We start from the raw sequence: 54,101 nt of genomic DNA, 5'->3' as shown, positions 1-54,101 counted from the left end.
AGGCTCTAACCCCTCATGGTGAGGAGACGCCTCAGTGCCGTCTCGAGCCATGAGGCCCACCTGGAAGCATCCGGGCCTTCATCCTTCGAGACGCTTGCTTCGCAAGCTCCTCAGGATGAGGGGTGACAAACGAAAAAGCCCGGCTCAAGCCGGGCTTTTGTAATTTGCGATCGGGTCTCGCCTCAGCGGCGGAACATGCCGCCCATCATGCCGCCGACGACACCGCCGACAAAGGCCGCGCCGGGATCGCCGCCGCCGCTGCGATGCTGGGCCGGTGCGCTCTGGGCAGGGGCGCTGGCGCGCCGGGCCGGCTTCGCGCTCTCGTCGCTCGCCGTCGGCGTGGTGGCCACGATCTCGGAGAGCAGGGCCTTGTGCTGGAGCTTGTTGAGATAGCCGGTCGACGGATAGCCACGTGCCGCCTGCCAGCGCTTGAGCACCGTACGGGTGTCCTCGCTGAAGGCACCGGTGACCTTGGTGTCGAAGCCGAGCCCGGTGAGGCGCCGCTGCACGTCGCGGCGCTGGCCCTTGTCGAGGCCGATCTGGTCCTCGGTGAGCTGGCTGGAATCGTCGGTGAAGGTCGCGGGATCGACACCTGCGTTCAGGTTACGGGTCGTCGTCGACGGGCCGCTCTTGATCGCGGCGAGCCGCGCCAGCGCCAGCGCCTTGAACTGGCCGTTCGGGTAGGTGGAGAGGTAGGCGTTGAGCTCTTCAGGCTTGTTGCTCTCCTTGACCGAGCGCCAGTATTCGAGCTCGACACCGTCCGAATTGCTGCCTGTCGCCGCGGGCGCGATGCCAGCCGCCGTCGGCGCCGCATTGGCGACCTGCGTCGTCGGACCCTGGTTGAGATAGACCGCGCCGATCAAATTGGTGTGGCCCCAGGGAAGCTGGCCCTTGTGGGTCTCCTCGTTGACCTGGGCGCGCACCGACGTCATCGCCTGCTGGATCTCGATGCCGGGCTTGGTGATGTTGTCGATCAGCGCGCGGGTGAACGGGCTGTTGTTGCCCTCCTGGCCGTCGAGCGCAGTCTGTCCCGGGCCAGTGGCGAACGCGATCAGCGTGCCTTCGCCCGACTTCATCTCGGCAAGGCCGCTCTGCACGTTGACGCTGCGCGTTGCCGAGTTGGACTTGATCTTGGCGGCAAACGGATTGTCGCGGCAGGCATCGAGGAAGACGAGCTTGACCTTGGCGTCGCCCATGGTCTGCTCGAGTGTCAGATCGATGTTGATGGCGGCGCCAAGCTTGACGTCCATCTCCGACTTGATGTCGGCGTCGACTGGCAGGAGATAGTTGGAGCCGCCGACGGCGATGCCATGACCGGCATAATAGAACACTGCGACATCGGAGCCCTGCGCCTTGCGGCCGAAATCGAGCAGCTTCTCCGTCATCTGGTCGCGCGAGAGGTTCGATCCTTCGATCACCTCGAAGCCGACATTGCGCAAGGTCGCCGCCATCGCCTTGGCATCGATCGGCGGGTTCGGCAATTGCGCGACGTTCTTGTAGGAGCCGTTGCCGACGACGAAGGCAACGCGACGGTCGGCCTTGGCGGCGCTGACCGACAGCGCCATGCACATCAGCGAAGCGAGGAGGGTGAGAGTGCGCATCTGAAATCCCCAACAGAATCGAATTGCAGGCAGCAACAAATTGGCAGCAAACCTACACGAAATCGCCCGGCTCCGTGCAAGCAAAACAACCGCAACCCGTTGCTTTGCGGCCGAGTGTTGCACGATGGAATCGCCCTCCAGCGTGATCCAAATCACACGGCCACTTGGTTTTGTCGCGCGAGGCGCAGCGAGGGTTCACTGCGCGCGGACGGGAACTGACGGAGCAGGCTTCAAATTCAGGAGATTGCCGCACAGGATCAGCGCGGCGCCGAATACGGTCCAGGCATCGAGCCGCTCGGAATAGAGCAGCCAGCCGACGGTTGCGGTGAGTGGAACCCGCAAAAAGTCCATCGGCACCACGATGGTCGCATCGGCGTACCGGAGCGCGCTGGCGAGGCAGTAGTGCGAGAAAGTGCCGCAGACCCCGATGACGAAGAGCCAGCCCCACAGGAAGGCTGACGGCCAGGTCCAGACATAGAGCGTCGGCAGCAGGCCCACGACCATCTGCACGACGATCATCCAGAACAGGATCGACAATGCGCTCTCGGTCCGGGTCAGCGATTTCGCCAATATCATGGAGATACTGAAGCCGACCGCGGCCCCGAGCGCGATCAGCTGGCCCGGATTGATTTCGCCGGTGGCCGGCCGCACGATCATGACGACGCCGACGATGCCGAGCACGATGGCGGCGATCTTCCAGACGGTCATGCGTTCGGACAGGAAAGTTGCGGCCAGTAGCGCCGTCCAGATCGGCATGGTGAATTCGATTGCCACCACCTGGCCGATCCCGATCAGCGTCAGTGCGTAGAACCAGCCGAGCTGTGCGAAATAATGGACCCCGTTGCGCGCGAGGTGCTGAGGCAGGCGCTGGGTCGCGACCGCCCTGACGCCACCGGCGCGGTAGATGATCGGCAGGAGGAGCGTGAACCCGATCACCGAGCGCACTTCCATGATCTGAAAAACGTTGAGCTCGCGCGTGGTCTCGCGTCCGGCCACTGCCATGACCAGCATCAGGGCCAGCCAGCCGGCCATCCACAGGGCAGCCATCGTTTTGGACGGTATCGTGTTCATCGGCGCTGGTGGGGGAGGCGAGGGTCCTGAGGGAGCGCCGGTATCGGCGCCATCGCCGCCGTTTGCAACGGCCAAATCTGCCGGTGCAGCGATGCATGGCGGCGTGCTAAGGCTTCAGCGAACAACGAGAAAATCGGGAGAACTTCGCTCATGCAAATCCTGCAGCCGGCCGAGTGGAAAAAACCGCGCGGCTTTTCCCATGGTGTGGTGGCGGAAGGGCCGGGCCGCTGGGTGGTGCTGGCCGGGCAGACCGGCGGCGATGAGACCGGCCATTACGCGCCTGACATGGCGGTGCAGGTCGCAACGGCGCTGAAGCGGATCATCAAGCTCCTGGGCGAGGCCGGGGCCGGCCCCGAGCACATCGTTCGCCTGACCTGGTACCTGACCAGCCGCAACGAATACGAGGCGGCCGGGGCCGGCATTGGCGCGGCCTGGAAGGAAACGCTGGGGCGCAATTTCCCGCCCTCGACCTTGCTCTACATCGGCGGTCTCGTGGACGACCGGGCCAAGGTCGAGATCGAGGTCACTGCGTTCGTGCCGCATGCATAAAAAATCGACCCGGCGGGATAACCGGGTCGATTGTCATTTGCTCGTATCGGCTTAGCGCGACAGCGAGATGTTGGCGCCGCGGAACTGGCTGTCGGCGCGCATCGTGACGTTTTGCTTGTTGCCGGACGTCTTCAGCGAGATGTTGGCGTTGAAGCCGGCGGTGGCGGCGACCAGCTCATAATTTCCGCCGGCGCCGCGGCCCGAAAGCGAGCCAGAGATGTTGCGGCTGGCCTCGGACCAGCTGCCGGCGATGGCGCTGCCTTCAGCCTTGACGCTGGCGCCGAGGTTGAACTTGTAGGCGTCGCTTGCGCAGGTCAGCGACATCTCCATCGTCGGCCCGATCGGAGTGTATTTGGCCCGGCAGCGGATCCGCTCGCTCGAGCCGTCGTCCAGGGTGACGGTGCCTGAGCCGCTCCAGCTGCCCGCCAGCGGGGCGAACGGGCCGGACTGGGCCTTGCTCTCAGAGTTGGCAATCCCGGCCGCAAACAAAACGGCGGTCGCGATCAGCAGTTGACGGCTCAAGATGCTGCTCCCGAATTGCTTATTGGCGCGATGCTTCCCATCGCCCGCTGCACGGTATGCCTGCAGATGCTCCATTCCACTTTCCCGATCCGGCGTTGCCGCTGAGTTGACCGTTGGCATATGCACCATTGATCGAAACTTTCACAAGTCCCCCGCTGCCGATGGTGCCGGAAACGTTAGCGCCGGGCGCGGTAATCCTGCCGTCGGCAACCGTCAGCAGGGAGCTTGCGGTCGGCTCGCAGGAACCGCTCTTGGTGACGATGGTGACCTGCCAGTTGCCGTCATAGGGGGTCTGGGCGAAAGCGGGCGCGGCGAGGGTGATAACGGAGGCGGCACAAAACGCCGCAATGCGAGCAAAACGCATGAATTTCGTCCTTGAATCTGTCTGATATGCTGACGCTTATTGGGACGAAATGTGACGGAAATTTGTTGCAATGCCAAATCGAAAATTGTTCCTGTGGAAACAATGGTTTATTTGCGTTTCCGGTAGCAATTTTCGAAGCAAAATCAAGGCCCCTTCACGTTAAGGGGTAAACGGCAGGAGAGCGACTCAGGAAAGGCTCGGCGCCGAGGTGGCGAATTGCTCGTCCTGAGTCTTGGACGGCAGCGCCTTGTGGACCTTGGCATAGTCGATCACGTCGGCCAGCAATTTGAGCCCGAGCGGAGCGAGCGCGCGCTCCCACAGCTCCCGCGCCGTCTCGCCCTTCTTGACGAAGCACCATTCCTGGGCGGCGATGGCGCCGGCGTCCATGCGGTCGGCGAGGTGATAGATCGTGCCGCCGGCGATCGGGTCGCCTTCCTTGATGGTCCATTCCACGGCAGCCTTGCCGCGATGGCGCGGCAGCAGCGAGGGGTGGTAGCCGATCCCGCCCAACTTCGCCGCGGCGAGCGCGTCCTTGCCGATCCGGGCGTGGCTGTGCGCCGTGACGATCAGATCGGTGTCGGGGGCGATCTCGGAAGCCACCACCAGCTTGGGATTGGCTTGGACCACGACGTCGATGCCCGCCGCCTGGGCGGTGGCGGCGAGGCGATCCTCGGCGTCGGCCACCACGACCCGCACGATCGAGACACCGTGCTCCCGGAGCATGTTGAGGGTGGTCACGCCGAAATGGCGGGAGCCGACGAGGGTAATGCGCATGGTGTCCGATCCGTCTCGCAACTGCGTCATTCCCCGATAACACGTCCGGACGTCCTGTCACCACCCGCGCCGCGTTTGCGGCGGTTATCAACAATGCGCCGGGCGCGGGCCGGCGATGAATTCCGCGATTGCGGAGCCGGCCGGTCCGATGCTTCCATGCGCGCATGGCACCGGCTTGGAGCGAGCGCATGCGGAGCGCGTGGTTTGTCCTTCTCGCGGCACTGATCGCGACCACTGCGGCGCGCGCCGGCGGACCGCCTTATCCGGCGGTTCCGCCCGAGGTTGGGGTGGCACCGTTCATCGGCCCGACCTGGGACGCCTATCGTTGCACCGAAGGGCCCGTCACCAATTTCTACCACGGCGCCTATTACGGCGAGGAGCCGCCGGCGCTCTATCGTGGCTACGCCTACCGGCCGTATTACCGCTACAGCGCCTACCGCCGGCTGCCGCGCAAATATTTCTGCGTCACGGACTAGCGTTGCCGCGCCGCCACGGTCTGAGGAGAAGCGGTGGATTCGCCGGTTCCTGTGTTTCAATTTGGACAGAAGGATTCTGCGCCCCGGTACAATTTGCACATACCGGGGCTGGCTAAATTTCATTCCGGATCCGTTTTCGAACCCGGCTTTGGCCGCTGGCCTCATTGCCAGCGGCTTTTTCATGCTCGGCAATCGCAAAATCATCTGACGGTAATACGTTCTCAACCAGCCTGGCGTATCGACGAATCCGTTGCGGATTTGTATTGCGTACCGCGACACCGAAATTGTCCCGCCGGCGTGGGTGCGCCGCGCGGGCTTTTTCGCCGGGGCCGATTTCATGCCAAGCGCGATCGAGCAGATCGTCGACATTTATGTCCGACTGAAGAACCGGCGCGGCCTCGACCAGCTGATGATGCACCGGCAGCGGCTCGCGGTCGACCTGAAGAGCAGGTCGGGCTATGATTTCAGCCTGCCGATCGGCCAGATCGACGAGGAGATCGCGATCATCGAAGCCGGTCTCAGCCGGCTGAAGGCGGATCCTGCCGATCGCGGTGCGACTGGGCTCTTCTAAAGCGCTCAGTCGCGCCGGCCGCCGTCGATGACGGTGAACAACGGCCGTGCCGGGGTCGGCTCGACCAGCAATTCCTCCACCAGCGCTGTCGCCGCATCGACATATTTGCGGGTCGGCTTGTCGAGAGCGCGCGCGGCCTCGTCGTCGAGCGCGATCTTTGCGGCCTCGACCAGCTTGCGCATGCGCGCCGCATGGTCGTCGCCCGCCGTCAGTGTCGCGCGGGCCAACGAGCGCAGCACGAACAGCTCGCCCTCGAGGCGGAGCAGACGGTCGTTGAGCCTGGTGAGGACGGCGTTGAGGTCGGCCATGGCGCGCGTTCGTTTGCGGAAGATCCAATCTGCTCTAGCGGCGATCGGTGAACGGAGTCCAAACGGCATCGGCGCAATTGGGGCGATCCGCGGCCCGCCGACATGACCGGTCAGGGACGGCAGTGCCTCAGTCTACCACTCCACGCCCGCCCAGCGCCTTCCGAACACCGGAGGCTTGGTCTTCACCGCTTCCCAGCCGAAGAAGTGATGCTTGCCGGACCAGGTGTGCACCACGCCGCTACAGATGCTGCATTTGAAGCTGCCGGAATGCGCTTCGGTATGCTCCTCCCTTGTCGCGGTGTAGTTCATGCTGCAACCCGCGCAGGTGAATTCTTCGATCGTCCAGATGCTGTTGGCCATTGCACCGAAGGTGGTTTGGGGAAACTTTCGACGGAAGCGTAGGCGCACGCCTTTGCATCGGCGTAAACCGGCCGGCCGAAATCCGGTTAATCGGCGTTAGCCAAACCGGCCTTCGGCCGCGGGCGTTGCGGGTTTTTCCCGATATAGGCAGCGCCGGTCAGTCCAAGCCGTTCCGCCGACAGGTCCAAGCGCGTTCCTGATCGGGCAGCTAGATTTCCCGCCATCGCCTCGGTTTGAAGGCGCGTCTGTGGGGGTTGAGATCATGGGGAAGAAGTTGTTTTTGACGGCTGCGCTGTTGTCGCTGGCAACGCCGGCATTTGCCGCCGACATCATCGCGCCCGTGCCGGTGAAGGCACAGATAGCGGCGTCGATCTTCACCTGGACCGGCTTCTATGTCGGTGCCCATGGCGGCGGCGCCTGGAGCAAGTGGGCCGGCATCGACCCGGCCGATCCGGCCGCGGTCTGGAGCTCGGTCACGGCCAGCGGCGGCGTAGTGGGCGGCCAGTTCGGCGGCAATTACCAGATCAGCAATTTCGTGGTGGGCCTCGAGGGCACCGGCGCGTGGTCGAGCGTCAAGCTCGACGCCGGTGGGCCCTTTGGCGGCGGTGCCGGCTTCACCTTGGCGTTGAAGAACGACTACATCGCAACAATTGCCGGACGCTTCGGCGTCGCCTTCGACCGCGTGTTGCTCTACGCCAAGGGCGGCGCGGCCTTCACGCGCGACAGATACAGCGCCAATAACGGCCTTGCCGGGGCGCTCGCCGGCTCTGCCTCAGGCAGCTTCAACCGCACCGGCTGGCTTGCCGGCGGCGGCGCCGAATGGATGTTCATGCCAAACTGGTCGGTGAAGGCCGAGTACAATTACATGGGGTTCGGTGCGATCACTGAGCAGCCGGTGACGACGGGCAACCTGGTGGCGACGCCTGCCAATGTGAAGCTGAACATCCAGACCGGCACGGTGGGCGTGAACTATCACTTTTAGCCGCGCCGGCGTCGCCATTGCGGTGAATTCCTGCGTGTGCGTCAGGCTCTCCGGGACAGCGCGCCATCGTCTCGGAATGCAGATTGGCCGGATTGCGTTCCCCATCGCCCGGCTCGGGCCAGCCCCGTCGTCTTGACGCCGGATGCGCGGATGGCAATAACGCTGGGCCGCGCAAGTGCCGGAACCCGCGTCAATGCCGCAAGGAAAGGCGTGCCCGTGAAAAGTCTCCGCCAGCTCCTGACGGGCGAGGACATCATCCAGCTCGTGATCCGGGTCGGTCTGCTCGGCCTGTTGATCATCTGGACCTTCCTGATCATCCGCCCCTTCGTGCCGATCCTGGCCTGGAGCGGCGTGCTCGCAGTGGCGTTCTACCCGGCGTTCAGCTGGGTCGCCAAGATCCTCGGCGGCCGGCCCAAGACCGCGGCGGCGATCCTGACCCTGATCACGCTCGGCATCGTCATTGGTCCTGCGACCTGGCTCGGCATCAGCGCCGTGGATGGCGTGCGCGAGCTGGCGCGCCAGCTCGGCACCGGCGACCTCGCGCTGCAGTCGGCGCCGGAGCAGCTGAAATCGTGGCCGCTCATTGGCCCCTGGCTCTATGATCTCTGGGAGCAGGCCTACAACAACATCCGCGCGGTGCTGCGCGAGGTGGCGCCGTATCTCCAGCCGCTGGCGGGACCGCTGTTGGGACTCGCGGGCGATGCGGGCGTCGGCACGCTGCAATTCCTGGTCTCGGTGTTCGTGGCCGGCTTCCTGTTTCCCCACGGGCCGAGGCTGGTTGCGGCCGGCCGCGGCTTCCTGTTTCGCATCGTGCCGGAGCAGAGCGAGCATTTCCTGGAGCTTGCCGGCGCGACCATCCGCGCCGTGGCGCAAGGCGTGATCGGCGTTGCGATCGTGCAGGCGCTGCTGGCCGGCATCGGCTTCAAGCTCGCGGCCGTGCCGAGCGCCGGCCTTCTTGCCTTCATCGTGCTGTTGCTCTCGATCGTGCAGATCGGCGCCTTACTGGTGCTGCTGCCGGTGATCATCTGGATCTGGACCGCCAAGGACGTCACCACGGCGCTGCTGCTCACCGTGTTTCTCGTCCTCGTCGGCTTCCTCGACACCATGTTGAAGCCGCTCGTGATGGGACGCGGCCTGACCACGCCGACCATCGTGATCTTCGTCGGTGTGATCGGCGGCACGCTCGCCCACGGCATCGTCGGCCTGTTCATCGGGCCGATCATCCTGTCCGTGGCCTGGGAGATGATGATGGCCTGGATCAGGACGGAGGACCGGGCAGAGGCGGGGACAAGAGCGGGGATGCGGGCGGAGACAGGGGCGCGCGAGGGCTGATCTCGGATCTGCGCCGCCTGTGATCAAGGCATGCCCCGAACTTGTCTATTCGACTAGACAAGTTACCATTGGCGCGATTCTGGTTTCGATTACGGCGGAAATGGCGAAGTCTTCCAAGCTGGTTGCCGCCAAGCGCGGCAAGGTGTTGTTGGTCAGGCGCCGGTCGGACGGCCTGTGGATGTTCCCGGGCGGCCGCAAGCGTGCGCGCGAGTCCGACAAGGACTGCCTGCGGCGGGAGATCAAGGAAGAGCTGCCCAAGCTGAAGCTCGGCCGGATCAGCCTCTGGAAGGAAGTGACCGCCCGCAACAAGCGTTCCGGCCGCAAGATGAGCGATGCGATCTTCATCGCCAAGGGCGCCAGAGGCCGGCTCGATATCGGCGACAAGAACGAGCTCGACCGCGCCGCCTGGCAGAAGCCGCGCGGCATCCGCCTGACGCCGACCTCGCGCTACATCCGCGACCGCCTGTTTCCGAGGAAGCCGCAGCGGCGCGGGTGAGCTACTCCTCGTCCTCCGACGACTGTTGCATCCGTCCGGCGTAGGACCGCGAGGGATTGGTGCGCGATTGCGGCGCGGACATTCTGGCCATTTCGGCTTCGCGCTGCTCCTTGCGGGCGTGGCGCGCGCGCTTCATCGCCTGCTTGACCTGAGGGTTCGGCGAGTCCTCCGTGAAGAACAGCACCACCTCGCAACTCGGACATTGCCTGGAATAGCCGTCCTGCAACCGTCCGGCGCGATCGCGGAACACGTTCTTGCAACGCGTGCACTGAACCTGGACGAAACTCATGCGCGATCGACAATGACTGATGGAAATGGTTCGTCAGGTGAGCCCAAATGTCTGAAGAAAGCTTGAATGCGTCGGGCAGCCTTTGCCATAGGGGCGCGAATGCGCTGGCGGTGCTCGCAAGACCCGCGCGGCCAAGTATCGCGGCCAAGCATCGTCGGCCTGTCGCGACAGGCGGCAGGCCGAGATCGTCAAAGCACTGGATCAGCCGCTATTGCCTGGCCGCTATCGTGTCCAGGCAATGGTTGAGATAAACGGTGCGATCCCTCGGCAGCACCTTCTCGAGATCCGCCTTCAGGGCGCATTCGCGCTGCCGCATCTGCTCGGCCCGCCGCTTCTCGGCCGCCTCGCGGTATTCGGGCGCAACCTTGCTGGGATCGACGAGGGCCTGGGAGCGGGCGGGGGCCGTCACGGCGAGTGCAATGGCGGCGATGATAATGAGATGTTTCAAATGAGCCTCCGTAAAAAGGCTCATGCTAGCGCGCGGCGTCGAAATGCTCAAACTCCGGGGATGCGGTACCCCGTTCCGGTCTTGGCTTGGCTTGGCTTGGCTGGGTTTGGCTTGGCTTGGGTTGCCGCGCGACGAAGCGTGTGAACCAGTTCACAAACGCCCGACGGATTCGCTGCTATGAAAGCGTCATTGCTTCACCAATTCATTTTCATCGAAACGCCCCAGCGTCCAAGCGCTGGGGCTTTTTCGTGCCGGCGGTGCGCGCAAAGCTCCGTCACTTCGGAGCGTGGTCGATCTTGTGCCCGAGGTGCCCCGTGTCGTGATCGCGTCGCAACTGGCTGAGCGACGTCTCGTTCAATTGTTGCAGAACTTCGCTGAGCTGGGTCGCATCGGGATAACCGGCCGCGAAACCCTTGCCGTAGATCTTGCGCAACGTACCGACGAGCGTGTTGCCGTGCTTCTTGCTGATCGCGCCATCCTTGTCCCGGTGGCGACTATCCAGGCCCGATTCCTTCATGTGCTTCTCCCTGAGTGGCGTCTGCGCGCCTGGAGAGAGCGTGCTCCCAAACGAGTTGATTGGCAACGGCGGGGCGCGAATGAGCCGAGAGCTGGCTTGCGCCACCGCAATGGCTCGCGCGTCTCTCTCCTGCTTTTGAAGCTGCGATCGATTGCGGCGAACCGATCGGCGCATCAGATGACAGCGAGCGATTGCGCGATAGGAGCTGATGCGATGCGCTGCGTTTTGCCCTGGTTTTGGGCCTGGGCCTGTCGTGTTGTGCAGCTCTGCAAACGCCACAACGATGCGTCACGCCCATCCACGCCATCCTGCGGTGGGGCGTGGCGCCTATGCTGATCCTCCGGCGCGCTTCGCAGTGCCCGGCTGGAGCGATGATGCAACGCAGCGCTGGCTGAACAGCGCCTCGTCTAACGTTGGCCGAGGCGGATAGCGGCAGCGCCGGTGAAGGTGGAGGCCTAAGCGGCTTGCTGTTCGAACGAGGTGTAGACCCGGCCGCCGGGATCAACGATTTGAACGTCCCAGCACCCGTCCTCGATCAGCTCTTTGGCTTTCTTGAGTGCGGCGGCGAGTGACAGCCGCTTGAGGCTGACGACGCCTGCCGTGTCGAAACCGCTGATTTCAAACATGCCGCTCCCTCCGCTTTTCCTGAATCCTACACTTTTCGGGCGCGTTGTCTCCCGGCTTTTTGCGGCAGGTTCCGGAACAGCAGACAGATGCCAGGCGAGGGCGGCAAGGGCGACAGGGAGAGTGCACCGCAATTCCATCGCATCGACCCCGACCCCGTAATCGGCCGGGGTGGCCGGGCGTGTCGGCCGGCCGGGCCGCTAACGTGGAATTAATCCGAAAAGCCCACAATTTTAGGCAGTTGGAGATGGGTGCTGCGTAGAGGAGCCGTCGCGAGGACGTTCCGGCGACGGCTTCCCTTTGCTCGCTCATTTGGGGTCAACGCACGTGACCGCGACTTTCGAAACGCAAGGCCTCGTCGAACAACTCGACCCCGCAGCACTGGCAGCGGCGGTCGCACGGGAACCCGCAGCCCCGGACGCTCCGGTCCCGATCCAGCGGTCCAGCCGGACATCGATCCTGGCGCTGTCGGTGTGCGCCCTTGCCATCAATGGCTCCGCAGCCATCTATACATGGCCGTCCGATTTTCGATCGCTCAATGTCGGCAGTTTGGCTGAACTGCTCCCGCGCTGGGACGTGTCCGCGCCAAAACCGGATCCGGTTGTCGCCACCTTGAAGGAGATCCAGGCGGCGCAGCAGCAACACACGGCTTCGCTGCAGGAGAACAATTCCTCGGTGCAGCAAAATGCAGCCCTGCTGCAGCAGGATTCAATGGTGCTTCTTTCCCTGCGACAGAGCATCACGGACGAGCGGGTCGATGTGAAGAAGATATCTTCGCAGCTATCCACGCTGATCGCGAAGATCGACTCGCTGCAAAATACAATGATGTCGGACGTCACGTCTTCCATTCGAAGAGCGCATGCCCGCTACGGACTGTCCGCAGCGATGCGCAAGCGGATGGCTCGGCAGTCGAAATCCATCGGCCCTGTTTCGGTCGGGGGCGCGCCGCTGAGTGTGCCGGCTGCGGGGGCGGGACCGGAAAGCTGAAGACCTGTCAGGCACAGCATTGGGACCGGGCAGAGGTTAATTCTCCGGCTTCTGCTAATTGGCGGTACTGCCGCTCTTGGCCTTGGACGAATGCTTCACCGCCGGCCTGGCTGGCGGGGCCTTCTTCGGCACATCATCGCCGCGGGCAGTTCCCCATGGATCGACCGGCTTCTGGTCCGGAACATTGTTGAGGGAGCGTTGATAGGCGCGCTCAGACCGATTGTCGTCCGCCTTCTCCGTCGCCGTCTTCTCCTTGGGTTGTTCGCCATATTGCTGAACATGGTCCTGCGCCAGTGCGGGAGCGGCGATCAGGATAAGCATGACGGCGACAGCGATTTTGCGCATCGAGAAACTCCTAGCTCTGCGACAGCATAACAACGCGCCGATTGCGGCATCAATGCCGCGGAGCGTGAGCGGTGAGCGCGCTGGGGCTCGAACCCGGGACCCCGTGATCAAAGGCAGACCTGAGCAAAAAGTCGCGCATAGTCATTTATTATCATTTGTTGCCCAGAGACCGAAGCAGCCTGAATGATGTTGCCCTGAAACTTTCGGTGAACCCGAGCCGTATCTGGCGGATGAACGACAAGCTCCCCCAGGACAATCAGGGCGATCGGCCGTCGCACACCGAGTCGGGCTGCGCTGCGGGTGCCCAAGTAGGAACTCGGCGGGATGGGACCTGTTCTCCACCGATGGGCAAATACTTCTTCGATCATCGGAACAACGACGAAGTCGACGTCGACCACGAGGGTGTTGATCAGCTAGACCTCAGCACTGCGGAGCGCATGGCTATCGAGCTAGTAGGCGAAGCCATCATTCTCGGCCGATCCCGCCCTCTGTCAGGCCCACTGGCAATCGAGGTGAGAGATAAAAGCGGCCCTGTACTGCGTGTATCCGCTACTGTCGTTATCGAGGACTTGCGAGCCCCCGTTGAAGGCAAAAGTGGTTAAGATCGCCGGGACTACAGCCGCCAGACTAGCTTTGGAACTACTGCTCAATTTGGCCCTTGGGAACCCAGAAACATCGGGGGGGCAATTCTGATGCTGGGAATGATTTTGATCCTGACCCTTGGCGGCATCACGGTGATCGGGATCATGGTAGGCGTGTTCGAGACCCGCGCCGCACTGGATCGAAGACGCCTTAGAAGGTAGGGCCGCCTCAATTGGCGGCCTCTTCCACACCCACGCCCCGCAGTAGCTCTGCGCCGTCTCAAGTGAAGCCGCTCTCGATAGTCTGAGGGGCGCCTGACCACATATGTTAAGGCGCGAATCGACCCGGTGTAGCAGCACAGGCAATGGGCTGGAGGCTGCTGGGCCAATGCAACAATCACGCTACCCGTTGCTGAGAAGGTGGACGCCTGAAGAGCATGAGCGCCTGGTGGCGATGGCTGCGGCGGGCCGCCGACCGGACGAGATCGCACGTGCGCTAGGCAGGACAGAACCGGCCGTACGAGGCCGGGCCAATACACACAACATCCCGTTGCGACTGGTGACGCAGCAGCGACGCTGATGAAGCAATCACACGCGCGCTCGGGGTGCTGTGCGATCAATAGGAACGGTCACAATCCCTTCCGCGTTTGATCCGCATGCGTTTTAGACGCATCGGCTATCCAATTGTTTAGCCTGAGCGGCCCCAGCCCTGGGTCCTTCCCCCTGGCCTGGGGCCGTTTCTTTGCTGAACGCGGCTCAGCGTGAAGGCGCATGACCAGTACCATCATCATCATGCCCGGCATGCTCAAACCGTTGCGGCTTGCGCGCGTATACGGCTTCTTGGTCGAGCGCTGGGACGGTGTCTATCATCCCGGCGGAAGCCAACCGGCCTGCTCGACGGGGATGGCTCGGAAGATGGTCGAAGGCGGCTGGCTGGTGAAGCACGGGCAGCGCTACGAGCCCACCGAGCAGGGACTGAGGGCTGCAGAATAATCTGACACACACAGGGATGAAGAAGGCCAGCGGCACCTGGGGGTGTTCAGCCAAAGCTACCCTTGATCCTCAGACCACGTTTGCTCGCCGCACTTGCACCTGAACATCTGGATCGTTCGACCTCTGATGCCGACATGAACCTCAGGAACTCGCGAGTCCAGCGCGTGTTGCCCAGGTGGGCCGCAGGAGGACTGATTGCGAGTGCTTGTTGTCGAAGACGAAGACCTGATCCGGGACGTCATTGTGGATATTTTGGAGAGCAATGGGCACGATGTGTTGGAGGCGGAGAGCGGGGAGCGCGCGCTCGAACTGTGTGCCGAAGCCACTCCCGATCTAATCTTCACCGACGTGATGTTGTCGGGGTCGCTGACGGGGTGGGACGTGGCAATAAGATGCAGGGACAGTCACCCCACGGTCCCGGTCATTTATGCCACCGGCTACACACACGCAGCTCCGCGCCCGGTCTCGGGCAGCATCATGCTCCAGAAACCATACCGCCTTGAACGGCTTCTCGAGTCCATCCGGTCGCTCACCGGCCACTGACACCACGGAACAATCACGCCCAGGCTCGATTGCATATGCGTGCTCTGTGTTGGAGTTGCTTATGCGTCAGTCGCCCTCGATTGTGCCGTTGGACCGTTTGGACCGCGACATCTACATCGTGCTTGAGGACTTCGGCGCGCAGGCTGGCTGCTCCTGGCGCGAGACCGACGAGCAGGACACCGACCGTGAGACAGTGCTGCGAGACCTGATCTCGGGCCAGTATGCTTTCCCTGTCAGGATCGTCCTGTTCAATGCCGTCGAGGGCTGGTCCCGCGATGCCACCGAGGACATCGCCGATGCGCTCGCCGAACGCGCCGCACGCGAACGTCTCGACCTCTCGTCAGCGCTGGAGGCCTTCGTCCAGGCCAATGCCTCGCGCCCCTTCGCCCTACAGCTCGCGCTGCCCCTGCGCGGGGCTGCCTGACATCGCGCAATCGGCGGAACGATTGCCCACGCAAAGCCTCGACTCGGTGTGTCAGTTGCGTGGAGTTTGTCAGTGGCGTCCCGGCGTGCGCCGACGGCGAGGCGGAAAACATTACAAGAACCGGCCTGAGGCCCATATGAGGCCCACGACGGATTTGACGAGCCTTCTTGGGCCGCACCAATTCAGGAAGTGCGCCTCGTATTAGGGGGGTGGTGAGCGCGCTGGGGCTCGAACCCAGGACCCCGTGATTAAAAGTCACGTGCTCTACCGGCTGAGCTACGCGCTCCCATGGCCGCTGATGGCTTTGGATCGATCGCCATCGTCTTCGGACATTTGAGAAGCATGCCTTGCCGCTGCGCCCAAACTGGCGTCGCGGGGAAAACCGGCTGTTTCCCGATCATGCTTTCGGCCCGCGCTGTGTAGGGGCAGTGGCTGCGGAGGTCAATAGTGCGGGTGGCTGCCGAAACTGTTGGCAGGCGCGGTGATTTGCCTGCGCTGTCCGTCGCTTAAGCCGGGATTCTCAACCCGATTGGCGGGCCGCCATCCACGCCCAAGAGCACAGGACTTTCAATCACGGGCCCAGACGCCTGAGTTCGGCCAGCTGGTCAGTTGGCTTCCCGCCGGACCTCGTTCGGCACCGGCAAAGGCTGCGGTGTGCCCGCGGGGGTCGGCAGCGCGACCGGGCGCAAGCCGATCAGCTCGGCGGTGCGGATCGCGCTGTCGCGCCAGAACTGAAACGAGTTGATGCGGCTGAGCTCGAGGATGGCGATGGCGACCGCGGCCAGGAACGGCAGGCTTTGCAGCACCAGCACGCCCGCGAAGATGTAGATCTCGGTGATCTGGCGGTAGCTGTTGGAGGCGATCAGCACGCCGGTGCCGATCAGGAGCAGGGCGCCGATCACGGCTTCCCAGAACGCCTGGAACTCGATCGACATCCTGCTAAGGCCGCCCTTGGAGGTGCGCGCGAACGCGATGTGCTCGGTGATGAGGCCCTGCGCGACCGCGCGTGACACTGTCCACTGCACGCTCATAGCGGCGATCATCGCGCCCAGCATCTGGCCGGGCTTGATCGCGACGCGCGCGCGGTACATCGACAGGAAGTGCGCAAGCGAGACGACGAAGGCGCCGATGATCGGCAGCGTCAAAATCTTGTCGGGAATGGCGATGTCGGCGAAGGCGACGATCGGCACCCAGATGAGGTTGAGCAGCGCCACGACCACGCCGAGGCTTTCGGCGCCCAGCCAGTTCAGCCAACCGAGGCCGTATTCGCGCTTCTGGTCCGGCGTCAGCCGGCTCCTTCCGGGCAGGAAGTTCCGCCAATGCTTCTTGACAATCTGGAGGCCGCCATAGGCCCAGCGGTGACGCTGCTTCTTGAACGCCTCGTAGGTGTCGGGGAGCAGACCCTGGCCGTAGCGGTGGTTGGTGTAGTGGGTGGTCCAGCCGAGTTGCTGAATCGACAGGCCGAGATCCGAATCCTCGCAGATCGTGTCGCTCGACCAGCCGCCGGCCATGTCCATCGCGGCGCGGCGGATCAGGCACATCGTGCCGTGCACGATGATGGCGTTGGTCTCGTTGCGCTGGACCATGCCGATGTCGAAGAAGCCGGCATATTCGCCGTTCATGATGTAGTGCATGATCGACAGATCGCCGTCGCGATGCTCCTGCGGCGCCTGCACCAGGCCGACGCGCGGATCGGCGAAAGCCGGCACGAGGTCCTTCAGCCAGTCGGGATCAACGACGTAGTCGGCATCGAGGATGCCGATGATCTCGGCGTCGACGGCGGTGCGGTCCATCGCGATGCGCAGTGCGCCGGCCTTGAAACCCTGCACCTTCTCGGCGTTGATGAACTTGAAGCGTTCACCGAGCGTACGGCAATGGTCCTGGATCGGCTGCCAGAAGGCGGGGTCCGGCGTGTTGTTGATGATGACGACGCATTCGTAGTTCGGATAGTTTAGCCGCGACAGCGCATCGAGCGTCTGCTTGAGCATCTCGACCGGCTCGAAATAAGCGGGGATGTGGATCGAGACTTTTGGAAAGTAGTTCTCGGGCACGTTCTCGACCGGCTTGCCCTTCGTGAGCAGCCGCTGCAGCGGCCGGCCGAAGGCGACGGCCGCGATCTCGTCGATGCGGGCCATGGCGATGAGCACGAGGGGAACAAGCAGGATCATGCCGAGCGTCAGCGCGAACGCCGAGCCGAAGATGAAATAGTGCCCGTTCCAGAAGGCGAACACGGTGGCGGCCCAGGCGCCGACGCCGTTGGCGGTGGCCGACAGCAGGAAGGCCTGTCTTGCGGTCGGCTGCTCCAGCCGCAGGATCGGCAGCGAGAGGAGAACGCCGACCAGCAGCGCGACCGTCATCAGCTTCCAATAGTCGGGATTTTCCACCGGTCCGGTCCAGGCGAATTTCGGCTCGCGGCTGGCGTTGAGGATGCCCCAGTACGGACCGACGCCGCCTTCGAAATATTTCCAGGGCTGATCGATGGCTTCGACGATGTTGTATTCCATGCCGATGGCGTCGGCGCGGCTGACGAAGTTGCGCAGCGTCAGGGCCTGCTGGAACGGACCGGGGTCGGCGTTGCGTAAATTGTAGCCCGCGCTCGGCCAGCCGAACTCGGCGATCACGATGCGCTTGCCGGGGAACAGGTTGCGCAACAGATTGTAGCGGTCGACAGCCTGGTCGACCGCCTGGTCCGAGCGGAAGTTTTCCCAGTAAGGCAGCACGTGGGCGGCGATGAAATCGACGTTGGAGCCGAGGTCGGGATTGTCGCGCCAGATGTTCCAGATCTCACCGGTGGTCACGGGCACGCGGACCGCGCCCTTGACCTTCTTGATCATCTCGATGAGGTCTTCGACCTTCTGCTCGCCGCGGTAGATCACCTCGTTGCCGACGACGACGCCGTTGACGTTGCTGTTCTTGCGGGCGAGCTCGATCGCGGCCTTGATCTCGCGCTCGTTACGATCCTTGTCCTTGTCGATCCAGGCGCCGACGGTGACCTTGAGGCCGAACTCGGCGGCGATCGGCGGCACCAGTTCGACGCCGCCCGTGGATGAATAGAGGCGGATCGCGCGTGTCATCGTCGACAGCGTCTTCAGGTCGGCGCGGATTTTCTCCACCGTCGGAATGTTGTCGATGTCCGGATGGGCCGAGCCCTCGAACGGCGCGTAGGAAACACTGGGCAGCAAGCCCTTGAAGTCGGGCGCGGGTTCCTTGTCGCGCAGGACTCCCCAGAGGCCGGCGTGGAGCGCGGACACGAGCAACAGAACGGCGGCGACAACGCGCATCGCGGCTAAACCAAAAGGGGCTGAGGTGGCAGGGAAGCGGATCCGACCCCGAGATCCGACCGAGTCCGCGGCAAATGGAGCATATCTCTGTCGCGAAGTTTCACAACTGTCATGGCCTCATGACCGTATGAGGGCGTGGCCAGTTTCGGAGTGCGCGGCAGTGCCAATTGCGTCTATGGCCGACCGTTCCTGAACGCGGGCTGAAGCCACCCGCGGCTATTTCGGGGGCGCCGGCGATGGGCTTGCCGCAGGCGAGGGGCTCGCGGCTGGTTGTGGCTGCGAATTGCCGGCGGCTGGTGCCGCCGGCTGGGAGGCCGCGGCTGCCGCCTGCTGCGGCTGGGAGGCCGGGTTGATCCAGCAAGCATGCACACGGCTGTCCAGGGTCTCGGCGACCTTGGGATCGATCTGACCGCCGAAGCGGGTCAGGCAGCGGAAGGCGGCCTGGATGTGGCCGCCGGGGCAGCCGAAGCGGTCGTAGAGGTCGAGATGGCGGAATGCGGTATCGAGATCATCCCGCCACATCAGCCGCACCACGCGCCGGCCGAGCCAGACGCATTCGGGGTTGCCGGCCGGGCCGTTGATGACTTGGGCCGCTTCGGCGAACTCGTCGGTGCGGCGCTGGTTCTGGGCGGCATCCTTGGCGGCGTCGGCGGGCTGGGCGGCTGCCTTGCTCTGGTCCGGGGCGGGCGTGCCGCTCTGGGCGGAGGCTGCACCCAGACCGACCATGACGAGAAGGGAGGAAACGGCCAAGGTGGCGGCCAACTGCCGCAGGACCGCATTTCGTAACTCGAACACCCGTTGCCGCATGAATTCCCCAATATATTCACTGACCGTCCGCGCCAGGACCTCGCGGACCCGCCGGTGATGGCGTCCAAATGGGTCTCCAATGCGGCGGAAAAGTCCTTCCGAGTCCATGGCCTGAATTTCGAATTTTGTCCAGCAAAGTCACGATCCTAGGCCGCTGTCGTACGGCCGCAGGTAAATTCCTCGGGGGAGGGATGGATCCATTCCGGAGTCACCCCTTGGCAGATGGCGTGCGAGCAGGTAATCGACGGCCCTTCGCGGAGGACGGAACCGATTTCTCTTCGTACGCCACTGGCGCTTCTGCTCGTTTCCCTGGGTGCGATTGCGGCCGTGTGGTGGTGGCTTGCCACGCCGATCACGCTCGCGCGCGCCCCGATCGATCCCGCCGACAAGGTCCAGTGCGTCTCCTACGCGCCGTTCCGCGGCGAGCAATCGCCCCTGAACGCATGGACCCATATCGAGGCCGACCAGATCGAGCAGGACCTGCGCCAGCTCAAGGAGATCACCGACTGCGTCCGCACCTATTCGATGGAGAACGGGCTCGACCAGGTGCCGGCGATCGCCGCCAGGATCGGCGGGCTGAAGGTGCTCCAGGGCATCTGGCTCTCCAGCAACCGCACCAAGAATTTCGAGCAGGTCGCACTCGCCATCCGCCTGACCAAGGATTTCCCCGGCATCATCACCAGCGTGATCGTCGGCAACGAGGTGCTGCTGCGCGGCGAGATGACCACAGGCGACCTCGTCTCCATCATCCGCTCGGTCAAGGCGCAGGTCGGCGTGCCGGTCACCTATGCCGACGTCTGGGAGTACTGGCTCAGGAACCGCGAGGTCTATGACGCCGTCGACTTCGTCACGATCCACATCCTGCCCTATTGGGAGGACATTCCGGTGCGCGCCAAGTTTGCCGCCGCCCATGTCGAGCAGATCCGCGAACGCATGGCAGTCGCGTTTCCCGGCAAGGAGATCCTGATCGGCGAAACCGGCTGGCCGAGCGAGGGGCGCATGCGCGATGGCGCGCTGCCGTCGCGCACCAACCAGGCGCGCGTCGTCTCCGAGATCCTGAGTCTGGCGAAGGCGCAGAAATTCCGCGTCAATCTGATCGAGTCCTACGACCAGCCGTGGAAGCGCAAGCTGGAAGGCACCGTCGGTGGCTATTGGGGCCTCTACGACTCGGTGCGCCGGAGCCTGAAATATCCGCCGGGCGAGCCGATCAGCAATTTCCCGTACTGGAAATGGTACATGGGCGCCGGCATGGGCCTCTGCGTGCTGGTGTTCGCGGTCGCCGGCCTGACATTGCGGCGCAGACCCTGGACGCCGCGCTTCTCGGCCTGGCTCGGTGTGGCGATCTCGGCGACCTCAGCGGGCATCCTGCTCGGGATCGGCGCCGACAAGATGTACTATGAGAGCTATGGCATCGGCGGCTGGCTGCTCTGGGGTGCGCTGCTTCTGGCCGGTATCCTGTCGCCGATCTTCTGCGCGCAGGCGATGGTTATCGGCCGCAGCCTTCCGACCTTCCTCGATCTGCTTGGTCCGCGCGAGGGCCGGAAATGGTCAAAACTCACCGCCGTGCTCGGTCTCACGCTGGCGGTGAGCGCGGTGATCGCCGCTCAGACCGCACTCGGCTTCGTGTTCGACCCCCGCTACCACGACTTCCCCTACGCCTCGTTGACGATGGCGGTAGTGCCGTTCGCAGCTCTGATGTTGAATCGGCCGCAGATCGGCCAGCGTCCGATCGCGGAGTCCGTATTCGCCGGCGTGCTGACGCTGTCGGCCGCCTACGTGCTCATCAACGAGGGCCGCGACAATTGGCAGTCGCTGTGGACCTGCGCGATCTATCTGTTGTTCGCACTCACGCTGTGGCGGGCGCGGGCCGAGCAAATCCAAGGATGAACAGGCCGATCGCCAGGCCCGACAGCACGACATTGTAGAGCACGATGCCGAGGCCGGCGGCGATGATGCCGACGGTGAGCAGCACGATCGACGGCCGCATCAGATTCAGCGTCGCCACCACCAGCGCCACGATGCCGAACACCGAATTCTTGAACAGCACGGTCGAGACCGCGCGCGCCTTGCAGATCGGCGTCTGAAGTCCGGCGTCGCAGGCGAGCCCGACAGTCGAGTTCTCGATGCCGAGATAGCGCAGATAAAGCGCATAGCCGACGGTTGCGAAGCCGACGACGATCAGGAACTGCACCTGGTAGGGCGTGAGGCGGAAGGGCTTCTTTGTCATGGCGGCAATATGGTCGGGATGAAGGGAGGGGGCAACAGGGGAGGTGGAGATTTCTGTTCGACTCCGAGCTATCAACCCTGGCGTTTTTGCGTCTGTCGGCTCTGTTCGCCCAACCCGCGTTCATACCTTTCAGCCAATGCAAGCAATCGCTTCTTGATGTAGGGATCGGCTTGGTCCGCCAGTTCGCGGATCAACGCGAGGTGCTCCCGCAGGAAGTTTTCGTCCGTCATCTCCGCTCCGAATCGAGGTCGTCGCGGATACTGCCGTTTTGTCGCCGGCGCGTTCGTATCATTTGGTACGTTGACCCGACCGATATCGCCGGTGCGGAAGCGGGCCTCGTGTTCCGGACGCGCGTCGCTCCAGGACCCGCGCGAATACCTACCGCCTGAAGAACGACGACAACGTCGATCCCGCGGACGCCGTCTCCGGCTTGGTTTGAGCGGCCGGCTGCGGAGCCGCTGGTGCCGGCGCGGGCTCCTCGCGCTTCGATGAGCGTTTTGTGGAGTAGCTGCGGCGGTGCTTGTCCGGTTTTGCGGTCGGCGCGGGGGCAGGGGCAGTCTCGGCTTGCGGCACCGGGTCCTGGGTCTTGTCGGAGTTTTTCTCCTGAACCCTGTCCTGCGTCTTTTCCTGCCCCTTGTCTTGCCCCTTATCCGAGCCGCGCAGTGACAGGCGCTGGCCGTCGAACACGGTGGTCTCGCAATGGCGGTCGTTTTCGGCGAGGCCTGCGCAGAGTTTTGCGGCGGCGGCGGCGTTGATCAACGGGCCGGCCCCTAGGCGAAGCTGCATGCCGAGGCCGGTGCTGCCTTCCTTGATCATGATGATCGGCCGCAGCGCTGCGATCTCCGGATTGGACTTGCTCAGCCCGCGCCAGAGCGCGCGCAGGCCGTCGAGCGAGTTGGCGCCGCCGAGTTCGATGGCGAAGCGCGTTTGCTGAACTGCGATCGCGGGAGCCTCGCTCTCGGTTGCTTCCGGCGGCTTCGCCGCCACAGCAGCGACTTCGGTCGGAGCGGGCGCAGGATCAGGCTTTTTCTCAACGGGCTTTTCAGCGGCTTCAGGCTGAATCAGTTTCGACGCGGCCGGATCGGGCGGCGCCATGATCGACTTGGACGGCACCAGCGGAAGCATCGGCAGTGCCGACGTTGTCAGCGGCGCCTGCGACATCAGCGAAGCTGCGGCCGCGCTCTGTGGCGGCGGGCTCGACGGCTCCTTTGCGGCGTCCTTCGACGAGTCCTTGGCGATCTCGATGCGCGACTTGTCGCCGGCAGCGGCCGGTGTCGAGGCGACTGGAGCAACGGTGGGAGCCGGCGGCCCGACCAAAGCGAGCGCATCCGGCGACTTCGAGGCGGGCGCCTGCGGCGGTGTGGTCGTCTGCCTGGCGAGGGCGCCGGTGACGGAATCGAGCCCTTGCTCGAGCACGGTGACGCGCGAATAGAGCCGGTCGCGATCGGTGTTCAGCGTCTCGATGGCGGAGGCGAGCCGACGCGCCTCGTTCTGGCTCTCCTTGGTCAGGATCTGGAGCCGGTCGGCCTGGCGCGCGAGATCAGCGGCCGCAACCTGGTCGCGCCGCCAGCCGAGCTGGGCCTGGTTGGCCAACACGGCAACCACCACGGCGCCGACGGCCGCCACGCTCCACGCGCCCAGCCGCCACATCATGCCGCGATCGAACGAACTCTCCTCGGCCACAAGTCCGGAGAACAGCCCGCCGGTCTCCTTGTCGCCGAAGGCATCCGCCAGTGGATCGGAATCCTTTTTCATGAACGTTTAAGTGCCCAGCCCCTGTCCGGCTTCCCCGAATCAATCAGGGAACATTAGCAGTAAAAGTGCGTCCCACTTGAACTCCGGGCGTTTGCGGGGGTAGCAAGGCGACAGCTCATGAGCGCAGCCTGCCGCCCGCCGGCGCCAATTGATTCGGCCGTATCTGACAGGATTTCGATGACCGCCCGTTCCAGCCTCACGATCGTGCTTGCCGCCGGCGAAGGCACGCGTATGCGCTCACAGCTGCCGAAAGTGCTGCATCCGGTCGCACACCAGAGCCTGCTCGCCCACGTGCTCGCCGCGTCACCCAGGGGAACCGGTACCTCGCTCGCGGTCGTGATCGGACCCGACCATCAGGCGGTGGCGGACGAGACAAAGCGCATCCGCCCCGACGCGCTCACTTTCGTGCAAAGTGAACGGCTCGGCACCGCGCATGCGGTGCTGGCGGCGCGCGAGGCCATTGCGCGGGGCGTGGATGACCTGCTGATTGCGTTCGGGGACACGCCGCTGATTTCGGCCGAGACCTTTGCACGGCTGCGCGCGCCGCTCGCCAAGGGCGCTGCGATCGCCGCGCTCGGTTTTCGCGCCGCTGACCCCACCGGCTATGGCCGCTTCATCGTCGAAGGCGACCGCCTGGTCGCGATCCGCGAGCAGGCGGATGCCAGCGCCGAGGAGCGCAAGATCGATCTGTGCAATGCCGGCGTGATGGCGATCGACGGGCGGCGCGCGCTGGCGATCCTCGACAAGATCGGCAATGCGAATTCCAAGGGCGAATATTATCTGACCGACGCGGTCGGCATTGTCAGCGAACAGGGATGGGATGCCGTGGTGATCGAGACCAGCGAGGACGAAGTGCGCGGCATCAACACCAAGGCGCAGCTCGCCGAGGCAGAAGCCGTGATGCAGGCCCGCCTGCGCAAGGCTGCGATGGAAGCCGGCGTGACGCTGATCGCGCCGGAGACCGTGTATCTGTCCGCTGACACAATGTTCGGCAAGGACGTCACCATCGAGCCGTTCGTGGTGATCGGCAAGGGCGTCTCGATCGCCGACGGCACGGTGATCCACTCGTTCTCGCATATCGTCGAGACTACGCTCGGCAAGAACGTGTCGATCGGACCCTACGCGCGGCTGCGGCCCGGCACCTCGCTTGGTGACGGCGCCCGCATCGGCAATTTCGTGGAGACCAAGGCGGCGACGCTCGAGGCCGGCGTCAAGGTCAACCATCTCTCCTACATCGGCGACGCCACCATCGGCGCCAATTCCAACATTGGCGCCGGCACCATCACCTGCAACTACGACGGCTTCAGGAAGCACAAGACTGTCATCGGGCAGGGCGCCTTCGTCGGCACCAATTCCTCGCTGGTCGCACCGGTGACGATCGGCAATGGCGCCTATATCGGCTCGGGTTCGGTGATCACCCGCGATGTGCCCGACGACGCGATGGCGCTGGAGCGCAGCCCGCAGACCATCCGCGAAGGCGGTGCTGCGCGCTATCGCGAGATGAAGGCGCGCGGCAAGAAGCTCGAGAAGTGAGCGGCCGAGTGCCGATCCTGATCGGTGTTGCTAGGACTGCGCGCGCATGGGCGATGACGAGGACTGGTATCTGATCAAGTTTGTCGTCGAGCGCGTCATCACGCCGCCGGGACAATGGGTATTGGAACAGCTCGGCGACCCCCGCCCAACCGAGATCGCATCGCTGTTCACCGGGCTGGCATTCTGGGCGTTCGTTGTCTTCCTCGTGTTCGCCCTGGTGCTGGGGTGGTGAGACTTCCCCTAGTCGTCGTCGGCGACTTCCGAGAACATCGCCCGCTTCAAGCGCCAGCCGCGCGGCCTGGCGCGCTTGACCGGTTCGCCGGCGGCCTGCGTGACGAGGACAGGCTTGCTTTCCCTGCCTCGCTCCATGGCGCGCTGGGGCGGCGGCCAATGCGCAAGGTGCGTGCCCGTGGTCTCGCTTGCGTGCACGAACGTCGATGACAGGCCTTTGCGGTCGGACGAGCCTTTCATGGCCTTACTCCCCTTGCAGGGAAATCGTTGGCCAAATTCATTGACAACAAGTTAATACGCGCGGTCTAACGTCGGCCAATTCGACGCGGGGCGAAGCAGGAGACGAACCTGCGCTCGCTGTCTCAATCGGCAATAATTATTGAGTATCTGGTTCCTTAGGAACTTCGCTAAAAACCGGGCGCGTCGTTTAGGCGATTTTTCGACGATTTGGGGGATAGTGATCCGCATGTGCGGGATTGTCGGCATTCTCGGGCGCGAACCGGTTGCAGAGCAATTGGTGGATTCGCTCAAACGTCTTGAATATCGCGGCTACGATTCCGCGGGCGTCGCCACGCTCGAAGGCAAGCATCTCGAGCGCCGCCGCGCCGAGGGCAAGCTGAAGAATCTGGAGAAGCGGCTCGAAGCGGAGCCTCTGAAGGGCACGACCGGCATCGGTCATACCCGCTGGGCCACCCACGGCAAGCCGACCGTCAACAATGCCCACCCGCACGCGACCGAGCGCGTCGCGGTCGTCCACAACGGCATCATCGAGAATTTCCGCGAGCTGCGCGAGGAGCTCGAGAAGAAGGGCGCGGTGTTCCGCACCGAGACCGACACCGAGATCGTACTGCATCTGGTCGACGATCTGCTCGCGCGCGGCAACAAGCCGGTCGAGGCGGTGAAGCTGGCGCTGGCGCGCTTACGCGGCGCCTTCGCGCTTGGCTTCATCTTCGCCGGCGAGGACGACCTCATGATCGGCGCCCGCAACGGCCCGCCGCTCGCGATCGGCTATGGCGACGGCGAGATGTATCTCGGCTCCGATGCCATCGCGCTCGGCCCGTTCACCGACACGATCAGCTATCTCGAGGATGGCGACTGGGTCGTGCTGACCCGCAACAGCGCAGCAATTTTCGGCAAGGACGGCCAGGCCGTCCAGCGCGACAAGATCAAGCACGCAGCCTCGACCTCGTTGGTCGACAAGGCGAATTATCGCCACTTCATGGCGAAGGAGATCCACGAGCAGCCGGAAGTGGTCGGCCACACCCTGGCGCGCTATGTCGACTTGGCGACCGAGCGCGTCTCGCTGCCGGTCAAGCTGCCGTTCGACTTCAAGAACATCCAGCGCATCAACATTACGGCCTGCGGCACCGCGAGCTATGCCGGCTTCGTCGCAAAATACTGGTTCGAGCGCTTTGCGCGCGTGCCGGTCGAGGTCGACGTCGCCTCCGAATTCCGCTACCGCGAGGCGCCCTTGCGCAAGGGCGATCTCGCCATCTTCATCTCGCAGTCGGGCGAGACGGCCGACACGCTGGCGGCGTTGCGCTATGCCAAGGCCGAGGGCGTGCACACGGTTGCCGTCGTCAACGTGCCGACCTCGACGATCGCGCGCGAGAGCGAGACCGTGCTGCAGACGCTGGCCGGCCCCGAGATCGGCGTCGCCTCGACCAAGGCCTTCACCTGCCAGCTCATGGTGCTCGCGAACCTTGCCATCGCGGCCGGCAAGGCCCGCGGTGAGCTCTCCGACGAGGACGAGACCAAGCTGGTCCATGGCCTCGTCGAGATCCCGCGCCTGATGTCGGCTGCGCTCACCACCGAGCTGCAGATCGAGAAGCTCGCGCGTGAGATCGCCAAATCGCGCGACGTGCTCTATCTCGGCCGCGGCACCAGCTTTCCGCTGGCGCTCGAGGGCGCGCTGAAGCTGAAGGAAATCTCCTATATCCACGCTGAAGGCTATGCCGCCGGCGAGCTCAAGCACGGGCCGATCGCGCTGATCGACGAGACCATGCCGGTCGTCGTCATCGCGCCCTACGATCGCGTGTTCGAGAAGACCGTCTCCAACATGCAGGAGGTCGCCGCCCGCGGCGGCAGGATCATCCTGATGACGGACGCCAAGGGCGCGGAAGAGGCGACGGTCGAATCGCTCGTCACCATCGTCATGCCGGACATGGCGGCAGCCTTCACGCCGATGGTCTATGCGGTGCCGGTGCAGTTGCTCGCCTATCACACGGCGGTCATCATGGGCACCGATGTCGACCAGCCGCGCAACCTCGCCAAATCCGTGACCGTGGAATAGGCAGAAGGGATCGGTCGCGCTCTTCCAAAACCTGCTAGAAGCCCCTAGCTTGATTTGAGCGACCGACCTGGAACCCGAATGACCACCCGTGACGACGCGCCTGCGCCTCTTGATCCCCTGCCGGAGCCGCATACCGGCCTGATGGGCCGTTTCCGGAGATATTTCCTGACCGGCCTGGTCGTGACGGGGCCGATTGCGATCACCCTCTATCTGGTCTGGTGGTTCGTCACCTGGGTCGACGGCGTGGTGCGGCCGTTCGTGCCGCTGGCCTATCGGCCCGAAACCTATCTGCCCTACGTCATTCCCGGCTGGGGACTCGTTGTCGCATTCTTCACGTTGACGCTGGTCGGCTTCCTCGCCGCCAATTTGATCGGCCGGACGCTGGTCGATGTCGGCGAGACCTTCCTCGGCCGCATCCCGGCGGTGCGCGCCATCTACCGCGGCCTGAAGCAGGTGTTCGAGACGCTGTTCTCGGGCAAAGGCTCGAGTTTCCGCAAAGTCGGCCTGGTCGAGTTTCCCTCGCCGGGCATGTGGTCGATCGTGCTGATCTCGCAATCGCCGAACGAGGACATCTCCCGCAGCCTGCCGGGCCAGGAGGACCACGTCTCGGTGTTCCTGCCGTGCTCGCCGAACCCGACCACCGGCTTCTTCTTCTACGTGCCCAAGAGCAAGATCATCGAGCTCGACCTCAGTACCGAAGACGCAGCCACGCTGATCATGTCGGCCGGCGTTGTGCAGCCGGGGCAGGCGCCCGACCCGAAGAAGGCGGCGGCACTCGCGGGCATGGCGAATGCCGCGCGCATTGCCAACGCCTCGGCGCTCCATCCCCAGCCCGCGAAGGTGGAGTAGGGCCATTCCTCCCAGGGATGGCCGCCGGTCACGCGGGCGTGGCGTCCTCTGCTAGTCTCCGGTTGAACCGAGCGGGTTGCTCGACATTCGAACTGGAGTGCACGATGTCCAAAACGACGTCAAAGACCATCGCGATCCTCGCACCCGGTGCCATGGGCAGCGCCGTGGCCCGCCGCCTCGGCGAGCACGGTGCGCAAGTGCTGACGTCGTTGAAGGGTCGGAGCGAGGCGACGCGCAAACGCGCGGCGGATGCCGGCATGATCGGCGCCGAGGACGACGCGATCGCGGACGCCGACATCATCCTCTCGATCGTGCCGCCGGGCGAAGCCGTAGCGCTCGCCGAGCGGCTGGCGGGGCTGATCGTCCGGCGCGAGAAGAAGCCGGTCGTCGTCGATTGCAACGCCGTCAACGTCGATACCGTGATGAGGATCGAGGAGATCATCGGCTCGGCACAGGCGCCGTTCGTCGATGCTGGCATCATCGGATTCCCGCCGCAGCCCGGCGGCAAGAGTCCGGCCTTCTACATGTCTGGCGAGCATGCCGGAGAGGTTGCGGTGCTGAAGGACTTCGGGCTCGACGTGCGGATCGTCGAAGGCCCGGTCGGCGCGGCGTCGGCTTTGAAAATGTCCTATGCCGGCATCGTCAAAGGCCTCGCCGGCATCGGCTCGGCGATGGTGGTCGCGGCAACGAAAGCGGGCGCGGCCGATGCGCTGCGTGACGAACTCGCACTGAGCCAGCCGGCGATCCTGGCCCGGCTCGAAGTCGCACTGCCGGACATGATCCCGAAAGCCTATCGCTGGGTCGCGGAGATGCGGGAGATTTCCGGCTTCCTCGGACCCGATCATCCCGCCAGCCAGATTTATGAGGGTTTTGCGCGCTGGTTCGAGCATCTCGCCGAGGATGCGAAAGGCGAGGGTGCGGAAACCGACCTGATGAAGGCGTTCGCTGCGCGTGTCGCGCAGAAGAAAGCCTGATCGTCCGGTCTTACGTCACGGCCATCGATCATCTGCCGTGCACCGAATCCAGAAAACCCTGGATGTCTCGATCGCGTCTCAAACGCACGACCGGGACGTCAGCGCCATACTGCACACGCTCGGCTTCGATGACAGGCGCGCGCTCGGTCTCGTAGCGCCACGCCTCCCGCATCAATTTCCAGTCGAACTGTTCGGAGCATCCCTCCGGGATATCAGGGCGGGTCTTGTCGCGATCGAAAGCCGAGCGCCAGAGAATGCGCCACTGGCAAAGCCAGCGCGGGCGATCGATGACGACCAGAGTATCGGCGCGCGCGAGCGTGATATCGAAGGCAAGTCCCGAGAAGCTGCCGTCGACAACCCATTCGTCGCCCGCGATCGCATCAGTGACGCGCGTTCGAAAGCTCTGTTTGTCGGATGCTGTCCAGCCCGGCCGCCAGTAGAGCACGTCGAGATGGACCACGGGCAGCCCGAGCTTTTGCCCGAGATTCCGGGAGAGGCTCGTCTTTCCGCTTCCCTGGCAGCCAACGACGATTATCCGGCGCATCGCCGCAGGGTTCCATAAAGTCGGGCCCAGGGAAAGAGGACGCCTTCCGAACCCGCTTTATTACCTGGCATGTAATTGAGCCAATTCGCGGCTTGACTACTCTCCCGGTCATCCACCCGACAGGACGCATTCAATCAAGCCTCCTGTCGCGCGTGTGTCAGTGCATGAGGAGAGAGATATGCAAGTCGTGTTTACGAAGAAAGACCCGCCGCAATGGCTGCTCGGCATGTGGAAGGAGATCGACGACAAGACTTTCGGACGAGGTTTCGACTGCTTCACGGAAGACGCCGTCTGCAATCTCGGTGTCGCCGATTGGAAGGGGCGCGAAGCGATCCGCGCCAATCTGAAGGCGTTCATCGACACCGGCTTCACCGCGCTGCATCACGTCACCGAATATTGGGATGCCGGCTCCCTGAAGGTATTTCGCGGTGTCGTGGACATGACGCCCGATAATCCCTCGATGAAAACGGTGCATCCCACCATGACGCACTTCTTCTACATGGACGAGGCGGACGACACCAAGGTACGGCACTGGGTCGGCGCCGTCGGGCCGGTCGCCTTCGGTTGATCGCCTCGAACCTGCTACGATCGGCGGCGGCGCCTCGGATGAACCGACGCACCGCCGCCGATGCGCGTTGACGATGCTGCACATCGACAGGAAGGATCAGTCGGAAATGAAAGCTGTGGCCAGCGCCCTCAAGACACGCGCCAATTCCGCGGGCGCGCTCCTGCGTCAATGGCGGGATATTCGCGGCAAGACACAGCTCGACCTGTCCTTCGACGCCGGCGTCTCGCAGAAGCACATCAGCTTCGTCGAGAGCGGGCGCAGCGTTCCGAGCCGCCAGATGCTGCTCGATCTTGCGCAGGCCCTCGACGTGCCCTTACGCGAACGCAACGAGCTGCTGCTGGCCGCAGGCTACGCGCCGTCCTATCCCGATCCCGCGCTCGATACGCCTGCCATGACGAACATCAACCGCGCCCTGCAACGGATGCTGCGCCAGCACGAACCGTTTCCGGCCATCGTCATGGATCGGTACTGGAACGTGCTGATGACCAACGAGGCCGCGCCGCTGCTGTTCAACTGCTTCATCGACATGGCCGCGCGGCCGGCGCCCCGGAACCTTTTGCATCTCATGTTTGATCCGAACGGCATGCGTCCCTTCATCGCGAACTGGACGCAGACGGCCCGCGGCCTGCTGGCACGGGTGCATCGCGAGGCGGTTGGGCATGTCGTCGATTTGAGGACGAAGGCGCTGCTGGAGGAGCTGTCGCGGTACCCCGGCGTCAAGCCGGAATGGCGCGCGCCGTCGGCCTCCGACGCGATGCCGATGATCCCGCTCAGTTTTGTCAAAGACGGCGTGACGCTCGACTATTTCTCCTTGATCACGACGGTCGGAACACCGCAGACCGTGACGGCGGAAGAGCTGCGGCTGGAGTGCATGTTCCCCGCCAACGAGGCGACCGAGGCAGAGCACGGCAAGTTCTTGCGCGCGCATGCTGGGTGAGGGGGCGTCGCCCCGATCAACGTCCGCAGAGCTCCATCCGCACCGTCATTGCGAGCGTAGCGAGGCAATCCCGAGTCCCTCCGCGCAAAGATTCTGGATTGCTTCGCTACGCTCGCAATGACAAGAATGGTCGCTGCATGCAGTGGGAGTTCGAATGAGAGTGCTGGTGATCGGCGCGGGAGCGCTCGGAGGCTATTATGGAGCTTGCCTGGTCCGAGCGGGCGCTGACGTGACCTTCCTGGTGCGGTCGAAGCGCGCGGAGCAATTGCAGCGGGACGGATTGAGGGTCGTGAGCCCGCATGGCGACTTTGCCCTGCAGCCGAAGATCCTGCTGGCGAACGACATCAAGGAAACGTTCGACGTCGTGCTCGTCGGCGTGAAAGCCTATTCGCTCGACGACGCCATGAGCCAGTTTGCCCCGGCCGTCGGTGCCGGCACGATGATTCTGCCGATCCTCAATGGGTTGAAGCATATCGACGCCCTGACCGCACGGTTCGGCGCCGCGCAAATCCTGGGCGGGTTGGCGAACGTCAGTGCCGGGCTCGATGCGGACGGTCGTGTCGTTCAGTTCATGGCCAATCAGACGATCGTCTTCGGCGAGACCAAGGGGGCGTTGAGCGAGCGTGTGCTCGCGCTGGAGTCACTGCTTAAGGTCCCCGGCATCGACGCGCGCGCCAGCGCATCGATCATCCAGGATATGTGGGAGAAATTCGTCCAGCTGACGACGCTCGCCGGCATCACCTGCCTGATGCGTGCCAGCATTGGCGACATCTTGACTGTGCCGAACGGCGAGGAATCGATCTTCCGGCTGTTTGCAGAGAATTGCGCCGTTGCGACGGCGTCCGGTTTCGAACCGAGAGCTCCGTTCATCGAGTTCGACCGAAAACTGTTCACGACCCTGGACTCGCCGCTCAAGGCCTCGATGCTGCGGGATATCGAGCGCGGCTCGATGACCGAGGCGGAGCATATCCTCGGCGATATGGCCAATCGCGCCCGTGCGCTCGGCATCGACACGCCGCTCCTGGATCTGGCCCGCGCGCATGTGGCGGCCTACGAAGTCGGGCGACGAAGAGCGGCCGGTTAACCCGCCCCGATCAGCGGGATCGCCTCGTCGCGCTCGTACAGATACAGCAGGCAGCGCAGCGCCTCGCCGCGCTCGCCCTTGAGCTTCGGATCGTCCTTGAGGATGCGGAGCGCCTCGTCGCGGGCCTGGGTGATGAGCTGGGCATGCACCTCCGAGCGCGCGATGCGGTAGCCGGGCAGGCCGCTCTGGCGCACGCCGAGGACGTCGCCTTCGCCGCGCAGCTTCAGATCCTCCTCGGCGATGCGAAAGCCGTCGGTGGTCTCGCGGATCACCTTCAGCCGCGCCTTCGACATCTCGCCGAGCGGCTCGGAGTAGAGCAGCAGGCAGGTCGAGGCCTCCGAGCCGCGCCCGATGCGGCCGCGCAGCTGGTGTAGTTGAGCAAGACCAAAGCGTTCGGCGTTCTCGATCACCATGATGGTCGCCGCCGGCACGTCGACACCGACCTCGACCACGGTGGTCGCGACCAGCAGCCCGATCTCGTGGGCGGCGAACTGGCCCATCACGCGGTCCTTCTCGGTGCCCTTCATCTGGCCGTGGACAAGCCCGACGCGGTCGCCGAAGCGCTTTTGCAAACTCTCGAAACGTTTGGTCGCATTGGTCAGGTGCTCGGTGCCCTCGGCCTCGGATTCTTCGACCAGCGGGCAGATCCAATAGACCAGCTTGCCTGCCTGGAGCGCGCGGCCGACGCTCTCGGTGACCTCTTCCAGGCGGCTCATCGAGATGGTGCGGGTTTCGATCGGCTGGCGTCCGGCCGGCTTCTCGCGCAATTCGCTGATGTCCATGTCGCCGAAATAGGTCAGCACCAGCGTGCGCGGGATCGGCGTTGCGCTCAGCACCAGGACGTCGACAGCCTCGCCCTTCGACGTCAGCGCCAGCCGCTCGCGCACGCCAAAACGATGCTGCTCGTCGACAATGGCGAGGGCGAGGTCGTTGAAGATCACATCGTCCTGGATCAGCGCGTGGGTGCCGACGAGCAGGTCGATCTCGCCGACTTCGAGTTGTGCCAGCAGTTCCCGGCGCTCCTTGCCCTTTTCGCGGCCGGTGAGGATCGCGACCCGCATGCCCGCGCGCTCGGCGAGCGGCGCGATGGTCTTGATGTGCTGGCGGGCCAGGATTTCGGTCGGCGCCATCAGCGCAGCCTGCTTGCCGACCTCGGTAACGGCGGCGGCGGCCAGCAGCGCGACCACGGTCTTGCCGGAGCCGACGTCGCCCTGGAGCAGGCGCAACATGCGCACGGGTTGTTGTAGATCGTTCGCGATCGCCGCGGCCGCGTCGCGCTGCGAAAGCGTCAGCGCATAGGGCAGGGCGTCGATGATCTTGTTGCGGAGGTGCCCGTCGCCGGCATTGCGCACGCCGGCTGGCCGGCGCAATTGCGCGCGGATCAGCGCCAGCGCCAGTTGACCGGCCAGGAGTTCGTCGAAGGCAAGGCGCGACCAGAACGGCTGGTCGGGCAGGATGTCCGTGAGCTCCACCGGCTGGTGCACGCGGTTGAACGCTTCCGCGATCGGCGGGAAGTGGCAACGGCGGAGCACGTCCGGGCTGATCCATTCCGGCAGCGCGGGCAGCTTTTGCAGCGCCTGCGCGACCGCGCGGCGCAGCGAGCCGATCGCGAGCCCTTCGGTGAGCGGATAGACGGGATCGATGCCGGAGAGTTTTGCGAATCCCTCCTCGTCGATGACGCGGTCGGGATGCACGATCTGCGGGATGCCGTCATACATCTGCAGCGTGCCGGAGACGAAGCGCTTCTCGCCCATCGGCAGCAGCTTTTCGACATAGCCGGGCTTGGCGCGGAAGAAGGTCAGCACCACGTCGCCGGTGTCGTCGCTGGCGTAGACCAGATAGGGCGCGCGGGCGTTGCGCGGCGGGGGCGGGCGGTGGCGGTCGACGGTGACCTCCAGTGTCACCATGGTTCCCTGGACGGCGTCGCGGATTTTTGGCCGCGCCCGGCGGTCGATGACCTGGCTGGGCAAATGCAGCAGCAGATCGACCAGCCGCGGCGTCTCGTTGCGGCTGAGCAAATATTGCAGCAGCTTGTCCTGCTTCGGACCGACGCCGGGCAGGCTGGTCACGGCGGCAAACAGCGGATTGAGCAGGCTGGGGCGCATCAGGCGAATCTAGGATCGTTTCGGCCCGTCATGCCCGGCTTTATGCTGCGCATCCACGGCTTTTTTCGTGTCCACACGGGACATCGAGCCATGCCAAATCGAGGGCTGACATGGCCACCTCGAGTGGCTATATCACCCCGGCCCGGCACGTCCGGGCTTTTGGCGTTTGACTGGAATTGAGACATGACGGGAACGACACGATCGAGCAACGGGCTGGACGACCGCCGCAAGCGGCTGCTGTTCCGCTGCTGGCACCGCGGCACGCGCGAGATGGACCTGATCCTCGGCCGCTTCGCGGATGCCGAGATCGGCAATCTGTCCGAGCCTGAATTGACCGAGCTCGAGACCCTGCTCGAAGAGTCCGATCCCGACCTCTATGCCGCCATCACCGGTGACAAGGTGCTGCCACCTGATGTCACCGGCGCACTGTTTGCCCGCATCAAGGCGTTCCCGATTACGGACGGCAATCTATGAAACCGGGTTTGAAGTCGCCGGCCGAGCTGCTTACGCCCGGCCGCGCGCTGACGCTTGCCAATGTCGCGGAAGGCGCCGAGGGGCTCGTCGTCTCCGATCTGGCGCGGGCCATCGCGGCGCGGCCGAAGAAACCGGCCGTCAGCCTTGCTGTGGTCTGCCGCGACGGCGCGCGGATGCAGCAGCTCGAACGCGCGCTGCAATTCTTCGCGCCCGATCTGCCGGTGCTGACCTTCCCGGCCTGGGACTGCCAGCCCTATGACCGCGTCTCGCCTCACGGCGGCGTCCTGGCCCAGCGCCTGACCACGCTGGCACGGCTTGCGTCCTTGACGGGCAGCGACAAGCCGCTGATCGTCCTGACAACGGTGAACGCCGTCGTGCAGCGCGTGCCCGCGCGCGAGCTCGTCGCGGCGCAGGCGCTGTCGGTCGCGCCCGGCAATGTCGTGCCGATGGACACGATCATCGCCTGGCTCGAGCACAATGGCTACAACCGTTCCTCGACCGTGCGCGAGCCCGGCGAATATGCCGTGCGCGGCGGCATTCTGGATCTGTTTCCGGCCGGCCTCGACCAGCCCGTCCGCTTCGACTTCTTCGGCGACAGCCTGGAATCGATCCGCACGTTCGATGCCGAGACCCAGCGCACGCTGCTCGACATGCGCGCGCTCGATCTCGTGCCGATCTCGGAGTTTCAGCTCGTCACCGACACCATCCGCCGCTTCCGCATGGGCTATGTCGCCGAATTCGGCGCGCCCGAGCGCGACGATGCGCTCTACGAGGCCGTCAGCGAGGGCCGCCGTCATCCCGGCATGGAGCACTGGCTGCCGCTGTTCCAGGACCGCATGGACACGCTGTTCGACTATCTGCAAGGCGCAGCCGTTGCGATCGAGCCGCAGGCCGAGGACGCCATCCGGGAGCGCTTCAAGCAGATCCTGGACTATTACCAGGCGCGCCGGGAGGCGATGGAGCATCCGGGCGGCGGCGCCATCTACAAGCCACTGCCGCCTGACAGGCTCTATTTGACCGAGGAAGAATGGGGCAAGCGCGAGAGCGAGATGCCGCTGGTGCGGCTGACGCAGTTTTCGGTGCCTGCCGATGGTACCAGCGTCGTCGATGCCGGCGCGCGCAAGGGCCGCGACTTTGCGCCGGAGCGTAACGACAGCACCGTCAACGTGTTCGAATCCGTCGTCGCGCATGTGATGGCGCTGCAGGCCCAGCGCAAGAAGGTCGTGATCGCGCTGTGGAGCGAAGGCTCGCGCGATCGCATGATCTCGATGCTGCGCGACCACAAGCTGACCCACACCACCAGCGTCAACAGCTGGCGAACGGTGCAGGCCACCCCGCGCAACGAGACCATGCTCGCCGTGCTCGGCCTGGAGAGCGGTTTCGAGACCGACGAGATCGCGCTGATCAGCGAGCAGGACGTCCTCGGCGATCGTCTGGTGCGGCCGCGCAAGGCCAGCCGCAAGCTCGACAATTTCATCTCGGAGGTGACGAGCCTCGCCGCCGGCGACATCGTGGTCCATGTCGATCACGGCATCGGCCGCTTCATCGGCCTGCAGACGCTCGACGTCGCCGGCGCGCCGCATGACTGCCTCGAGCTGCATTATGCGGCGGAAACAAAACTGTTCTTGCCGGTCGAGAACATCGAGCTGCTGTCGCGCTACGGCTCCGACCAGACCACGGTCGAGCTCGACCGTCTCGGCGGCTCCGGCTGGCAGACGCGCAAGGCCAAGCTCAAGAACCGCATCCGCGAGATCGCGGGCGAGCTGATCAAGATCGCCGCCGAGCGGCATCTGCACGAGGCGCCAAAGCTGCCGGTGCAGCCGGGCCTCTATGACGAGTTCTGCGCGCGCTTCCCCTATGACGAGACCGAGGATCAGCTTGGCGCGATCGAGTCCACGCTGAAGGACCTCGAACTCGGGCGTCCCATGGACCGGCTGATCTGCGGTGATGTCGGCTTTGGCAAGACCGAGGTGGCGCTCCGTGCCGCCTTCGCAGTCGCGCTCGAAGGCAAGCAGGTCGCGGTCGTGGTGCCGACCACGCTGCTCGCCCGCCAGCACCACAGGACGTTCACCGAGCGCTTCAAGGGATTCCCCGTGCAGGTCGCACAGGCCTCGCGGCTGGTGCCGGCCAAGCAGCTCAACGAGGTCAAGAAGGGGCTTGGCGACGGCTCGGTCGACATCGTCGTCGGCACCCACGCGCTGCTCAGCAAGTCGATCAAGTTCCGCGATCTCGGCCTGCTGATCGTCGACGAGGAGCAGCACTTCGGCGTCACACACAAGGAACGGCTGAAGGCCCTCCGCTCGGAGGTGCATGTGCTGACACTGTCGGCGACGCCGATCCCTCGCACGCTTCAGTTGGCGCTCACCGGCGTTCGCGAGCTCTCGATCATCGCCTCGCCCCCGGTCGACCGTCTCGCGGTGCGCACCTTCGTTGCCCCGCATGATCCGCTGATGATCCGCGAGGCGCTGTTGCGCGAGCGCTATCGCGGCGGCCAGGCGTTCTACGTGGTGCCGCGCATCGACGACCTCGCCGAGGTCAAGGATTTCCTCGACAAGAACGTGCCGGAGATGAAGGTCGCGGTCGCGCACGGGCAGATGCCGCCCGCCGTGATCGAGGACATCATGACCGCGTTCTACGACGGCAAGTTCGACATCCTGCTGTCGACCACCATTGTCGAATCCGGCCTCGACATTCCCAATGCCAACACGCTGATCGTGCACCGCGCCGACATGTTCGGGATCGCCCAGCTCTACCAGCTCCGCGGCCGCGTCGGCCGGTCCAAGCTGCGGGCCTATGCGCTGTTCACGCTGCCGGCGCAGCAGAAGATCACGGCGCAGGCCGAGCGCCGGCTCACCGTGCTGCAATCGCTGGAGACGTTGGGCGCGGGCTTCCAGCTCGCCTCCCACGACCTCGACATTCGTGGTGCCGGCAACATCCTGGGCGAGCAGCAGTCCGGCCATATCAAGGAGGTCGGCTTCGAACTCTACCAGTCGATGCTGGAGGAGGCGATCGTCAACCTCAAGGCCGGCGTCTCCGAGCCTGCCGCCGACCGCTGGTCGCCGTCGATCACGATCGGCATGCCCGTGCTGATCCCGGAAGACTATGTCGGCGATCTCTCGGTACGGCTATCGCTGTACCGGCGTCTGGCCGATCTCGACAGCGAGGAGGAGATCGAGAACTTTGGCGCCGAGATGCGCGACCGCTTCGGCGTGCTGCCGGACGAGGTGCGCTATCTGTTCAAGGTCGCCGCGATCAAGGCATTCTGCCGCCAGGCCAATGTCGGGAAGATCGATGCCGGCCCGAAGGGCGCCGTCATCGCCTTCCGCGACAATTCCTTCGCCCATCCCGAACGGCTGGTGTCGTTCATCAAGAGCCATGGCCAAGCTGCCAAGGTGCGTCCCGACATGAAGGTGGTGTTCCTGCAGGACTGGGAAACGCCGGAAGAGCGCCTCGCCGGCACCACCGAGATCATGCGGCAGCTGGCGCAGCTTGCACAGAGCAAGAAGGCGGCGTAGGGGCGCTGCTCCTACTTCACTGTTGTGCCCAGAAGAATGTAATCTCTCGCTGCGGGCGGTCTTATGCAATTGTTGCTGCGTCGATCCTATTTCGTCGTGGAGAGACAAATGAATTCCAGGCCATCCGACAATTTCGAGTCAGTCCTGTTCGGTTTCGACCGGCAAACCGCAACGACTTTTAGGATATTGTGGTGCAGTTCACACGCTGAAGCTGTGTCTCCCGTTAAAGTGCCGCTGCTGACGTGTCGCTGGTGACGTGTCGCCCAGAGGGAGATCCTGAAATGCCGAGCCCCTATGATCCCGTCGAGAATGTCGCTTACACGCTGGAGCCCACGGGAGGCCTGAGCGGAAACAAGAAGTATTTGAGCACAAGGGGCGATGGCTCGTTGGTAGACCTATGGCCGCAGGTCGATCCGCAAGCGCCAAAGCGCCAGCATTGGTTGTTCGTTCGCCGGGTGGACAAGGGAGACAACGTCTACGAAATTCATGTCGCTGGCAACGTCACGCCCAAGGCGAAATACTTCCTCAGCTGCAATGATTCGGGCAATACCGTCGATCTCTGGACCAGCGAGGACGGGTCAGGCCGTCAGCTCTGGAAGCTCGTCCGATCAGACGAAGGCTGGTTCACGATCCAGGTGTTCGGCGGCGTCGGCGGTTCGCGCAAATTTCTGTCTTGCAGAGACGATGGCGGCCTGGTCGATCTGTGGGACAGCGAAGACGGCTCCGGCAGGCAGCAATGGCTGCTCGTGCCCGAAGACCTCGAGCTCATCAAGCTGGAGATGGATCAGACGCGGACCGGGACGATCGCCACGCCGGGATACGTCGATCACGTCACGTTGTTCAACCCGGGCGCCACGACACAATCGATGACTGCGCATTTCACCAAACGAGCGCAGGAAACATCCAATTTCCAGCAAGAGTACGGGATCGGGATAAAGTACGGGGAAGAGACCAAGGTCAAGGTTGGCTTCGCCGAGGAATCGGTTTCGTTTGAAGTTTCGATGTCCGCGAAATGGTCGTACGGAAAAAGCCAGACGGAGGAAGACAGCCGTACGTATGATTTCCCCGTCGTGGTGCCGCCGAAGACAAAGATGGTCGCAACGGTGATGGTCGCATCGACCAAGGCCGATGTTCCTTACGTGGCCACCGGACGATCGGCGATGACCGGACAGGAAGTGAAGATCCGCGGAACGTGGAAGGGCGTCCTGCTCGGCGACATCTCTGTCGAATACAAGTCGGTGCCGCTCACTGAAGATGCGTGAAACTGCGAGCCCATTTCGTAAGTCCGGCGGTGGGGATTATGGCGCTACGCCCACCGCCTGGCGACGGCGACCGTGCGGCGGCCAGACGCTCGTAGCAATTGCGAGGAACAGCGCTTCGCAATGTCCGACATCGAGCGATCATTCCCGGGGATGACGCCCGAGCAGCGAGCGCGCGGTCTGGGACAGGCAAGATCGATAGTGTGCCCACCACATTCGCCGTCGGAAAAGATGGTGGGCACGGCGCGTTGCGCCTTTGCCCGCCCTACGAGAGCCGTTACGACGCAGCCCTTGATGCGTCCGCTGACAGCCGCCCGAGCAACGACCTTGCCGTATCCGACGGCGACAGCGAATCCACGCTGACGACGGGTTCGCTGCGCATCTCGTGCTTGCCATTGGACGTGTGTCGCATCACCGCCGATAAACGGCGGGCGATCATGTGCGCGGTGCGGAAGTCGGTCTCCGCGAACACGACGATGACCGAGCCATCATTCTGGGCGGCGCCAAAATCCATCTGCCGCATCAGGCGGCTTAGAATACGCGCGGCATCGAGCTGGGCGCGGGAACTGCCGGGATCGAAGGCGAAGCGTGCAACCGAGAGGCCGCCGCCACGGGCGAGCGTCTGCTCGACCGCCTTGGCGAAGTCGCGGGCAAAAGCTTCCACCGTGAGCAGGCCGCTGCGCGGGTCGAGCCAGCCGCCGGCATCGATCGAGCGCAGCGTGCGGCTCAGTTGCGCTTCCATGGCGTGCTGACGGATCAAGGGCAGCGCGTTGGCGGCGACTTTCGCCGGCTCGCCCGGGATCAGTTCGAGATTGGGCAGATCGTAAGTCTGCGTGAGCTGATGCGCGGTGAGGACCACGGGCAGGCTGCGGAAGCGGGTGTCCTCGGCGAGCACCGTGAGGAAGGCATCGGTCACCCGGGCCGTGAAACCCTCGGCCAGCACGACGCCGTCGAGGTCGCGGGTGTTGAGATGTTTGGCCGCAGCCTCGATCGAGAGCGCGCCGATGACGCCGAGGCGCTCGCCGAGCGCGACGGAGAGCGCAGGGTAGGCGGCGCCGCGGCCGATCAGGAGCACTGTGGCATCGCGTGTGGGATCGGCCTCCGGCAGCGCGACTTTGACCTCCGGCAGCCGGCGCAGCACCGTGGCATGAAGCGTGCGGATGCGCAGCGCGGCGCGAAGCCGCGCGATCAGGCGGTCGGAATGGCCGCCGCGCGTGGAGAAGGGCAGGGCGTTGTGCGGGAGGGCGCCTGCTGCGTCCAGCACCACGAAGGGAAGATAAGGCGATTGCTCCGCGATCTTCTTTGCGAGCAGCGCCAGATGCGGCTCGTGCCCGGCATGCATCGCGGCGAGAACAACGGCCGGCTGCACCTGCTCGACCGCGCGTGCCGCGCCGGCCCAGCCGGTGTCGACCACGGGGAAGAATCGCGCCTCGTCCAGCGCCGCAATGAAGGCCGGCCGCTCGGCATCGGACACAAACAGGATGGGGCCGGCCTGGGACATCGAGAAACTCTGATCACGCAATCGATGCCGCGCAATCTAGTCCGGCCGCCTTAATGCAGCGTCAATGGATCAGTCGAAACTGCGCCTAGACCGGCCCGGAACGGTCGCGAAAAGCTTCGACCATCAGAGGGTTAAGCCCGAGTTCGTTGAGCGCCTCGCGGGCGCGGGCATTGTCCTGGGCCCGACCCGCCAGCCGGTGACCGGAGAGCCGGTCGGGCAGCGCGGTGAGGAGGGCGCCCTGGCCGAGCCGTCGCGCCCATTCCTGGAGGTCGTTGGAGAGAAAGCGGTAGCCGCCGACGGCCATGATGCCGGAGGGCGGCGCGGTGATGCAGATCGCGCCGCTCGGGCGGTCGAGCCGCGCGGCATAGCCGGTGTCGACATAATCGCGCGGCGGCTGGGCGATCAACGTGTCGCCGACCGGCTGCGGCGGCGCGTAGGCTGCGATCGGCACCATCGCTCCGCGCAGGCCGAGCGTGCCCTTCGGCGTCAGCAGGATCTCGCCGGCGATGGAGGAGCCGGACTGCTCGCGCGGCGCGCCGTGTGGCCCGGGCATCACGGCAACAGGCATACCGTCCTCGCCGCGGCGGGCGCCGAACAGACCAGCTTCGCCGAACAGATAGACGTCGGTGAGAGGCGCATGCGGCGCGATCCAGACCTCGCTCGCCGCCACCTGTTCGGGGGCACGCCAAAGGCCGATGACGTTACGCAGACTCGGCATCCGCGCCGCCAGGTCGGCATCGCCGAGCCGAAGTGCGAGCTGCGCCGGGGCGATCAGCACCTCGCATTCATGCTCGTTGATCTGCTGCTCCAGCACGTCGTTCTCGAAGGGATGATGCAGCGCCAGCGCGCCGCCGCACAGCAGCCACACCGCAAGCGAGGAGGCGAGGCCGGCAAACGACGTGGGCGTGAACGCCGCCATCACGGTCGCGCCCTGCTTGATGTCGGCCTCCAGCGACATCGCAAGGCCACCTGCGATCAGGCTGAAATGCGGCCGCGGGACTGGACGAAAGCCTTCCGCGGTGACGTCGAACGAGATGATCGCCGCCTTGCGGCCATCCTGGATCACGGCGCGCGCGGTGCCGGGCGGGCGGGCCAGCACGTCGTCGAGCGAGGCCATGCCTTCGGGCAGGTCGCCTCCGAAGCCGCAGACATGGCGGATCGAGAAGGCTTCGGCGGCCGCATGCATGGCGAGATCGGAATAGCTGACACCGTCGACCGTGCTCATGGTGACGATGGCACGCGCCGCGGTGCGGTTCAGAGCGGCGGTCAGTTCGGCATGACGCCAGAGCAGCGGCAGCACGGCGACGACGAGGCCGGCGCGATGGGCGGCGAGCACCGTGAGCACGAACTCGACCGTGTTCGGCAGCTGGATCGCGATGACGGAATTGGCCGGAAGGCCCGATTCGACGAAATAGGCCGACAGCGCCTCGATGGCCGTGTCAGCCTCGCCATAGCTCATCCGCCGCGGCTGGTGCCCGGTCACGCGGGCCTTGTTCAGCGGGTCGAGCAAAGCGAGCGCGTGCGGCTGCCGCATCAGCGTGCGCTGAAACAGCGTGTCGAGCGTTGGCGATATTGCTGGCTGGTTCACGGCGTCACTTTGCTTGATGAGCTTGCGGCTGCCCCTTCGACCACCAGGTCTCCGGCAAATAGCCGGACAGCGAGGTGGCCTGTGGTCGTTCTATCCGATTCCAGCGCGCGATCCATTGCTCGGATACGTTAAACAGGGGGATTGTATAGAAACCGGAGATCAAGGCGCGATCGAGCGCCCGCACCGCCGAGACGAAAGCCGTATGTTCACGGGCCTCCAGCAATGCGGCGATCATGGCATCGACCGCGGGATCCCTGGCACCCATGTAGTTGCGGGTGCCCGGATTGTCGGCGGCAGCGCTCCCCCAGTAGAAAGATTGCTCGTTGCCGGGCGACAGCGACTGATCCCAGCGGTTCTGGATCATGTCGAATTCGTAAGCAAGCCGGCGCTGGTCGAACTGCACGGGATCGACCGATCGCACGCTCGGCGCGATACCGGCGCGCTTGAGGTCGCGCTGGAAGGCAAGCGCAATGCGCTCCTGGTCGCGGGTGGTGACCAAAATCTCGAAGGTGAAGGGCGCCTTGGTCGCCCGATTGCGCAGCACCGTACCGTCGAGGTCGTAGCCGGCCTCCGACAATAGCTTCAGGGCCGCGCGCAGTGTCGTCCGGTCGCGCCCCGAGCCGTCGGTCACCGGCAGGCGATAGCTGCCGTCCAGGATGTCGGCTGGGATCTGCGCGGCGAACGGCTCGAGCAGCCCGCGCTCGCGCGCATCCGCGGGGTGGCCATATGCCGAGAGCTCCGAGCCAGCAAAATAGCCGGCGACGCGCGAATAGAGGCCGAAGAAGTAGTTGCGGTTGACCAGCTCGAAATCGAACAGCAGCGTCAAGGCCTGGCGCACGCGGATGTCGGCGAAAATGGGTCGTCTCGTGTTGAACACCAGAAATTCGGAAGGTTGCGGCATGCCCGGCTTGATGGTGTCGCGGATCACCTCGCCGTTTTTCGCAGCGGGAAAGTCATAGCCGTCGTGCCAGCGCAGCGGCTCCTGCTCGATGCGGAAATCATAGAGGCCGCGCTTGAAGGCTTCGAACTGGCCGTTGGCCTCGCGAAAATAGTCGAGCCTGATCTCGTCGAAATTATAGAGCCCGCGATTGATAGCGAGGTCGCGGCCCCAATAATCGGGATTGCGCGTGAGCGTCACGCTGGCGCCGGGCTTCACGGCGGTGACGCGATAGGGGCCGGAGCCGACGGGGCCGGTCAGCGTCGTCTCCTCGAAAGCCGCGACATCGACCGCGTGCTTCGGCAGGATCGGCATCAGGCCGAGGATCAGCGGCAGTTCGCGGTCATTGGCGCCGGTGAGGTCGAAGCGGACGGTGAGGGGGTCGGGCGCCTCGGCACGTGTGACCTTGCCGTAATATTGCCGGTGGTTGGGGCGGCCATGGTCGCGCAACAACTGCCAGGAGAACAGCACGTCGTCGGCGCGGAGCGGCTTGCCGTCGGAGAAGCGGGCGCGGGGATCGAGGCGGAACGTGACAAAGCTCCGCTCGTCATCGGTCTCGACCGTTCTGGCGAGCAGGCCATAGAGCGTGAACGGCTCGTCGTTGCCGCGCGCGAGCAGGCTCTCGACCACGTAGGTCCGTACCGGCTGCACGGCCAGTCCCCTGACGATGAAGGGATTGAGGCTGTCGAAGGTGCCGAGAACCCCCCAGGTCAGCCGGCCGCCTTTGGGGGCTTCAGGATTGACGTAGGGCATGTGGGTGAAATCGGCAGGCATCGCCGGCTTGCCGTGCATGGCGATAGCGTGGGCCTCCTCCGCCCCTGCGCCGCTTGGCGGGAGCCCCGTGGCCAAGGCGACAGCCAGGACGCAGAGGCGGACGCAAAGACCCTCGGAACGGCCCTCGAGAAGGCGCTGGAACATGAACATCGGCACAGGTTGATTCGAGGACCGGCGGCGCCTGAATCCTATCACAGGGATTTTCCCCGGGCGCACGCCGTCGCGCTGTCAAAGACGCTTGTCGGCATTGATCTTTTCGTCGACCACGTTATGAAGGCGGGCAATCGCGCGAGAGCGCCGAGCCCGTCACTTATCCGCCTCAATTGACGGGGAGAGAGCCGCGCCCAAGGCGGCCAGGTTCGGCGCTTTGCAGCGGTTCGGGCACTTCCCGTTCAGAAAGGGTTTTCCGCAATGAATTTCCGTTACTTGGCCGCGCCCGTCCGGCCGCGCGGGCGACTTCTCGCCTTGTTGACGGTGACGGCGTTGGCCGTCCCGTTTGCCGCCGGGGCCCAGACCCCTGCGCCGGCCCCCGGCGCGCCCGCCGCGCACAAGGCTGCCCCGAAAGCCGCGCCCAAGGCTGCCCCGAAGGCTCCGGCGCCGGCCGCTCAGGCCCCCGCTGCCCAGCCGGCTCCCGCGCAGGGCGCTCCGGCGCAACAGGGCGCAGCCCAGCCGGCTGATCAGCAGATCCAGCTGATCTACGCCCCCTGGACCAAGTTCTGCCTCAAGGGCCAGGACGCCAATGCCAAGCAGGTCTGCTTCACCGGCAAGGACGGCCGCATCGAGTCGGGCCAACCGGTCATCGCGGCCGTCATCATCGAGCCGGAAGGCGAGCCGAAGAAGATCCTGCGCGTGACGCTGCCGCTCGGCATGCAGCTCGTGCACGGCACCCGCATCATCGTGGACAACAATCCGCCGTTGCAGAGCCCCTATGTGATCTGCTTCCAGAACGGCTGCATGTCCGACTACGAGGCCACGCCCGAGTTCATCAACAACATGAAGCAGGGCAAGAATCTCGTTGTGCAGGCGATCAATGCCAATGGCGCGCCGCTGACGCTGCCGCTGCCGCTGGCCGGTGAATTCCAGAAGGCCTATGACGGTCCGCCGACCGATCCGAAGGTGTTCGAGGAAACCCAGAAGAAGCTCCAGGAAGAGCTTCAGAAGAAGGCCGACGAGCAGCGCAAGAAGCTCGAGCAGCAAGGCGCTCCCGGCGCGGCTCCGACCGGCCAGAAATAATCGGGGCGGCCGACGCCCAGACATGAAAAAGGCGCTCGTCTCGAGCGCCTTTTTTGCTGGCCGCTTGCGGGCGGCGAAACTTCAGTTCAGCGAGGGATTGCGTGGGCGGTAACCGCCGCCCTTGTCCTTGATGAAGATCTCGGCGACCTGGGAGTGCCGGATCGGCTCGCCGGAATCGTCCGGCACCAGGTTCTGCTCGGAGACATAGGCGACGTATTCCGATTCCGCGTTTTCGGCGAGCAGGTGATAGAACGGCTGGTCCTTGTGCGGCCGTACCTCCTCGGGGATCGACAGCCACCACTCCTCGGTGTTGTTGAATTCCGGATCGATGTCGAAGATCACGCCCCGGAACGAGAAGATCCGGTGGCGCACGACCTGTCCGATCTGGAATTTGGCGGTCCGCGCTTTAATCATTTCCCGTCGATAGACCAGGATTGTGGCCGATGCTAGTGCCCTCTTTTGGAATTAACCCGCCGTTAAGGGATAGATAGACCCCAAGCCTTCAGAAAACGCTTTATCAATGCTCGATATCCTCAATCTGGCTCTACCTTATTTCGGCTTGATCTTCGTCGGTTTCGCCTGCGGCAAGGTCAAATCCCTGCCGGAATCAGGCTTGGCCTGGATGAACTTTTTCCTGCTCTACGTGTCGCTGCCGGCGCTGCTGTTTGCGATCATGTCGAAGACGCCGTTCTCGGAATTGAACAACCCGCCGTTCCTGGTCGCGACCACGCTGTCAACGGTTGCGGCGTTCACCCTGGCGCTGGTCGTCGGCAAGGTTTTGGGCCGGCTGACGCTGCGCGAGGCGACGCTCGCCGGGCTCTCCGGCGGCTACGGCAATATCGGCTACATGGGACCGGGGCTGGCGCTCGCCGTGCTCGGGCCGAAGGCTTCGGCGCCGACGGCGCTGATCTTCTGTTGCGACAGCATCTTCCTGTTCACGATCGTGCCGCTGCTGATCGAGCTCTCAGACCGCGACCATCCCTCGCTGGTGCACGCCTTCGGCGTCGTGCTGAAGCAGATCGTGCTCAACCCGCTGATCATGTCGGCCTGCTTTGGTGCGGCCTTCGCCTCGCTCCATATCGAGATGCCGGTCGCGCTCGACCGCACCATCACCTTCCTCCAGAACGCAGCCGCCCCGACCGCGCTGTTCGTGCTCGGTGTGACCGTGGCGCTCCGCCCGTTCGACCGGGTGCCCTGGGAGGTGCCGGGCGTCATCGCGATCAAGCTGCTGATCCATCCGCTTATGGCGTTCGGCCTGATGCTGGCGTTCGGCCCGTTCGCGCAGCCCTGGGCCGCGACCGCCGTGTTGATGGCCTCGCTGCCGCCGGCGCTGAACGTGTTCGTGATCGCCCGGCAGAACGACGCCTGGATCGAATCCGCCTCCGTCGCGGTGCTGCTCGGGACGTTTGCGTCCGTGGTCACGCTGACCAGCGTGATGTGGGCGATCCAGACCGGCCGGCTGGCGTTTCCGTGAGGGCGCTTACCGGCGCCAAACCTAGCTGCGCCAATCTTATCGGCGCCAAGTCGGCGTCAGCCCCTCGCGCATCGCAAAACGCCTGAGCGGGCCGATCGCGCCGAGCAGGTGCATGCCGACGGCGCGAACCGGCTGGAGCGGCAGGAAATCGTTGAGCAGTGAGCGGTTGGCGATGTCGATCGCAAAGGTCCGGCTCAGAATGTCCGGACGCCGCGCCCGGTCGTAGCGCTTGAGCACGTCGGTGGCGCCGGGATCCTGGCTCGATGCGATGGCCTCGCCCGCGAGCCTGGCAATATCGGCGGCATCGCGCAGGCCGAGATTGAGGCCCTGGGCGCCGATCGGCGGAACCACATGGGCGGCTTCGCCGACCAGCGCGATACGGTCGCGGCCGAAGGACTTTGGACGTTCGATCGCCAGCGGGAACAGGTGGCGGCCTGGCTCCGCAATCATGCGTCCGAGGATCGAATGCGACTGCCTCTCGATGGCCGCGGACAGCTCCTCGTCGCTCAAGCCGCGAAGCCGCTCGGCGTCCGCGGGCGCCGAGACCCAGACGACGCTGGAGCGGTCGCCGGGCAGGGGCACGAACACGCAGGGGCCGTGCGGCGTGTGGAACTCGGTCGAGACATTGCGATGCGGGCGCGCGTGGCCGACGTTGAATGTCAGCGCCGTCTGCGTCAATTCGCGCCGCGTCACCGCGATGCCCGCGGCCTCCCGGCACAGCGAATGCCGGCCGTCGGCGCCCACCACGAGGCGGGCCGAGAGGAATTGTGTGGACGCCGTGCGGATCGCGACATCATCGGCTTCGATGACGACGCTTTCGGCCTCGTCGTCGAAACGGACCAGCCCAGGCAACTCGGATGCGCGCTCTTCCAGCGCCAGCATCAGCGATCGGTTGTCGATGTTGTAGCCGAAGGCGTCGAGAGCGATTTCGTGACAGGAGAACCGGACCTCAGGCGCGCGGAACAGCCGGCCGGTGTCGTCGACGAGGCGCATGGTTTCGAGCGCGGCCGCCTTGTCTTTGCAGCGTGGCCAGACGTCGAGCGTTTCCAGGAAATCGACGGAGGCACCCAGCAGCGCGGTGGTGCGGTTGTCGGCATACGGCAGGCGCCGCGCCACCAGCGCGGTCCGCGCGCCCGCCTGCGCCAGCGCAATGGCTGCGCTAAGTCCCGCCGGTCCGCCGCCGATCACGGCCGCGTCAAAGAGTGTCGATGCATCTGTCATGGAACGACATTTGACACGCCCCGCGGCAAATTCAAGCCCGCCTATATTTCCCTGATTTTATGACGAATTGTGCGACCGAGCGCCGCAATGGCTTATGTGCAAACCGGTCCCATTCTGATAGCAGAAGCCATGGATAGCCAAGAGGATTCCCTGAAGCCCACGCCCGCGATCCGCGCCGCCGCCTTCTCGGTGCACATCTTCACCGCATTCGGCGCGGCGATCGCGCTGCTGGCGATGCTGGAGGCCGTGCGCGAGCACTGGGCGGGGATGTTTCAATGGCTGGGCGTCGCCCTCATCATCGACGCGATCGACGGGCCGATCGCGCGCCGCCTCAACGTCAAGGACGTGCAGCCGAACTGGTCGGGCGAGGTGCTCGATCTCGTGGTCGATTTCGTCACCTACGTCTTCGTGCCGGCCTATGCGATCGTGGCCAGCGGCCTGCTGCTGCCGGTCGCGGCTCCCTTGCTCGGCGTCGCCATCATCGTCACCAGCGCATTGTATTTCGCCGATCTGCGCATGAAGGCGGACGACAATCATTTCCGCGGCTTCCCGGCGCTGTGGAACGCGGCGGCGTTCTACCTGTTCCTGCTGCACTGGCCGCCGCTGCTGTCGACGCTGCTGGTGGCCGCCCTCGTCGTGCTGACCTTCGTGCCGTTCCACGTGCTGCACCCGGTGCGCGTCGTGCGGCTGCGCTGGCTGACGATGTCGCTGATCGCAATCTGGGCTCTGCTCTCCCTCTACACGCTGGAGATGGACTTTCGCGTCGGCACCGGCGTGACAATCGCGCTCTGCGCGATCGCGCTCTGGATCAGCTTCAGCGACGCATTGATCCGGCTGACAAGATCCTTCGCATGATGCACCTGCTGACCAGCCCCGAAGCCTGGGCCGCGCTCCTCACCCTGACGTCGCTCGAGATCGTGCTCGGCATCGACAACGTCATCTTCCTGTCGGTGATGGTCTCGCGCATCCCCGAGAAACAGGCGAACCGCGCCCGCCAGATCGGGCTCGCGCTGGCGCTGATCTTCCGCATCATCCTGCTCAGCCTGCTGGTCTGGCTGATCGGCCTGACCGCGCCGGTGTTTTCGTTCAATGGCTACGACTTCTCCTGGCGCGACCTCATCCTGATCGGCGGCGGCTTGTTCCTGATCGCGAAGGCGACGCACGAGATCCACGCCGAGGTCGAAGCCGATGACGGCGAAAGCGATCAGAAATCCACCGGCAGAGCCTTCTTCTGGGTGATCGTCCAGATCATCGTCATCGACATCGTGTTCTCGCTGGACTCGATCATCACGGCGATCGGCATGGCCCAGGACATCGAGATCATGATCGCGGCCGTCGTGATCGCCTGCCTGATCATGTACATTTCGTCCGGGCCGGTGTCGCGATTCGTCGCGGAGCATCCGACCACGAAAATGCTGGCGCTGGCCTTCCTGGTGCTGATCGGTGTCGCGCTCGTCGCGGATGGATTCCAGTTCCACATCCCGCGCGGCTACATCTATTTCGCAATCGCGTTCTCGGCGGCGGTCGAGTTCTTCAACGTGCTGGCGAAGCGAAACCGCAGGAAAACCGGCAAATAGTCGTTCTATTTGGTGCGTCGAGTTGACAAGGCGTGCGCGATGTCTTTCGCTTGTCAGCAAGAAGAGGAGGTCAGGTGATGACCAAAGCCGTCCGTGTGCACAAGGTCGGAGGCCCCGAAGCCCTGGTCTATGAGAGCGTCGATGTTCCGGCGCCCGGCCCCGGCGAGGTGCGGATCCGCCAGCATGCGGTCGGGCTGAACTTCATCGACGTCTATTACCGTACCGGGCTCTACAAGGCGCCGGGGCTGCCCTTCATCGCGGGCAACGAGGCCTCGGGCGAGGTGGTCGCGGTCGGGCCGGGCGTGACCAATTTCCATCCCGGCGACCGCGTCGCCTACTACCACAATCTCGGCGCCTACACCGACGAGCGCAACATCCCCTGGGAGAAGCTGGTCAAGCTGCCCGACCACATCACCCACGAGCAGGGTGCCGTGCTGATGCTCAAGGGGCTGACGGTCTGGTATCTCCTGCACAAGACCTTCAAGGTCGAGCCGCATCATCGCGTGCTGATCCATGCCGCGGCCGGCGGCATCGGTCTCTTGGCCTGCCAATGGGCGAGGGCGCTAGGCGCCCACGTCATCGGCACCGTCGGCTCGCGCGAGAAGGCCGAGCTTGCCGAGGCCAATGGCTGCGACCACGTCATCCTCTACAACGAGGAGGATTTCGTCGCGCGCGTCAAACAGATCAGCCGCAACGAGGGCTGCGACGTCGTCTATGACGGCGTCGGCAAGGCGACCTTTCCGGGCTCGCTGTCCTGCCTCAAGCCACGCGGCATGTTCGTCTCCTTCGGCAATGCCTCAGGCCCGGTGCCGCCGTTCTCGATCGCCGAGCTGAACAACCACGGCTCGCTGTTTGCGACGCGGCCGAAGCTCAACGACTATGTCGGCACCCGCAAGGAACTCTTGGAAGGCGCCGACACGCTGTTTGCCGCCGTCATCAACGGCAAGCTGCACGTGCCGATCAACCACGCCTACGCGCTGAAAGACGCCGCCAGGGCGCATATCGATCTCGAAAGTCGCAAAACCACCGGCGCGTCGATCTTGAAGCCGTAGGTTTTCCGTCATCCGTTCCCGTGTCCCGGACAAGCTGCAACGCGCTGGCGTTGCGGCGCAGAGCCGGGACCCACATGGCGACACACGATACGGAGAGGTGGGCCCCGGCTCTGCAGCGCATCGCCGAAGGGAGCTGCGCTGCGTCCGGGGCACGAGACAGATCTTACGCCACCAACCTTGCCGCACCGGCTTTGGTCAAAATCCCGTCGAGGCAATTGATCATCTCTCCGATCTCCGCGCGCGCGACATTGAGCGCAGGCATGAAGCGCAGCGTGTCGAGCTGCGGCGCGTTCAGCAACACGCCGGCCTCGAACGCCTGGGCCACGATCGCGGGCGAGATCGGCAGCTTCAGGTCCAGCGCCAGCAACAGCCCGCGGCCGCGCACCTCGCCGAGACCGTGCCGCGCCGAGATTTTCTGCAGCTCGGCTTCCAGCAGCAGGCCGGTGTCCGCCACCGACTTCAGAAATTCCGGCTTGCCGACCTCGTCCAGCACCGCAAGTCCCGCCGCGCACATGATCGGGTTGCCGTTGAACGTGCCACCCTGGTCGCCGTGCTCGAAACAGCAGGCGCGTTCGGTCGCGAGCAGCGCTGCCAGCGGCACGCCGCCGCCGATGCCCTTGCCGAGCGTCATGATGTCGGGCGCGATACCGGTGTGCTCGTAGTGGAAGAGTTTTCCGGTCCGGCCCATGCCGGTCTGGATCTCGTCAAAAATGAGCAGCAGGCCATGCGCCTTGGTAAGCGCGCGCAATTCCTTCAGGAACTGATCGGTCGCAGGCCACACGCCGGACTCGCCCTGGATCGGCTCCAGCATCACTGCGACCGTGTTGTCGTTGATCAGCTTCTCCACCGAGGCGATGTCACCCAGCTTCGCCTTCTTGAAGCCGGCAATTTTCGGTTCGAACAGCGGCTCAAAGGCCTTCTTGCCCGAGGCCGACATCGTCGCCAGCGTGCGGCCGTGAAAGCCGCCTTCAAAGCTGATGATCTCGAACGCGCCGTTCCTGTGCAGGCTGCCATATTTGCGCGCGAGCTTGATCGCGCCCTCGTTGGCTTCCGCGCCGGAATTGGCGAAGAACACCTGGTCGAACGCGCTGTTGTCGACCAGCGCCTGCGCGAGCTTCAGGCTCGGCTCGTTGTAGAAGGCCGGGCTCGGCGTCAGCAGCCGCTTGGCCTGTGCGGCAAGCGCGTCGGCGATCGCGGGCGGGGAGTGGCCGAGACAGTTGACGGCCCAGCCCTGCACGAAATCGAGATAGCGCTTGCGGCTGTCGTCCCAGAGGTAGGAGCCGGCACCGCGGACGAACACGGCCTTGGGCCGAGCGGTGATGTCCATCAGCGCGTCATAGGGATGCGTCGTCATGTCGAACTCCTCTTGGGGGCGGGAAGATTCTTGGTCGGGGCTGAAAAGGGCGCGCAAAAAGCAAAAAGGCCGCACCTTGCGGGTGCGGCCTTTTCGAAAACTCTGCTGATCTCAGTGCTTCAGCGGCGTCGTCGGACATGGCGCAACCCATCATCGTCGCGGGAGCGACGACGCATGGCTTGGCGCAGATGGGTCCGGGAGCTGATCATGGGGCGCGGCAATACAGGCGAATGGCAGGGCTTGTCAAGCGGGCGTTTTGCGAAGCACAAGCCGAGCGTGCATGAGGCAGGTCAGATCCGTGGCTTCCGCGGCGTCTCGTGGTTGTGACGTCGCGCGTGACGAAGAGGCGTCTGCGTATGCCGTTGCGCGTAAGCGCAATGCGCCTGATGTCACTCGCACGATTGAATTTCATCGATCATCCGCCTAGAAACCATTACGCCTCTAGCGCGTTTGTGATCGACGAATGCGAATTGGTTTCGAACCGGACTCCCGCCCGGTCAGACCAAGAGGGGCGGGACCAACCAGACAGTTTTAGCCTTGTCCGACACGCCTTACCCGATCGACCTCGACAGCATTCGCGGCGCGTTTCCGCCGGGCATCGAGGCACCGTCCCTGTTGGTGGACTTCGCGGGCTGGCTGAAGGGACGTCCCTGGGGCAGCGTCGGCTGCTTCTCGCTGCAGGGCCAGTTTTCCGATCAGGCGCCGATCTTCGACGGCAGTCCGTTGCGCGACAGGTTTTCGCTGTTCATGCGGCTGCCGGACGGCTCGGCCGTCGGCGGCTGGTATGGCGCGGGTCTTGATCGCGACAATCCGCCGATCGTCGGTCTGGGCTCCGAGGGCGACTACGAGTTGCTGGCGCCGAGCCTCGACGGGCTGCTGGCCAAGCTGACCTCGCAGCAATTCGACAAGGCCTGGAGCGATCTGAAGCCGCATGACGAGGTCGAGCCTCATACGATCGAGCTTGCGCAATGGCTGGCCGGACAGCCGGCTGGCGACAAGACGGCGTGCGATGACGGGGCATCGGAGCTGCCCGACTTCCGCGGCTTCATGGAAAAGTGGAGCAGGGATCGCGAGGATTATTGGGCCAATCACCGCCTGATGGCCGAACTCGGCTGGCGGCTCGCGGCGCATCTGCCCAAGGGCAAGAATGCGTGGGACAAGACCCATTTCGAGGTCGCGATCGTCGGCAAGCAATATGAGGCCCACGTCCTGTCGCGCGGACCGCAGCCGTTCGAGGAAGCCGCCTCGATCGAATCCCTGCTGCGCGATCTGCGCGAGGAGATGCGGAAGGCGCAGCCCGAGCTCGGCCTGTGGTACGCGATGAAATTCGGCCTCTATGCTGACGGTCGCGTCATGCCGAATTTCGAATACGATATGCGTCCGACCATCAACGGCGAGCCCGCAAAACTGACCGAAGCACAGGCCGATCTCGCGCGCGCCCCGCGGCCGGAGCGCTGGGTGCCGAAATGGCTGGCTTGACGAAAAGCCGTCAGAACCCCGCGACGCTGCCGTGCAGATCGTACTGGTCGGCGCGCTCGATCTTGGCGGTGACGATCTCGCCGACGCGCAACGGGCGGCGGCTGGTGAGATAGACCGCGCCGTCGATCTCGGGCGCATCGGCCTTGGAGCGGCCCTTTGCAACGGTCGGGCCGACTTCGTCGATGATGATCTGCTGGCGCGTGCCGACCTTGCGCTTCAGCCTGCGCGCGGAGATCTTCTGCTGCCGCGCCATCAGCGCGTTGTAGCGCTCCTGCTTCACGTCGGCCGGTATGGCCCCTGGAAGCGCATTCGATGTGG

At 64.5% G+C, this 54,101-nt stretch carries 56 protein-coding genes, 1 tRNA gene and 1 pseudogene (1 of these 58 running past the window's edge); 30 read left to right on the top strand and 28 right to left on the bottom strand.

Going from position 1 to position 54,101, the window contains the following annotated elements:
* Positions 1-2 carry a 2-nt sliver of a BrnA antitoxin family protein gene (locus tag IVB31_RS12750; RefSeq protein ID WP_247322520.1) on the top strand. Its footprint begins 241 nt before the window's first position, so only 2 of the gene's 243 nt are visible here; its start codon lies beyond the left edge, outside the window; the stop codon is cut by the window's left edge — 2 of its three bases fall inside, at positions 1-2.
* A 180-nt stretch (positions 3-182) separates the two neighbouring features.
* Here IVB31_RS12750 and IVB31_RS12745 read toward each other — a convergent pair whose 3' ends face one another.
* Positions 183-1,601 (bottom strand): caspase family protein, encoded by a 1,419-nt coding sequence (locus tag IVB31_RS12745; protein ID WP_247322518.1) that lies wholly within the window; start codon positions 1,599-1,601, stop codon positions 183-185.
* 195 nt (positions 1,602-1,796) lie between these two features.
* Complete coding sequence (locus IVB31_RS12740) at positions 1,797-2,672, bottom strand: DMT family transporter (protein ID WP_247322516.1); 876 nt, start codon at positions 2,670-2,672, stop codon at positions 1,797-1,799.
* Positions 2,673-2,822: 150 nt separating this feature from the next.
* Between IVB31_RS12740 and IVB31_RS12735 the strand changes: the two genes are divergently transcribed.
* Positions 2,823-3,221, top strand: coding sequence for a RidA family protein (locus IVB31_RS12735; RefSeq protein WP_247322514.1), 399 nt, complete (start codon positions 2,823-2,825; stop codon positions 3,219-3,221).
* A gap of 51 nt (positions 3,222-3,272) precedes the next feature.
* On the opposite strand, the gene IVB31_RS12730 is transcribed toward IVB31_RS12735, so the two are convergent.
* The 3 genes from IVB31_RS12730 to IVB31_RS12720 all read right to left on the bottom strand — a co-directional run bounded on the left by IVB31_RS12730 (position 3,273) and on the right by IVB31_RS12720 (position 4,881).
* Complete coding sequence (locus IVB31_RS12730; RefSeq protein WP_247322512.1) at positions 3,273-3,818, bottom strand: hypothetical protein; 546 nt, start codon at positions 3,816-3,818, stop codon at positions 3,273-3,275.
* The gene (locus tag IVB31_RS12725) at positions 3,763-4,107 is read right to left on the bottom strand and encodes a hypothetical protein (protein WP_247322510.1); all 345 of its coding nucleotides are present in this window, start codon (positions 4,105-4,107) and stop codon (positions 3,763-3,765) included. The genes IVB31_RS12730 and IVB31_RS12725 overlap by 56 nt, the downstream gene beginning before the upstream one ends.
* A gap of 186 nt (positions 4,108-4,293) precedes the next feature.
* Entirely contained in the window at positions 4,294-4,881 is a 588-nt protein-coding gene (locus tag IVB31_RS12720) for a formyltransferase family protein (RefSeq protein WP_247322508.1), read from the bottom strand.
* A gap of 188 nt (positions 4,882-5,069) precedes the next feature.
* On the opposite strand from IVB31_RS12720, the gene IVB31_RS12715 reads away from it, so the two are divergent.
* A complete protein-coding gene (locus IVB31_RS12715) occupies positions 5,070-5,357 on the top strand; it encodes a hypothetical protein (protein WP_247322506.1) in 288 nt (95 codons plus the stop codon).
* A 337-nt stretch (positions 5,358-5,694) separates the two neighbouring features.
* Complete coding sequence (locus IVB31_RS12710; RefSeq protein WP_247322504.1) at positions 5,695-5,928, top strand: hypothetical protein; 234 nt, start codon at positions 5,695-5,697, stop codon at positions 5,926-5,928.
* A 5-nt stretch (positions 5,929-5,933) separates the two neighbouring features.
* Here the strand turns inward: IVB31_RS12710 and IVB31_RS12705 are convergent, their stop codons facing one another.
* Positions 5,934-6,236 carry a hypothetical protein gene (locus tag IVB31_RS12705; RefSeq protein WP_247322502.1) on the bottom strand — a complete coding sequence of 101 codons (303 nt, stop codon included), beginning with the start codon at positions 6,234-6,236 and terminating at the stop codon, positions 5,934-5,936.
* A gap of 132 nt (positions 6,237-6,368) precedes the next feature.
* Positions 6,369-6,596, bottom strand: coding sequence for a hypothetical protein (locus IVB31_RS12700; RefSeq protein WP_247322500.1), 228 nt, complete (start codon positions 6,594-6,596; stop codon positions 6,369-6,371).
* Positions 6,597-6,858: 262 nt separating this feature from the next.
* On the opposite strand from IVB31_RS12700, the gene IVB31_RS12695 reads away from it, so the two are divergent.
* The 3 genes from IVB31_RS12695 to IVB31_RS12685 all read left to right on the top strand — a co-directional run bounded on the left by IVB31_RS12695 (position 6,859) and on the right by IVB31_RS12685 (position 9,406).
* Complete coding sequence (locus IVB31_RS12695) at positions 6,859-7,578, top strand: outer membrane beta-barrel protein (RefSeq protein WP_247322498.1); 720 nt, start codon at positions 6,859-6,861, stop codon at positions 7,576-7,578.
* A gap of 216 nt (positions 7,579-7,794) precedes the next feature.
* Positions 7,795-8,910: an AI-2E family transporter gene (locus IVB31_RS12690; RefSeq protein WP_247322496.1), complete on the top strand. Its 1,116-nt coding sequence runs from the start codon at positions 7,795-7,797 to the stop codon at positions 8,908-8,910.
* 100 nt (positions 8,911-9,010) lie between these two features.
* Entirely contained in the window at positions 9,011-9,406 is a 396-nt protein-coding gene (locus tag IVB31_RS12685) for an NUDIX hydrolase (protein WP_247322485.1), read from the top strand.
* Between the two features lies 1 nt (position 9,407).
* Here IVB31_RS12685 and IVB31_RS12680 read toward each other — a convergent pair whose 3' ends face one another.
* The 4 genes from IVB31_RS12680 to IVB31_RS12665 form a co-directional block, all read right to left on the bottom strand.
* Positions 9,408-9,695 (bottom strand): Zn-ribbon domain-containing protein, encoded by a 288-nt coding sequence (locus IVB31_RS12680; RefSeq protein WP_247322483.1) that lies wholly within the window; start codon positions 9,693-9,695, stop codon positions 9,408-9,410.
* 208 nt (positions 9,696-9,903) lie between these two features.
* Positions 9,904-10,143 carry a hypothetical protein gene (locus tag IVB31_RS12675; protein WP_247322481.1) on the bottom strand — a complete coding sequence of 80 codons (240 nt, stop codon included), beginning with the start codon at positions 10,141-10,143 and terminating at the stop codon, positions 9,904-9,906.
* Positions 10,144-10,417: 274 nt separating this feature from the next.
* Complete coding sequence (locus IVB31_RS12670; protein WP_247322479.1) at positions 10,418-10,660, bottom strand: hypothetical protein; 243 nt, start codon at positions 10,658-10,660, stop codon at positions 10,418-10,420.
* A gap of 455 nt (positions 10,661-11,115) precedes the next feature.
* Positions 11,116-11,286, bottom strand: coding sequence for a hypothetical protein (locus tag IVB31_RS12665; protein ID WP_247322469.1), 171 nt, complete (start codon positions 11,284-11,286; stop codon positions 11,116-11,118).
* A 325-nt stretch (positions 11,287-11,611) separates the two neighbouring features.
* Here IVB31_RS12665 and IVB31_RS12660 point away from each other — a divergent pair, with 325 nt between their 5' ends.
* Positions 11,612-12,271: a hypothetical protein gene (locus IVB31_RS12660; RefSeq protein ID WP_247322468.1), complete on the top strand. Its 660-nt coding sequence runs from the start codon at positions 11,612-11,614 to the stop codon at positions 12,269-12,271.
* A gap of 54 nt (positions 12,272-12,325) precedes the next feature.
* Here the strand turns inward: IVB31_RS12660 and IVB31_RS12655 are convergent, their stop codons facing one another.
* The gene (locus IVB31_RS12655; RefSeq protein ID WP_247322467.1) at positions 12,326-12,616 is read right to left on the bottom strand and encodes a hypothetical protein; all 291 of its coding nucleotides are present in this window, start codon (positions 12,614-12,616) and stop codon (positions 12,326-12,328) included.
* A 906-nt stretch (positions 12,617-13,522) separates the two neighbouring features.
* Here IVB31_RS12655 and IVB31_RS12650 point away from each other — a divergent pair.
* The 4 genes from IVB31_RS12650 to IVB31_RS12635 all read left to right on the top strand — a co-directional run bounded on the left by IVB31_RS12650 (position 13,523) and on the right by IVB31_RS12635 (position 15,157).
* Positions 13,523-13,777 carry an SANT/Myb-like DNA-binding domain-containing protein gene (locus IVB31_RS12650; RefSeq protein WP_346730866.1) on the top strand — a complete coding sequence of 85 codons (255 nt, stop codon included), beginning with the start codon at positions 13,523-13,525 and terminating at the stop codon, positions 13,775-13,777.
* Between the two features lie 191 nt (positions 13,778-13,968).
* Complete coding sequence (locus IVB31_RS12645; protein ID WP_247322466.1) at positions 13,969-14,190, top strand: hypothetical protein; 222 nt, start codon at positions 13,969-13,971, stop codon at positions 14,188-14,190.
* A gap of 201 nt (positions 14,191-14,391) precedes the next feature.
* The gene (locus tag IVB31_RS12640; RefSeq protein ID WP_247322667.1) at positions 14,392-14,733 is read left to right on the top strand and encodes a response regulator; all 342 of its coding nucleotides are present in this window, start codon (positions 14,392-14,394) and stop codon (positions 14,731-14,733) included.
* A 61-nt stretch (positions 14,734-14,794) separates the two neighbouring features.
* Complete coding sequence (locus tag IVB31_RS12635) at positions 14,795-15,157, top strand: hypothetical protein (RefSeq protein ID WP_247322465.1); 363 nt, start codon at positions 14,795-14,797, stop codon at positions 15,155-15,157.
* A 210-nt stretch (positions 15,158-15,367) separates the two neighbouring features.
* On the opposite strand, the gene IVB31_RS12630 is transcribed toward IVB31_RS12635, so the two are convergent.
* The 3 genes from IVB31_RS12630 to IVB31_RS12620 all read right to left on the bottom strand — a co-directional run bounded on the left by IVB31_RS12630 (position 15,368) and on the right by IVB31_RS12620 (position 19,245).
* Positions 15,368-15,443, bottom strand: a tRNA-Lys gene (locus IVB31_RS12630).
* Between the two features lie 319 nt (positions 15,444-15,762).
* Positions 15,763-18,438 carry a glycosyltransferase gene (locus IVB31_RS12625; RefSeq protein ID WP_247322463.1) on the bottom strand — a complete coding sequence of 892 codons (2,676 nt, stop codon included), beginning with the start codon at positions 18,436-18,438 and terminating at the stop codon, positions 15,763-15,765.
* A 216-nt stretch (positions 18,439-18,654) separates the two neighbouring features.
* Positions 18,655-19,245, bottom strand: coding sequence for a beta-1-3, beta-1-6-glucan biosynthesis protein (locus tag IVB31_RS12620; RefSeq protein ID WP_247322461.1), 591 nt, complete (start codon positions 19,243-19,245; stop codon positions 18,655-18,657).
* A gap of 222 nt (positions 19,246-19,467) precedes the next feature.
* Here IVB31_RS12620 and IVB31_RS12615 point away from each other — a divergent pair, with 222 nt between their 5' ends.
* Positions 19,468-21,132 (top strand): beta-(1-6) glucans synthase, encoded by a 1,665-nt coding sequence (locus IVB31_RS12615; protein WP_247322458.1) that lies wholly within the window; start codon positions 19,468-19,470, stop codon positions 21,130-21,132.
* Here the strand turns inward: IVB31_RS12615 and IVB31_RS12610 are convergent.
* The 3 genes from IVB31_RS12610 to IVB31_RS12600 form a co-directional block, all read right to left on the bottom strand.
* A complete protein-coding gene (locus IVB31_RS12610) occupies positions 21,092-21,472 on the bottom strand; it encodes a hypothetical protein (RefSeq protein WP_247322455.1) in 381 nt (126 codons plus the stop codon). The two genes, IVB31_RS12615 and IVB31_RS12610, sit on opposite strands and share 41 nt — an antisense overlap.
* Positions 21,473-21,543: 71 nt before the next feature.
* Entirely contained in the window at positions 21,544-21,702 is a 159-nt protein-coding gene (locus IVB31_RS12605) for a hypothetical protein (protein WP_247322452.1), read from the bottom strand.
* 148 nt (positions 21,703-21,850) lie between these two features.
* Complete coding sequence (locus IVB31_RS12600; protein WP_247322449.1) at positions 21,851-23,227, bottom strand: hypothetical protein; 1,377 nt, start codon at positions 23,225-23,227, stop codon at positions 21,851-21,853.
* 177 nt (positions 23,228-23,404) lie between these two features.
* On the opposite strand from IVB31_RS12600, the gene glmU reads away from it, so the two are divergent.
* The gene (gene glmU, locus IVB31_RS12595) at positions 23,405-24,760 is read left to right on the top strand and encodes a bifunctional UDP-N-acetylglucosamine diphosphorylase/glucosamine-1-phosphate N-acetyltransferase GlmU (RefSeq protein ID WP_247322439.1); all 1,356 of its coding nucleotides are present in this window, start codon (positions 23,405-23,407) and stop codon (positions 24,758-24,760) included.
* 46 nt (positions 24,761-24,806) lie between these two features.
* A complete protein-coding gene (locus IVB31_RS12590; RefSeq protein ID WP_247322437.1) occupies positions 24,807-24,992 on the top strand; it encodes a dolichyl-diphosphooligosaccharide--protein glycosyltransferase subunit 2 in 186 nt (61 codons plus the stop codon).
* 8 nt (positions 24,993-25,000) lie between these two features.
* On the opposite strand, the gene IVB31_RS12585 is transcribed toward IVB31_RS12590, so the two are convergent.
* The gene (locus tag IVB31_RS12585; protein ID WP_247322434.1) at positions 25,001-25,231 is read right to left on the bottom strand and encodes a hypothetical protein; all 231 of its coding nucleotides are present in this window, start codon (positions 25,229-25,231) and stop codon (positions 25,001-25,003) included.
* Positions 25,232-25,457: 226 nt separating this feature from the next.
* Here IVB31_RS12585 and glmS point away from each other — a divergent pair, with 226 nt between their 5' ends.
* The 3 genes from glmS to IVB31_RS12570 all read left to right on the top strand — a co-directional run bounded on the left by glmS (position 25,458) and on the right by IVB31_RS12570 (position 29,107).
* Positions 25,458-27,284 (top strand): glutamine--fructose-6-phosphate transaminase (isomerizing), encoded by a 1,827-nt coding sequence (gene glmS, locus IVB31_RS12580; protein WP_247322432.1) that lies wholly within the window; start codon positions 25,458-25,460, stop codon positions 27,282-27,284.
* Between the two features lie 78 nt (positions 27,285-27,362).
* Positions 27,363-28,133 (top strand): DUF502 domain-containing protein, encoded by a 771-nt coding sequence (locus IVB31_RS12575; protein WP_247322429.1) that lies wholly within the window; start codon positions 27,363-27,365, stop codon positions 28,131-28,133.
* A 104-nt stretch (positions 28,134-28,237) separates the two neighbouring features.
* Positions 28,238-29,107 (top strand): NAD(P)-dependent oxidoreductase, encoded by an 870-nt coding sequence (locus IVB31_RS12570; protein WP_247322426.1) that lies wholly within the window; start codon positions 28,238-28,240, stop codon positions 29,105-29,107.
* Between the two features lie 28 nt (positions 29,108-29,135).
* On the opposite strand, the gene IVB31_RS12565 is transcribed toward IVB31_RS12570, so the two are convergent.
* On the bottom strand, positions 29,136-29,651 hold the full coding sequence (locus tag IVB31_RS12565) for an AAA family ATPase (RefSeq protein WP_247322425.1): 516 nt from the start codon (positions 29,649-29,651) through the stop codon (positions 29,136-29,138).
* 178 nt (positions 29,652-29,829) lie between these two features.
* Here IVB31_RS12565 and IVB31_RS12560 point away from each other — a divergent pair, with 178 nt between their 5' ends.
* The 3 genes from IVB31_RS12560 (at position 29,830) to panE (ending at position 32,240) form a co-directional block, all read left to right on the top strand.
* On the top strand, positions 29,830-30,219 hold the full coding sequence (locus IVB31_RS12560; protein WP_247322422.1) for a nuclear transport factor 2 family protein: 390 nt from the start codon (positions 29,830-29,832) through the stop codon (positions 30,217-30,219).
* Between the two features lie 106 nt (positions 30,220-30,325).
* Entirely contained in the window at positions 30,326-31,156 is an 831-nt protein-coding gene (locus IVB31_RS12555; protein WP_247322421.1) for a helix-turn-helix transcriptional regulator, read from the top strand.
* Positions 31,157-31,310: 154 nt separating this feature from the next.
* Positions 31,311-32,240, top strand: a complete 930-nt coding sequence (panE, locus tag IVB31_RS12550) for a 2-dehydropantoate 2-reductase (protein ID WP_247322419.1) — start codon at positions 31,311-31,313, stop codon at positions 32,238-32,240.
* On the opposite strand, the gene recG is transcribed toward panE, so the two are convergent.
* Positions 32,237-34,345: an ATP-dependent DNA helicase RecG gene (gene recG, locus IVB31_RS12545; protein WP_247322415.1), complete on the bottom strand. Its 2,109-nt coding sequence runs from the start codon at positions 34,343-34,345 to the stop codon at positions 32,237-32,239. The two genes, panE and recG, sit on opposite strands and share 4 nt — an antisense overlap.
* A 183-nt stretch (positions 34,346-34,528) precedes the next feature.
* Here recG and IVB31_RS12540 point away from each other — a divergent pair, with 183 nt between their 5' ends.
* The 3 genes from IVB31_RS12540 (at position 34,529) to IVB31_RS12530 (ending at position 39,596) form a co-directional block, all read left to right on the top strand.
* Positions 34,529-34,819 (top strand): succinate dehydrogenase assembly factor 2, encoded by a 291-nt coding sequence (locus IVB31_RS12540; RefSeq protein ID WP_247322413.1) that lies wholly within the window; start codon positions 34,529-34,531, stop codon positions 34,817-34,819.
* Positions 34,816-38,334, top strand: a complete 3,519-nt coding sequence (gene mfd / locus IVB31_RS12535) for a transcription-repair coupling factor (RefSeq protein ID WP_247322410.1) — start codon at positions 34,816-34,818, stop codon at positions 38,332-38,334. Before IVB31_RS12540 ends, mfd begins: the two co-directional genes overlap by 4 nt.
* 281 nt (positions 38,335-38,615) lie before the next feature.
* Positions 38,616-39,596: an ETX/MTX2 family pore-forming toxin gene (locus tag IVB31_RS12530; protein ID WP_247322409.1), complete on the top strand. Its 981-nt coding sequence runs from the start codon at positions 38,616-38,618 to the stop codon at positions 39,594-39,596.
* A gap of 274 nt (positions 39,597-39,870) precedes the next feature.
* Here the strand turns inward: IVB31_RS12530 and IVB31_RS12525 are convergent, their stop codons facing one another.
* The 3 genes from IVB31_RS12525 to IVB31_RS12515 all read right to left on the bottom strand — a co-directional run bounded on the left by IVB31_RS12525 (position 39,871) and on the right by IVB31_RS12515 (position 44,543).
* Positions 39,871-41,094, bottom strand: coding sequence for a GGDEF domain-containing protein (locus IVB31_RS12525; protein ID WP_247322407.1), 1,224 nt, complete (start codon positions 41,092-41,094; stop codon positions 39,871-39,873).
* Positions 41,095-41,179: 85 nt separating this feature from the next.
* Complete coding sequence (locus tag IVB31_RS12520; protein WP_247322404.1) at positions 41,180-42,682, bottom strand: class I adenylate-forming enzyme family protein; 1,503 nt, start codon at positions 42,680-42,682, stop codon at positions 41,180-41,182.
* Between the two features lie 4 nt (positions 42,683-42,686).
* On the bottom strand, positions 42,687-44,543 hold the full coding sequence (locus tag IVB31_RS12515) for an extracellular solute-binding protein (protein ID WP_247322664.1): 1,857 nt from the start codon (positions 44,541-44,543) through the stop codon (positions 42,687-42,689).
* A 261-nt stretch (positions 44,544-44,804) separates the two neighbouring features.
* Here IVB31_RS12515 and IVB31_RS12510 point away from each other — a divergent pair, with 261 nt between their 5' ends.
* Complete coding sequence (locus IVB31_RS12510) at positions 44,805-45,626, top strand: invasion associated locus B family protein (RefSeq protein WP_247322402.1); 822 nt, start codon at positions 44,805-44,807, stop codon at positions 45,624-45,626.
* A gap of 81 nt (positions 45,627-45,707) precedes the next feature.
* Here IVB31_RS12510 and hspQ read toward each other — a convergent pair whose 3' ends face one another.
* Positions 45,708-46,040, bottom strand: coding sequence for a heat shock protein HspQ (hspQ, locus tag IVB31_RS12505; protein ID WP_247322400.1), 333 nt, complete (start codon positions 46,038-46,040; stop codon positions 45,708-45,710).
* 106 nt (positions 46,041-46,146) lie between these two features.
* Here hspQ and IVB31_RS12500 point away from each other — a divergent pair, with 106 nt between their 5' ends.
* The gene (locus IVB31_RS12500) at positions 46,147-47,100 is read left to right on the top strand and encodes an AEC family transporter (RefSeq protein ID WP_247322398.1); all 954 of its coding nucleotides are present in this window, start codon (positions 46,147-46,149) and stop codon (positions 47,098-47,100) included.
* Positions 47,101-47,136: 36 nt separating this feature from the next.
* Here IVB31_RS12500 and IVB31_RS12495 read toward each other — a convergent pair whose 3' ends face one another.
* Complete coding sequence (locus tag IVB31_RS12495) at positions 47,137-48,321, bottom strand: UbiH/UbiF family hydroxylase (protein ID WP_247322396.1); 1,185 nt, start codon at positions 48,319-48,321, stop codon at positions 47,137-47,139.
* An 87-nt stretch (positions 48,322-48,408) separates the two neighbouring features.
* Between IVB31_RS12495 and pcsA the strand changes: the two genes are divergently transcribed.
* From pcsA to IVB31_RS12480, 3 genes are all read left to right on the top strand, one after another.
* Positions 48,409-49,176: a phosphatidylcholine synthase gene (pcsA, locus tag IVB31_RS12490; protein WP_247322390.1), complete on the top strand. Its 768-nt coding sequence runs from the start codon at positions 48,409-48,411 to the stop codon at positions 49,174-49,176.
* Positions 49,173-49,898: a TerC family protein gene (locus IVB31_RS12485; RefSeq protein WP_247322389.1), complete on the top strand. Its 726-nt coding sequence runs from the start codon at positions 49,173-49,175 to the stop codon at positions 49,896-49,898. The genes pcsA and IVB31_RS12485 overlap by 4 nt, the downstream gene beginning before the upstream one ends.
* A 77-nt stretch (positions 49,899-49,975) precedes the next feature.
* Positions 49,976-50,950, top strand: coding sequence for a quinone oxidoreductase (locus tag IVB31_RS12480; protein ID WP_247322387.1), 975 nt, complete (start codon positions 49,976-49,978; stop codon positions 50,948-50,950).
* 163 nt (positions 50,951-51,113) lie between these two features.
* On the opposite strand, the gene IVB31_RS12475 is transcribed toward IVB31_RS12480, so the two are convergent.
* Positions 51,114-52,304: an acetylornithine transaminase gene (locus IVB31_RS12475; protein ID WP_247322384.1), complete on the bottom strand. Its 1,191-nt coding sequence runs from the start codon at positions 52,302-52,304 to the stop codon at positions 51,114-51,116.
* 537 nt (positions 52,305-52,841) lie between these two features.
* On the opposite strand from IVB31_RS12475, the gene IVB31_RS12470 reads away from it, so the two are divergent.
* Positions 52,842-53,783, top strand: coding sequence for a hypothetical protein (locus IVB31_RS12470; protein ID WP_247322382.1), 942 nt, complete (start codon positions 52,842-52,844; stop codon positions 53,781-53,783).
* 10 nt (positions 53,784-53,793) lie between these two features.
* Here the strand turns inward: IVB31_RS12470 and IVB31_RS12465 are convergent.
* Positions 53,794-54,101 (bottom strand): annotated as a pseudogene (locus IVB31_RS12465) (30S ribosomal protein S12 methylthiotransferase RimO); the annotation flags it as partial.

The sequence above is a fragment of the Bradyrhizobium sp. 21 genome (genome assembly GCF_023073335.1).
Lineage (GTDB): Bacteria > Pseudomonadota > Alphaproteobacteria > Rhizobiales > Xanthobacteraceae > Bradyrhizobium.
This window is presented reverse-complemented; position numbering and strand designations above follow the sequence as displayed.

Excerpts from the sequence above, each read along its gene's own strand:
- IVB31_RS12745 (WP_247322518.1), bottom strand. The coding sequence starts at position 1,601 with ATGCGCACTCTCACCCTCCTCGCTTCGCTGATGTGCATGGCGCTGTCG.
- IVB31_RS12740 (WP_247322516.1), bottom strand. The coding sequence starts at position 2,672 with ATGAACACGATACCGTCCAAAACGATGGCTGCCCTGTGGATGGCCGGC.
- IVB31_RS12735 (WP_247322514.1), top strand. The coding sequence starts at position 2,823 with ATGCAAATCCTGCAGCCGGCCGAGTGGAAAAAACCGCGCGGCTTTTCC.
- IVB31_RS12730 (WP_247322512.1), bottom strand. The coding sequence starts at position 3,818 with ATGGAGCATCTGCAGGCATACCGTGCAGCGGGCGATGGGAAGCATCGC.
- IVB31_RS12725 (WP_247322510.1), bottom strand. The coding sequence starts at position 4,107 with ATGCGTTTTGCTCGCATTGCGGCGTTTTGTGCCGCCTCCGTTATCACC.
- IVB31_RS12720 (WP_247322508.1), bottom strand. The coding sequence starts at position 4,881 with ATGCGCATTACCCTCGTCGGCTCCCGCCATTTCGGCGTGACCACCCTC.
- IVB31_RS12715 (WP_247322506.1), top strand. The coding sequence starts at position 5,070 with ATGCGGAGCGCGTGGTTTGTCCTTCTCGCGGCACTGATCGCGACCACT.
- IVB31_RS12710 (WP_247322504.1), top strand. The coding sequence starts at position 5,695 with ATGCCAAGCGCGATCGAGCAGATCGTCGACATTTATGTCCGACTGAAG.
- IVB31_RS12705 (WP_247322502.1), bottom strand. The coding sequence starts at position 6,236 with ATGGCCGACCTCAACGCCGTCCTCACCAGGCTCAACGACCGTCTGCTC.
- IVB31_RS12700 (WP_247322500.1), bottom strand. The coding sequence starts at position 6,596 with ATGGCCAACAGCATCTGGACGATCGAAGAATTCACCTGCGCGGGTTGC.
- IVB31_RS12695 (WP_247322498.1), top strand. The coding sequence starts at position 6,859 with ATGGGGAAGAAGTTGTTTTTGACGGCTGCGCTGTTGTCGCTGGCAACG.
- IVB31_RS12685 (WP_247322485.1), top strand. The coding sequence starts at position 9,011 with ATGGCGAAGTCTTCCAAGCTGGTTGCCGCCAAGCGCGGCAAGGTGTTG.
- IVB31_RS12680 (WP_247322483.1), bottom strand. The coding sequence starts at position 9,695 with ATGAGTTTCGTCCAGGTTCAGTGCACGCGTTGCAAGAACGTGTTCCGC.
- IVB31_RS12670 (WP_247322479.1), bottom strand. The coding sequence starts at position 10,660 with ATGAAGGAATCGGGCCTGGATAGTCGCCACCGGGACAAGGATGGCGCG.
- IVB31_RS12665 (WP_247322469.1), bottom strand. The coding sequence starts at position 11,286 with ATGTTTGAAATCAGCGGTTTCGACACGGCAGGCGTCGTCAGCCTCAAG.
- IVB31_RS12655 (WP_247322467.1), bottom strand. The coding sequence starts at position 12,616 with ATGCGCAAAATCGCTGTCGCCGTCATGCTTATCCTGATCGCCGCTCCC.
- IVB31_RS12650 (WP_346730866.1), top strand. The coding sequence starts at position 13,523 with ATGTTAAGGCGCGAATCGACCCGGTGTAGCAGCACAGGCAATGGGCTG.
- IVB31_RS12645 (WP_247322466.1), top strand. The coding sequence starts at position 13,969 with ATGACCAGTACCATCATCATCATGCCCGGCATGCTCAAACCGTTGCGG.
- IVB31_RS12635 (WP_247322465.1), top strand. The coding sequence starts at position 14,795 with ATGCGTCAGTCGCCCTCGATTGTGCCGTTGGACCGTTTGGACCGCGAC.
- IVB31_RS12625 (WP_247322463.1), bottom strand. The coding sequence starts at position 18,438 with ATGCGCGTTGTCGCCGCCGTTCTGTTGCTCGTGTCCGCGCTCCACGCC.
- IVB31_RS12620 (WP_247322461.1), bottom strand. The coding sequence starts at position 19,245 with ATGCGGCAACGGGTGTTCGAGTTACGAAATGCGGTCCTGCGGCAGTTG.
- IVB31_RS12615 (WP_247322458.1), top strand. The coding sequence starts at position 19,468 with ATGGCGTGCGAGCAGGTAATCGACGGCCCTTCGCGGAGGACGGAACCG.
- IVB31_RS12610 (WP_247322455.1), bottom strand. The coding sequence starts at position 21,472 with ATGACAAAGAAGCCCTTCCGCCTCACGCCCTACCAGGTGCAGTTCCTG.
- IVB31_RS12605 (WP_247322452.1), bottom strand. The coding sequence starts at position 21,702 with ATGACGGACGAAAACTTCCTGCGGGAGCACCTCGCGTTGATCCGCGAA.
- IVB31_RS12600 (WP_247322449.1), bottom strand. The coding sequence starts at position 23,227 with ATGAAAAAGGATTCCGATCCACTGGCGGATGCCTTCGGCGACAAGGAG.
- glmU (WP_247322439.1), top strand. The coding sequence starts at position 23,405 with ATGACCGCCCGTTCCAGCCTCACGATCGTGCTTGCCGCCGGCGAAGGC.
- IVB31_RS12590 (WP_247322437.1), top strand. The coding sequence starts at position 24,807 with ATGGGCGATGACGAGGACTGGTATCTGATCAAGTTTGTCGTCGAGCGC.
- IVB31_RS12585 (WP_247322434.1), bottom strand. The coding sequence starts at position 25,231 with ATGAAAGGCTCGTCCGACCGCAAAGGCCTGTCATCGACGTTCGTGCAC.
- glmS (WP_247322432.1), top strand. The coding sequence starts at position 25,458 with ATGTGCGGGATTGTCGGCATTCTCGGGCGCGAACCGGTTGCAGAGCAA.
- IVB31_RS12575 (WP_247322429.1), top strand. The coding sequence starts at position 27,363 with ATGACCACCCGTGACGACGCGCCTGCGCCTCTTGATCCCCTGCCGGAG.
- IVB31_RS12570 (WP_247322426.1), top strand. The coding sequence starts at position 28,238 with ATGTCCAAAACGACGTCAAAGACCATCGCGATCCTCGCACCCGGTGCC.
- IVB31_RS12565 (WP_247322425.1), bottom strand. The coding sequence starts at position 29,651 with ATGCGCCGGATAATCGTCGTTGGCTGCCAGGGAAGCGGAAAGACGAGC.
- IVB31_RS12560 (WP_247322422.1), top strand. The coding sequence starts at position 29,830 with ATGCAAGTCGTGTTTACGAAGAAAGACCCGCCGCAATGGCTGCTCGGC.
- IVB31_RS12555 (WP_247322421.1), top strand. The coding sequence starts at position 30,326 with ATGAAAGCTGTGGCCAGCGCCCTCAAGACACGCGCCAATTCCGCGGGC.
- panE (WP_247322419.1), top strand. The coding sequence starts at position 31,311 with ATGAGAGTGCTGGTGATCGGCGCGGGAGCGCTCGGAGGCTATTATGGA.
- recG (WP_247322415.1), bottom strand. The coding sequence starts at position 34,345 with ATGCGCCCCAGCCTGCTCAATCCGCTGTTTGCCGCCGTGACCAGCCTG.
- IVB31_RS12540 (WP_247322413.1), top strand. The coding sequence starts at position 34,529 with ATGACGGGAACGACACGATCGAGCAACGGGCTGGACGACCGCCGCAAG.
- mfd (WP_247322410.1), top strand. The coding sequence starts at position 34,816 with ATGAAACCGGGTTTGAAGTCGCCGGCCGAGCTGCTTACGCCCGGCCGC.
- IVB31_RS12530 (WP_247322409.1), top strand. The coding sequence starts at position 38,616 with ATGCCGAGCCCCTATGATCCCGTCGAGAATGTCGCTTACACGCTGGAG.
- IVB31_RS12525 (WP_247322407.1), bottom strand. The coding sequence starts at position 41,094 with ATGTCCCAGGCCGGCCCCATCCTGTTTGTGTCCGATGCCGAGCGGCCG.
- IVB31_RS12515 (WP_247322664.1), bottom strand. The coding sequence starts at position 44,543 with ATGTTCATGTTCCAGCGCCTTCTCGAGGGCCGTTCCGAGGGTCTTTGC.
- IVB31_RS12510 (WP_247322402.1), top strand. The coding sequence starts at position 44,805 with ATGAATTTCCGTTACTTGGCCGCGCCCGTCCGGCCGCGCGGGCGACTT.
- hspQ (WP_247322400.1), bottom strand. The coding sequence starts at position 46,040 with ATGATTAAAGCGCGGACCGCCAAATTCCAGATCGGACAGGTCGTGCGC.
- IVB31_RS12500 (WP_247322398.1), top strand. The coding sequence starts at position 46,147 with ATGCTCGATATCCTCAATCTGGCTCTACCTTATTTCGGCTTGATCTTC.
- IVB31_RS12495 (WP_247322396.1), bottom strand. The coding sequence starts at position 48,321 with ATGACAGATGCATCGACACTCTTTGACGCGGCCGTGATCGGCGGCGGA.
- pcsA (WP_247322390.1), top strand. The coding sequence starts at position 48,409 with ATGGCTTATGTGCAAACCGGTCCCATTCTGATAGCAGAAGCCATGGAT.
- IVB31_RS12485 (WP_247322389.1), top strand. The coding sequence starts at position 49,173 with ATGATGCACCTGCTGACCAGCCCCGAAGCCTGGGCCGCGCTCCTCACC.
- IVB31_RS12480 (WP_247322387.1), top strand. The coding sequence starts at position 49,976 with ATGACCAAAGCCGTCCGTGTGCACAAGGTCGGAGGCCCCGAAGCCCTG.
- IVB31_RS12475 (WP_247322384.1), bottom strand. The coding sequence starts at position 52,304 with ATGACGACGCATCCCTATGACGCGCTGATGGACATCACCGCTCGGCCC.